Raw genomic sequence first — 57,671 nt, forward strand, 5'->3', positions numbered from 1 at the left:
TGCCGGCGATCAGCTAATGGCACGTGCCGGCAACAGGCTGATGCAATCCGATGAAGTTATCGAACTGGGCGGCGTCGAACGCGTGCGTGAGCGCCTCAGGGATTGTCGATCGCCTCGTATTGCCGTGCTGGGCGGCTCTACCAGTGCCATGAGCGCAGCCAATCTGCTGCTTCGCGCCACACCCGCCCTGCCGCTGGCCGACAACGGCATCACCCTGCTGCATCGTCGTCCACTGCGTCCCTTTTATCCCTCCGTGGAAGCTGCCCATGCCGACGGTTTTACCGACTTCACCCACAGCGATATCTGCCCGGTAAGCGGCTTCGTTTATCGTCTGGGCGGGCTACGACTGGAATCGCGTGAGCTGTTACTGCGCATGATGGGCATCAACGGACGACAGCCCGATTCGCGGCTGCACCTTTATAAAATGAACAATGCTCATGACCCCGGAGCATTGGACATACTGGACCAGGCCGATCTCATCATTACTGCCTTCGGCTACCGGCCACACGCACTTCCCCTGTTCTGCCCTCTGGGCAGCGCCATTGAACTGGCCGCGCAGGGGCCCGGCAGGCCAGCCATGGTCAACCGCCAGTGTCAGGTACTGGACAGCACCGGCCAGTCGATTCACAACCTTTTCGGCATCGGCCTGGCAGCCGGCTTTGTCCCCAGTGGCGCCCTGGGCGGTGAACCCAGCTTCTCCGGTCAGGCCAATGGCCTCTGGCTCTGGCAGAACGACGTGGGCATGATCATCGTCGATAGCCTGATGCGCCTGAGCACCAGTCACCTTGAGAGTAATCCCCTGTCCCACCAGCATGCCATTGAAGCAAGCTGATCCTTCTGTCCTCGTCCGTCATGGATCGACAGCGCCCCATGCTGTCGATCCATTTTTTTACCTTGCCTGTTTATGCATTGATTTAATCAAGGAACCCATGCCTTTTTAAACCTGAGTTAACATGCTGAAAAAGAGCTTACAAAAATGACCATACCAGCACAGCCAATTACTGGAATAAGTCAATAATAGCCGCTAAATCACAATATAGGTGGCTGAAATGAGTACACCTTCAGAAGAACAGAAGCCATGGTTGACTGTCGGCATTGCGGCTTACAATAGTGCCCCTTATATTCGACGAACGATCAATTCGGTTATTCAACAAACGGATAATGGAGTCAGGGTCATCATTGTTAATGATGGCTCCCGGGATGATACGCTTGCGCGCATCAACGATCTTGTTGACAGCTATAATACAGGTGATCGACAGCGTATTACGGTGATCGATCAGACCAATGCAGGTGTCGCTGCCGTACGCAATATTGCGATTACAAAAGCCGACACACCTTATATCACTTTCCTGGATGGTGATGATTACTGGCTGGATCACTACTATGACAGTGTTTTGTCACTGATCGGCGATCCTGATCAGGCCGACTTTGATCTGCTGGAATACAATGTCCTGGAAGACAGGCGCCTGCTCGAACCGGAGCAGCGCGAAGGCAGGTTTGTCAGGTTCAACCCGCTGGGTAATTACCGGGGCCCCCTGAGACCGGAACAGCTCGAAAAAATCATGGTGGCATCGAAATGGTACGTTTGGACACGTATCTATCGCAGTACGCTGTTCGACGATCTGAAGTTCCCGGTGGATCTGCACTACGAAGACATGATGCTGGTGCCCCAGCTCTATCTGCGTGCCCGTACCATCATTACGACCGAAGACCCCCTGATTGCCTACAGGATCAACCTGGGGGGGCAGGTCTGCAATCCGGCGCAGCGCGATATTGATGATGTGGCCAGAATCATCGGCATTCATCTGGACATTGCTCGCCAGCAGCGTGGTCATGCGCGAGACATGATGATCCTGCTGGCCTGCCAGAGCGCGCTGTACTACAAGATAATGACCAATATCCGACAGGGGTATATCGGCTCTCTTGGGCCGATCAGACACCTGCTATCCACCATTCGCCCCATGCTTTCCGACAGTAATGTGCACCTTCCCACCAAAACAAGGCTGCTGTTCATTTCACCGCTGGCCTCCAACCTTTATACCTGGCTCAAGACACGCCCGCAGGCTGCAAGGAATGTTATGGCGACCCCAACTTTCAGGAAATTCCTGGGGCGACAACAACACACCTGACATTCAATGCCTTCATCAAAATTTGTCATTACTGCCGCCTGACCGCCAACCGATCAGGCGGTTTTTATTGTTGAATAATGATGCAAAATAAAAGCCTGAATAAAAGTATTACCTTCTTTTAAGCCTTTTCCAAAAGAGTCTTGAGACCCAAGTGATACGAGATTTAAAAAAATACATACTTTATAACAGAGTTCCTTGATTTCTCTTTATTGCAATCACTGCGGCACAATAGAACACATTTTTCTTCGCTAGATTTGCCCTCGACAACACCTCAAAAACATTGTGAGGGCACGCCTCGTGAAAACGATTATTGTGACAGGGGGTGCGGGGTTTATTGGCTCCGCATTGGTACGGCATCTTATCCTTGATACAGCCAATCGTGTTATCAATGTCGATAAGCTGACTTATGCCGGAAACCTTGCATCACTGCGTGAAATCGCGGGCAACGACCGTCATCATTTCGAGCAGCGGGACATTCGTGACCTGACAGCCATGACGGCCATTTTCAATCGTTATCGACCTGATGCTGTCATGCATCTGGCTGCCGAATCGCATGTCGATCGCTCTATCGACAACTCTGCCGAATTCATGACAACCAATATCATGGGGACCCATACCCTGCTTGAAGCGGCACGTCATTATTGGCGACATCTACCCAGCGAGCGACGTGCCGGTTTCCGCTTTCATCACATCTCTACCGATGAAGTCTATGGCGACCTGGGGGAAACAGGCAGTGGTTTCGAGGAAACGACGCCTTATGCACCCAGCTCACCCTATGCCGCCAGCAAGGCCGGTTCCGATCATCTTGTCAGGGCCTGGCATCGTACCTATGGCCTGCCCGTGGTGCTGACCAATTGCTCCAACAATTACGGGCCATACCATTTCCCTGAAAAACTGATTCCACTGACCATTCTCAATGCCCTCGAAGGCAAACCGTTACCGGTTTACGGCCAGGGCCAGCAGGTGCGTGACTGGCTGTTCGTCGAGGATCACGCCCGCGCTCTGCTACAGGTCGTGGAAAAAGGGCGGGTAGGAGAGACCTACAACATCGGTGGCAATAACGAAAAGAAAAACATCGAAGTCGTACACAGTATTTGCGACATCCTGGAAGACATTGCCCCGACAAGACCGGCTGGTGTCACTCATTTCCGGGATCTGATTACCCATGTCAACGACCGTCCTGGTCACGACGTCCGGTACGCCATCAATGCCCGCAAGATTCGACGGGAACTTGGCTGGACTCCACGAGAAACCTTCGAAAGCGGACTGCTGAAGACGGTGCAGTGGTACATCGCCAACGGCCAGTGGTGTCAAGCGGCGCAAAGCGGCAAATACAACCGTGAGCGGCTGGGCCTCATAATAGAGGAGCATTCATGATGAAAGGGATCATTCTCGCAGGCGGCAGCGGTACGCGCCTCTACCCGCTGACACTGGCCACTTCCAAGCAGCTGCTGGCCGTTCATGACAAGCCGATGATCTACTATCCGCTGTCGGTGCTGATGCTGGCCGGCATCCGCGACATCCTGATCATCACCACCGAGCGTGATCAGGGCAATTTCCGTCATCTGCTGGGGGATGGCGAGCGCTTCGGCGTCAATCTGAGCTATGCCGTGCAACCCAGTCCGGATGGTCTGGCCCAGGCGTTCATCATTGGCAAGCGCTTTATCGGCAACGACAGTGTCTGCCTGATTCTTGGTGACAACATCTTCTACGGTCAGGGTCTGCGTCCCAAACTGATGCGGGCTGCCGGACGAGATCACGGCGCCACCATTTTCGGCTATCAGGTCCGGGATCCCGAGCGCTTCGGTGTCGTCGAATTCGATCGCCATCAGCGTGCCATTTCCATCGAAGAGAAACCGACGAATCCGAAGTCCAATTATGCCGTCACCGGGCTTTACTTCTACGACAACGATGTTATCGGGATTGCCGAAACCGTCCGCCCATCGCACCGTGGTGAGCTGGAAATTACCAGCGTCAATCAGGCTTATCTGGAACGCGGCGACCTGAACGTGGAACAACTTGGGCGCGGCTATACATGGCTGGATACCGGCACCCATGAGTCGTTGCTGGAAGCCTCGATGTTCGTGGAAACGCTGGAGAAGAATCAGGGCTACAAGATCGCCTGTCTGGAAGAGATCGCCTGGCGCAACCGATGGATTGGCGACGAGCAGCTGTTTCATCTGGGCGATGCCCTGAAGAAGAACAACTACGGACGATATCTGCTGGATATCTTCGACAGCCGCGCCACCGAGATGGAGGCCATGGAAGACTACCTGCCAATGATGCAGCCGGTCGTTCTCAACCAGGCCATGGGGGGTTCCCTATGATTCCCGTTACCCGTCCTTTCATGCCGCCGGAGAGCAGCTATCTCGAACGCATCGGCAGCATCTATCGTGCCGGGCACTGGACCAACAATGGCCCCCAGGTGCAGGAGTTCGAGCAGCGCATCACGACACTGACCGGCGTTCGGCACTTCCATTACATTGCCAATGGCACCATCGCCCTGCAGCTCGCCCTGAAGGCGCTTCCACGGCAGGGTGAAGTAATCACCACGCCCTTCTCTTTCGTGGCCACGCTCAGCAGTATTGTCTGGGAAGGCTTTACACCGGTCTTTGTCGATATCGACCCGGATACCCTGAACATCGATGCCGATCGTATCGAGGCAGCCGTGACCGAGCGGACCGTGGCCATTCTGGCTACTCATGTCTATGGCAACCCGTGCGATGTCCACGCCATCAAAGCCATCGCCGATCGCTACGACCTGAAGGTCATCTATGATGCGGCGCACTGCTTTGGCACCCTTTATCAGGGGCGCAGCATCTTCCAGCATGGCGATATCAGCATTACCAGCTTCCATGCCACCAAGCTCTTTCACACCATCGAGGGGGGCGGCATCTTCACCAATGATGCCGAGTTGTCCGCGATCATGCGCTCTACTCGAGAGTTTGGCCAGGTGGGCCAGGCCGGCTACATGCTGACAGGCATCAATGGCAAGAATTCCGAAGTCCATGCCGCCATGGGACTGACCATCCTGCCCTGGCTCGACGACATCCTGGAACGTCGCGCTGATATCGCCAGAGCCTACGATCAGCGTCTCGCCGGCAGTGGTCTGCAGCGTCCTGCGGTCATCCCCGGGACGCGCAGCAATCATGCCTACTACCCGGTGCTGTTCACCAGCGAGCAGGCCCTGCTGGACGCCGTCACGCGGCTGGCAGAGATCGATGTCACGCCCAGGCGCTACTTTGCTCCGAGCCTGAACACCCTGCCGTGGGTACCCCACGCCCCCATGCCGGTCGCCGAAGATGTGGCCACCCGAGTGCTCTGCCTGCCCAGTTATCACGATCTGGAAACAGAGAGCATCGAGCGCATCACCGATGCCATTCTCGAGAGCCTGCCGCACAGTGACCGCCACCCCCCGGCGGCCATACCGGCCCTGTGCAGACCAGGATTGGCCAGACAGACCATGCGTCTCTAGACGATTACCGCTGCTGCCCGCACAGCCCGGGCAGCGGCGCACGTCATCAGAGGCACCACTCATGATCTCCAACACCGAGTGCTCACACAATGGACACCATCGGCAGAGAACACGATGCATGGCTGACCGTCGGTATTGCCGCCTATAACAACGCCGCTCACATCCGGGCTGCCATCGATTCGGTGGTGCGCCAGACCGATCAGCGGGTCAATATCATCGTGGTCAACGACGGCTCACGGGATGACACGCTGAAGCGCATCCAGTCACTGGTGGCCGGTTATCCATCCGCCACCCGAGCGCGCGTTCTTGTCATCGATCAGCCCAACGCTGGCGTCGCGACGGTACGCAATCTCACCATCGACCGCACCACCACGCCCTTTCTCACCTTTCTGGATGGTGACGATTACTGGCTCAGGGATTACTACACCCGTCTGGAAGCTCTCATCGGCGATGTCAGTGCACTGATTGCCGGAGAAGTGGATCTCATCGAATACAATGCCATCGCCGACCCTGGAGGGCTGACCGCAAGAGAAGGCTGGACCGGGGATCGACTGCTGCCCTTCAATGCGCTGGGCGATTATCGGGGGCCGCTCACGCCGGAACAGCTCGAACAGTTATTCATTACGTCTGAATGGTATGTCTGGACGCGCATCTATCGCCTCTCGCTGTTCGACTCCCTGCGCTTTCCGGAGACACTGCATTTCGAAGACATGATGCTGACACCCCTGCTCTATTTGCGGGCCCGACAGGTCATCGCGACCCGCGAGGCGCTGATCGCCTATCGCATCAACCCACACGGACAGGCACGCAACACCCGGTTGCGCGACCTGGAGGACGTAGGACGCATTATCGAGCAACACGCTGAACTGGCACATCAGAGCCAGGGGGAAGAGCGCCGGCTGATGGCCCTGCTGGCCTGTCAGGACGCGCTCTATTACAAGACGGTCGCCAACCGGATCGACGGCTATTTCGCATCACTACCGAGAATACGCCAGGTCATCAAATCTCTGAGGCCGCTCAAGGCACGCCATCAACTGGCACTGCCCTCGAACACGCGACTGCTGATGCTCTCCCCGCTGCTCTCCAATCTCTACAGCTGGCTCAAATGGCTGCAGCTTGAGTGTCGCCGCGCTATTCGGCCAGCGCCGAGCGGGTCGTTTGTGCAGTGGTATCGGCCCGGCCGAAGAGCTCATGCAGATGGTGGCGGTAACGCTCGATCTGATCATCGACCGCCGGGGCCTTGATGACATCGGTGGCAAGAAAGGTCGGCAACGCTTCGAGGCCGAGAAACTGCTGGGACTTATGGAACGGGAAGTAGACCGCATCCACCCCTCGGCCCTCGAAGAAGTTGCCGGGCTCATCAAACGCTTCCTGTGGCGCATTCCAGGTCAGCGACAGCATATAGCGTCGCCCATGCAGCAGCCCACCACTGCCATACTGGCGGCTCGGATCGTGACGGCTGCGCCCGTCGCTGGCATAAAGCGTGCCATGACCGGTGGTCAGCACCTCATCGAGATAGCGCTTGAGGCTCCAGGGCGCGCCCATCCACCAGCCCGGCATCTGATAGACGATGACATCCGCCTCAACGAATTTGGCCACCTCGGCCTCGGGTTCATAGCCCTCGTCCACGGTGGTGGTCATGACCTCGTGGCCCAGAGTGGTCAGCGTCTCGTGCGCTGTTTCATGCAGGGTAGTGTTGAGCCGGCCGCCGGAATGGGCAAACGGGCGCTGGCCGTTGATCAAAAGAATCTTCAAGACGATGCTCCTGTCGCAATCGATGCGGCTTCAGGCCGCGAAGACGACGCAGCATAATCGGCCATTTGTTGCCGAAAAATGCGGTAAACTGCAAAAAACCCTTGATCAATGATCAACAATGCGCAGCACGCTCGAAGAACATCAGGCCTTCATTGCCGTGGTCGATGCGGGCTCGATTACCGCCGCCGCCGAACAGCTGGGACAGACCACGTCAGGGGTCAGCCGAGCCCTCAACCGACTGGAGCGCAAGCTCGCCACCACCCTGCTGCGGCGTACCACACGCCGGCTGGAACTGACCGAAGAGGGGCGCGAATTCCTTGAGCATGCCCGCGCCATTCTCGCCGCCGTGGAAGCCGCTGAAGAGGCCATGGCACTGCATCATCAGCAGCCGGTCGGACGGCTGCGGGTCAATGCCGCCCCCACCTTCATGCAGCATGTGATGGTGCCGCTGATCGGCGAATTCCGAGCGCGCTATCCGGGTATTACGCTGGAACTCGATACCCACGACCGCTTCATCGATCTGCTTGAGCAGCGCACTGATGTCGCCATCCGCATTGGCGAGCTCAACGACTCCAGCCTGCATGCCCGCCCTCTGGGTCGCAGCCGCCTGCAGCTGCTGGCCGCACCGGGCTATCTGGCCCGCCATGGCACCCCACAGGGGCTCGCTGATCTGAGCCGGCATACCCTGCTGGGCTTCAACCAGCTCACCCATCTCAATCGCTGGCCGCTGACGGATGACTTTGGCGGTGATCTCACCATCTCTCCCGACCTGGCCGCTTCCAGCGCGACCACCCTGCGCAGCCTCGCACTGGCCGAACAGGGCATCGTCTGTCTGGGCGACTACACCACCGTCGCGGATCGCCACGATGGGCGCCTGGTGCCGGTACTTGAGGCGCTGACCCAGCCCCGCTTTCAGGCCATCAACGCCGTCTACTATCGCAATACCGCGCTGGCCCAGCGCATTACCCTGCTGCTGGATTTTTTGGGGGAACGCCTGAGCACGCTGCTGTAACGGTCCAACGACACCACGAAAGCTGCCAGAATACCGGAGCCCTGTTTTCGGAGAACCACCATGCCGCTCGATCTTCTGGTCGTGACCCGCCTCTCCCGCCACCACCAGCAACAGCTGCATCAGGCGGGGTTTCGTGTCCACATGGGCGAACGCCCCGAGCAACGCCGCGAGGCAGTGGCCGAGTATGGCGACTCGATCCGCGCCGTACTCACCATCGGCACCATAGGCTTCACCGCTGAAGAGATGGATGAGCTGCCCCGGCTTGGCCTGATCTGCGCGCAGGGAGTCGGTTTCGAGGGCGTCGATGTCGAGGCGGCCCACCAGCGCGGCATCGCCGTGACACACGGCCCCGGCACCAACGCTGAAACCGTGGCCGACCACACCCTGGGGCTGATGCTGGCCTGTCTGCGCCGTATCCCACAAAGTGATGCCGCAGTACGACGCGGCGAATGGCAGACCGCCCGGCGCAGTCACCCTGATCTGCATGGCAGGACCCTGGGGCTGCTGGGGATGGGCAATATCGCCCGAGCGATCGCCAGACGGGCCCATTACGGCTTTGACATGCCGGTGATCTACTACAGCCGTTCGCCGAAACCGGAGCTGGCGTATCATCATGAGAGCGATGCACTGCGCGTCGCCGAGCAGGCGGATGTGCTGGTTGCCGCCCTGCCCGGAGGCCCTGACACACGTCATCTGGTCGATGCCACGATGCTTGCGGCACTGGGCACGAAAGGCGTGCTGATCAACATCGGTCGTGGCAGCGTGGTCGACACCGAAGCTCTTGTCGCCGCCATCCGTGAACAGCGCATCGCTTCGGCCGGACTGGATGTGATCGATGGCGAGCCGGAAGTGCCCGAGGCAGTGCTCGCCGAAGAATCCATCATCCTGACCCCGCACACCGCCGGGCTTTCTCCGAGTGCACTCGATGCCACCATCGAGCTGGTCATTCGCAATCTTCAGGCGTTCGAGGCCGGTGAGACACTGATGACCCCGGTCAGGTGACCGGGGTCAGGCAGATCGACGGCGGGCGGGCCTGGCTCAGAACAGAAAGCTCAAGCCGAGGTTGAACAGCAGGGCCACCCCGAAGCCCAGTGGCGCCGCGCGAAACAGCAGTTTGGGGAAGAGTTCGGCACGTTTTTCATCCGTCGGGCAGGCGCCCAGGATCAGACTGCCACCGGACGAGAATGGGGAGATGGCCGTGGCCTGAGCCCCCACCACGATGCTGATGAACAGGATCATCGGGTCGATCGAGAGCGAGTGGGCAATCGGCAGCACAATCGGGAAGAGCGCCGGCGTCACCACCCCGAGCGTGCTGGCAAAGAGTGACATCAGCGCCGCCACCACCCCGAAGGCCACGGGTACCAGTACCGGCGGAATGCTGCTGCCGATCCAGGAGGCCAGCAGATCGATCGTGCCCGCCTTGATGGCAATCGCGATCAGCATGCCGACACCGCAGATCATGATCAGCGTCCCCCAGGGCACCGCCGCAATCGCCTTGCGCTCGTCGCCGAGTTTCAGCAGCAGCGCGATGACCGAAAAGATGCTGGCTACCAGGCCGATGTTGATCCGCGCATTGACGTAACCGACCACCGCACTCTCCGGCATGATCAGATGGGCGATCGGCGGCAGCAGCACCACAGCCATCATGATCAAAGTCAGGGTCAGCGTGATGCGCTGTTCACGGTTCAGCGGGCTCGGTGCTTCGACGTGCTGCATGGCATCGGCCATGGCGCGCTTGTTGTTGGACAGAAAGACGAACCCGGAAACGACAATCAGCGGAATGATGGCCGTCGCGACAAAGATGCCGATGGCATTGACGAAGGCTTCACTCTCCGGCACGCCCGAGCCGGTCATCAGGCTGCGAAAGATGATACCGCTCTGACTCGAGACGAAATTGGCCCCGGCCAGCGCGCCATAGTTGACCGCCATCCCGCCGGCAATCAGGCTCAGGCCGGTACGCGCACACAGCATCAGGGTAATCGGCGCCATGAACGCCAGCACCGTGTAATACCCCGCCCCGAGGGCCGCAATCAGGGTCGATGCCCCCAGGATGGCGTAGGGCAGAAAGTGGGGCACCCGCCGACAGCGATACATCATCTGCTCGGCCAGCTTCTCCAGCGTCCCGTTGACGATGGCAAAGCTGTAAAAGAGGCAGACCGAGAAGATGATGAAGAAAATCTTCAGCGGCCAGAGATGAATCACCTCGGCCGGCGTCATGCCCATCACGAAACTGCCGATCAGGTAGGCCAGCGCAATGGCAAACAGACCGATATTGATGCGGGTAAGGTATCCCAGCGCGATGGCGAGCACGATCGCACCGACAACGAGCAGACTGAGCATGAGGCTCTCCGGATGAGTCGGGGTAACGGGGTTAGCGAACGCCGTCGAGACCGAACAGACGAGCCGGGTTGTTCACCAGCACCTGTTGTCGATCATCGGCATCGGGGAGCAGTCGCTGCAGCAGGGCAAACTGCTCGTCGTAATCGGTGTGCGTCTCGAAGCGGGTGTGCGGCCAGTCACTGCCCCAGACAAACCGGTCCAGGCCACCGCGTACCTGGCGCATTGTCTCCAGCGAGGCCTGGGCGCCCGCCTCCGACAGCGCACTGCGATAGGCCGCCGACAGCTTGACCCACAATCGCCCTTCGGCCAGCCCGTCGAGCAGCGCTCGGTGCTCGGGCACGGTGGCATCAAGCGGCCCTTTCGGCAGTCCGAAATGATCAATCACCACGCTCACGCCTGACGCCTGAATGGTGGGCAGAATGGCACCGAGATCCTCGGCACCACGCTGAATCTCGAGTGACCAGCGCCGCTCGACCAGGCGTGCGAACAGCCGCTGCCAGCGGGCACTGCCATAGTCATCCAGCGTGCGACCGATCAGATTCAGGCGAATGCTGACCACACCGGCCTGCTGCAATTCATCAAGGCCCGCCTCGTCGATCTCCGGCTCGACCACAGCCGTACCACGCAGGCGTTCGCCGTATTGGCGCAGTGCGGCGAGCATGTAACCATTGTCGGTACCCAGAAAGCTGGGCTGGACCAGCATGCCATGAGACAGCCCGTGGCGGTCGAGATGCGCGAGATACTGCGCGACCGGGGCCTCATAATCGGGGCTGTAGCGTCGCTCCGGTACCATCGGCAGATCCGGTGAAAAGATATGTGCATGAGCATCGACGCCACGGACAATGCGCGGGTGCGGTGATGGCATGAAAAACCCGTCCTGTTCGGTCACCGGGAAAAGCAGGCGCAGTGGACCACCGCTTTCATCCAGTCATATATATGAATATATGACCCTAAGGCGGTCCCGTGGTCAGGTCAATTGAGCCGAGGTACGACATTGGTCGCATCAAACGCCCAGAGCGTCTTCGTTAACAGACAGGTAGTGGCATGAATCAATGGAAGCAGGGCTCGGATGCACGTCTGCCGCTTTACCAACGGCTGCGGGAAGAGATCATGGATCGGATCGCCAGCGGCGAATGGCCCCCCGATAAGCCCATTCCCACCGAAGCGGCGCTGACCCAGCGCTATGACGTGGCTGTCGGCACGGTTAGAAAGGCCATCGACACCCTGGTCCACGATGGGCTGCTCGAACGCAGTCAGGGGCGCGGCACCTTCATCCGCCGCCCCGATTTCGATGCCTCTCTGTTTCGCTTCTTTCGCCAGGTCGATGCTGCCGGCCACGCCCGCGTGCCGGATAGCCGCATTCTTGCACGCACCCTGGAGCAGCCCGCCGAGCCGATCGCCAGGGCGCTGGCGCTGCCTGTGGAGGAACAGACCCTGAAGCTCGACCGGCTGCGCACCCTTGAAGATGGCAGCGTGCTGAAGGAAGAGATCTGGTTACCGGCGACCCGCTTTGCCCCGCTCAAGGAGATCGAGCTCGAACGCTTCGGCACGCTGCTCTACCCCTTTTACGAGTCGCAGTGTGGTCAGCGGGTGGGCTCAGCCCGGGAAACCCTGACGGTCGAGACTGCCGATCAGGAGACGGCGCAGGCGCTGGGGATCGCGACCGGTGATCCGGTGGTAGTCATCGAACGCGTGGCGCTTGGCTATGATCGCACGCCGCTGGAGTATCGACGCTCACGCGGGCCGGCCGCTACCTTCCGCTATCAGGTCGAGATCTCGTGAAGCTCCCGGCAATCGCGGCCCTCAATCCGTCAGCGGGTCGATCAGGGTAAAGCCCCGGCGGCGCAGCAAGGGCGTGAGTGCCGCGTTATCGGAGCGTTTCGCCGTCAATTGAAAACGATGCACTGGCCTGACCGGCTCAGACGATGAGTCGATATCCAGCAGCATCGCCAGCCGTCGAGCCACCGGCTCGGCGGTATCCACCAGCTGCACCGGGCCCAGTTGACCGCGAATGGCCTCGGCCAGCAGCGGATAATGCGTACACCCCAGCACCACCGTATCCAGCCCGGCCGCCCGCGCCTGTTGCAGCGGCGCAAGTTCGGCAGCCAAAAGGGCAGTATCCGGCGCCACGCCGCGCATGGCCGCCTCGGCAACACCGGCCAGGTGGCGCGCACCCACACGAATTACCCGACAGTGCGCTGCAAAACGCGCAATCAGCGTATCGACATAAGGGCCCTGTGTTGTGCCGGGCGTGGCCAGCAGGCCGATCACCCCGCTGCGGGTCAATTGCGCTGCGGTGCGAATGGCCGGCACCACCCCGATCACCGGGCACGCCACCCGCTCACGCAGCGCGTCCAGCACCACCGTACTGGCGGTATTGCAGGCAATCACGATGGCCCGGAGCGACTGCGCCGCCTGCACCTGCGCCACCAGTGAGAGCATCCGCACGATCAGAGCGTCACGCGATAACTCGCCATAAGGGAACCAGGCGTTATCCGCGACATACAAAAGCGGCAGTGCCGGGCAACGCCGCTGAATGGCCTCGGCAATGGTCAGCCCACCCACACCGGAATCGATCATCAGTACCGTTGATGCCTGCCCCACCTCACCGCTTGCCATCTCCGCATTGGCCCTGTGCTGATTCACAAAAATTCGGGGCATTATCGCTCATCGGCATGCCAGCGACATGACCAAGCTCAATGTCGCATCATGGATCGCTGACTGCTTCGACCAAGGGCTGATCGACGAATGTCCAGGTGCCGGAAACAGGCTGGCACTGTACAAGTATGTACATGAACAAACATGTACGATTTGGCAAAAAGCAGCGTGTCGTCGATGAGCTGGGACGTCGTATTCGCAGCGGTGAGTGGTCTTCAGGCCGCCAGCTGCCCGGCGAGCATCAGTTGGCGACAGAATTCAATGTCAGCCGCGGTACGCTGCGTCAGGCGCTGCTGGAGCTTCAGCGCCAGCAGTACATCGCGACCCAGAGCGGCGTGGGCTCCTTCGTCACCTTCGATGGTATCGCCCTGGATCAACAGCAGGGCTGGGCCCGAGCACTGGCCCGTTCCGGGGTCCGCATCGTCACCGAACTATTGAGCATTGAATGCGTGCATGACGATGCACTGGCCGATCGCGTCCACTGCAACCGCTTCGTGGAAATCGTGCGCCGCCGGCGTCTGGCCGAGGGCGAAATCGTCTCGCTGGAACGCTCTCTGATACCGGCGCGCGGCCAACTGTCCAACCTGCCGGAGCACGGTCTTCTCAACGACTCCATCACCGACACCCTGGCAGCCCATGAGCTGATAGCCGCTCGCGGCGAGCAGTGGTTGAGCATTGCCGCACTCGATGAACAGCAGGCCCAACAGCTCAACAGAGCGACCGGGACCCTGTTCATGCAATCGACGCGTCTGACCCTCGATGCCGATGATCGCTTTGTCGAACACGTGACCAGCCTGCTCGATCCCGCCCACTTTCACTTCCATCTGGCCTTTGACTCATGACCGACTCCCTTGCTGACTCTGATCTGCGTCGCCGGGCGCTGGGGGCCTTTTACGGCCTGGCCCTGGGCGATGCGCTGGGCATGCCGACCCAGTCCTTCAGTCGCGCCGACATCATCAGCCGCTTTGGCTCGATCGATACGCTCCATGACGGGCCGGCGGATCAACCGATTGCGCCCGGCATGCCTGCCGGCTCGATCACCGACGATACCGAGCAGGCTGTACTGGTGGCAGAACTGCTGATCAACGGCAAGGGCCACATCGAACCCGTGGCCTTCGCCCGAGCACTGACCGACTGGGAAGCCGACATGAAGGCCCGGGGGTCACAGGATCTGCTCGGCCCCTCCACCAACCGGGCGCTGGCCATGATTGCCGAAGGTATCAGCCCCGAGCAGAGCGGCCGGTTCGGCACCACCAACGGTGCTGCCATGCGTATTACGCCAGTCGCCATCGCCACTCCGGCAACGCCCCGCGAAACGCTGCTCGAGGCGGTCATCGAGGCCAGCCGCGTGACACACAACACCTCATTGGGGATTGCCAGCGCCGCCGCCGTCGCCGGCGCCATTTCGGCAGGACTGGAAGGCGCGCCACTGGATCAGGCATTGCGTGTCGGGCACGAAATGGCTGTCCTGGGCGAGCAGCAGGGCCACTGGAGTGCCGGGGGGCTGATCTCGGCACGCATCGAGTGGGCACGCCAGCTGGTTCGGGGCCGCGATCAGGCAACGGGCATCGCCCTCATTCATGATCTGATCGGCACCTCGGTCGCGGCTCAGGAGTCGGTGGTCGCCACCTTCGCCCTCGCCGAACTCGCCGGCGAGGAGCCGCGCTCGGCACTCACGCTGGCCGCCGGGATTGGCGGAGACACCGACACCATCGCCGCCATGCTGGGCGCCATACTCGGCGCCTGTCATGGTCCCGAGGGCCTGCCTGCTGCGCTGGTAGAACAGGTCGCTCGTGTCAGCCACTTCGCGCCGGAACCTCTCGTCGACCAGCTGCTGATGCTGCGTCAACACCATGCTCCGACCCACTCAGGGTGAACGCCATGACCTCCAGCGAAGCCTCCTCGAAAGCAGGACAACTGGAAACACGCGGCATCGAGCCAGCACCGGAAGCGGAGTGTCATGGGCATCCGCTACAGCTGTTCTGGGTCTGGTTTGCCGCCAATATCAGTATTCTCGGCCTGCCGTTGGGGGCCACGCTGGTCGTCTATCAGCAGCTGGCGATCTGGCAGGCGTTCATTGTTGCCGTGATCGGTGCCGGGGGCTCCTTTGCTGTCGTGGGGCTGATCTCGATTGCCGGCCGCCGAGGGCGAGCTCCCAGTCTGACGCTATCACGCGCAGTTTTCGGGGTCCGGGGCAACATCGGGCCAACGCTGGTGTCGCTGATGTCTCGACTGGGCTGGGAAACGGTCAACACCACAACGGCGGCTTACGCCCTGCTCTCACTCTCCACGATCCTGTTCGGTACAGCGCCCACCGCGGGCGAAGTACCACTGCTGACGCTGATTTTCATTGCCCTTTTCGTGACCTGCACCCTGCTGGTCTCGGGCCTGGGGCATGCGACGCTGCTGGTCATCCAGAAATGGGCAACATGGGGATTCGGCGCACTGAACATCGTGGTCGCCCTGTTTCTGATGGCGACCATCGACTGGCAGGCCGTCGCTGATACGCCGGCCGCACCGCTGAGCGCCGTCCTGATCGGTATCGGCACCATTGCCGCCGGCACCGGCATCGGCTGGGCCAACGCCGGTGCCGACATGTCACGCTATCAGCACGGTCAGGTGAAAGGCTGGAAACTGGTCCTTTCCGCCGCCGCTGGTGCAGGCATTCCATTGACGCTGCTGATCACGCTGGGCGGGCTGATTTCCGCCGGTGACGATCATCTGGCCTCGGCCAACGATCCCATTGCAGCGATCCGGGAGATGCTGCCCGACTGGATGGCCGTGCCCTATCTGCTGGCGGCCTTCGGCGGACTGCTGCTCTCCAACAACCTGTCGGTCTACTCGGCCGGGCTGACCACGCTTACCCTGGGGCTGCGCATCAAGCGGGTCTATGCCGTGGTCGTGGATATCGTGGCCATCTTTGCCGGCTCCATCTACTTCATGCTGATCGCGGGCAATTTCTACGGCCCGTTCATCTCATTCATCAGCCTGCTGGCCGTGCCTATCACCGCCTGGGTCGGCGTGTTCCTGGTGGATCTGATCCATCGTCACCACTACTCCGGCCCGGATCTGCTCGATGTCACCCCCTCGAGTGCCTACTGGTATCGCGGCGGTATCGAATGGCGCGCCTTTGCCAGCTGGGCACTGGCGATCGTGATCGGCTTCTGCTTCACCAGTATCGGCGTTGGCGATCATGTCTGGTTTACCGGGGTACTGGCCGACAGCTGGCTGGGTCGCAACGGCCTGGGCTGGATCGCCACCTTCGTGGTCGCCGCCGGCAGCTATGGCCTGCTGGGCAGCGCTCGCCATACCACCTACCAGGAGGCCCGATGAACCAGGCTCGTCTGATCCATACCGGCCAGGTCATCATCGACCTGGTAATGCCGATCGATCGGCTGCCTGCCCCGGGCGGAGACACCGTAGCCCGGGGGGCTACCTTCGAGGTCGGCGGCGGGTTCAATGTCATGGCCGCCGCCGCTCGGGACGGCATGACAGTCGTCCATGCAGGCGGCCATGGCCGTGGGCGTTTCGGCGACATGGCCCGTGAGGCCATGCGCCGGGAAGGTATCGAATGGCTGGCCCAGATGGATGAAACACTCGATACCGGCTTTTGTGTCGCGCTGGTGGATCAGGCGGCCGAGCGCACATTCATCACCCATACCGGTGCGGAAATCGGCCACCTGGATGTGCTGTATCGGCTCACCCCCGAGCCCGGCGATCATGTGCTTGTCAGCGGCTATACGCTGTTTCATGAGACGACAGGCAGGGCCCTGACCGAGTGGCTGGGCACACTGCCCGATCAGGTGCCGGTTATATTCGATCCCGGCCCGATGATCGGTGAACTCTGCCCCGAACGGCTGGAAAAGGTCATGCAGCGCACCACGATTCTCAGCTGCAACGCCGACGAAGCACGCGCCCTGACCGATACCGATTCACTCAAGGCCGCCACAAGGGCGCTGCCTGCCCGGACCGGTGCGCCGTTGATCGTGGTGCGTGATGGTCCCCGGGGGTGTCATCTGCTGATGGATGGGCACCACCAGCATATCGCCGCCTTCGCCACCCGCGCCGTGGATACCAATGGCGCCGGCGATGCGCATACCGGCGTGCTGGTGGCCGCGCTGAGCCGAGGCCTCACGCCCGAACAGGCAGCACAACGTGCCAATGCGGCGGCGGCCCTGGCCGTTAGCCTTCATGGCCCGGCCACTTCGCCTTCGGGGTCCGAGATCGACGCCTTGCTGGCCCATCCTCCTTCCTCCTGAGCTCATACGTTCGGGCTTCGAGCTCGACCCTCCGTTCAAAGGGAGATTCTCGATCATCGACTGCCGAGGCAAGTCAGCGCGGGTGGTGCGCCTTTCACGCCTGCCCACCCTCTGCCGCCCCCATCCACTGCCGACAGACTGCGATCACCGTGTCACGGAACCAGCGATGAGCCGGATCGGCGCCGAGCCTCGGATGCCACAGTGCCGAGATCATGAAGCTCTGCGCCGGCAGGGGCAGCTCGAACATCTTAAGCGCCTGCGCCTCCTCGAGGGCCGGCGCGGGCAGCAGGCAGGAGCGCGGCACAATCGTCACACACTCGGTGTGCGCGGCAATGCGCAGTGCATCGGCAAACTCCGGCACGATAACCCCGAATTCCGGCGCCAGGCCGAGCGCGCTCAGCGTCTCGCCCATCGGGCCGGTGAACTCACCGCTGGGTGAGGCCATCACCTGCCGACAGGCAGCCAGGCGCTCGGGGGTGATCTCGCCGGCCAGCAGCGGGTGGCCCTGGCGTGCCACACCGATGAAACGATCCCGAAACAGCCCGCGGATCATCAGCTCCGGGGCGGTGGTTTCGATGACGCCGATCTCGAGATCGAGCTGACCGTCGCGCAGCGGCTCGATCGCCTTGGTGGGTTTGGGCACGAAACGCAGTCCGGCCTCGGGGGCCGCCTCACTGAGGGCCGTGACCAGCGGCACCGAGAAGCGCTGGATGAAGGCCGCATTCGCGCGCAGAGTGAATGTGCGCGTCAGTGCCGCCACGTCCAGTGTCTCGTTCGCCGGTTGCAGCAGTGCCTGTGCCTCCCGCGCCACGGCGTGCACACGTTCGCGCAGCACGAGGGCATGCGGCGTCGGCACCAGCCCGCGCCCGGCGCGTACCAGCAACGGATCGCCTGTCGTCTCGCGCAGCCGTTTCAGCGTGCGGCTCATCGCCGACGCACTGAGATTCAACCGCTTCGCCGCCGCCGTGACACTGCCCTCTTCAAGCAGCACATCCAGCGCGACCAGCAGATTCAGATCGGCATCGTTCATTGGTTCAGCATAACCGGGGCGCCCCGCATGGCCTAGCGCCGTGTGCAATGATGATTTGTATCGCATGCGTCTGGTGCATTTCCCGTGGCACCGCCACGCTGATCGACGAACACACCGTCGAAGAGGAAACGCTCATGTCAGCCGCCACTCATCATCGTACTGCCCTGATCGTCGGCGCCTCACGGGGCCTGGGTCACGCGATGGCCGCGGAGCTGTTAACGCGTGGCACCACGCCCGAAACCCGATGGAACGTGATCGGCACCGTGCGTGCCGGGGCCAGGCAAACCCCACTGCACACGCTGGCCGAGACGCACCCCGACCGGGTCGAGATCGAAACGCTCGATATCACCGAGCCCACGCAGATCAAAGCGCTACATGAGCGCCTGGCCCAGCGAACGCTCGACCTGCTGTTCGTCAACGCGGGCACCACCAACCGTGAGCCGAATCAGGTCATCGGCGATGTCTCCACCGAGGAATTCAACAACGTGATGCTCACCAACGCGCTGAGCCCGATGCGCGTGATCGAAACGCTGGAGGCGCTGGTGCCGGCCAGCGGGCTGATTGGCGCGATGTCTTCCGGGCAGGGCAGCATTGCCAATAACGAGCAAGGCATGCGAGAGCTCTACCGGGGCAGCAAGGCGGCGCTCAACATGTTCATGCGCAGCTTCGCTGCACGTCAGCACCCGGCAAGAGCGATGGTGGTCATGGCGCCGGGCTGGATTCGCACCGAGCTGGGTGGTGATGAGGCGCCCTACACCCTGGCAGAAGCAGTGCCACCGCTGGTCGATGTACTGCTTAACAAGATAGCCCGCCCCGGGCTCGAGTATCTCGATCGCTTCGGCGAAACGGTCCCGTGGTGAGGCCAGCATCATGCAGATCATCGGTATTGAAGAGCACTTCCTCACGCCCGAGGTTCACCGCGCCTGGCAGTCACTGGGGCTGGAAGCCTCGGACCCCAGCGTCGCGCTGCATGCCGGCGCAGTAGGGACACGGTTGATGGATCTCGCCGACGAGCGCCCAGGTCCTGTCTGAAAGTTGTCGAGCGATGATCAGGCAAGGCAAAAAACGGCGAAGACACGGAGTTTACATGGGGTAAATGAGTATTCTGAGCCGGATTTTTAACACAGCATGATCAAGTGCAGACACTTTTCAGACAGGGCCTGACGCTAATGGCCGAGACCGGGCTGGATGTACAGGTACTTTCGCTGACCACGCCGACGCTGCATGATCTGGGGGCCGAAAGTATCGACCTCGCCCGCCGCACCAACGACATGCTGGCCGAGGCCGTGGCCCGGCATCCCACACGCTTTCAGGCACTGGCGACCCTGCCTGTCTCGCAGCCGGAAGCGGCCGCCCGGGAGCTCGAACGCTGCATCCGCGAGCTCGGCTTCAAGGGCACCCTGCTGTGCGGGCGGGTGGGGGCGCATCATCCTGATGATGCCGCATTGATGCCGATTCTGGCGCAGGCGGCACGGCTGAACGCACCGGTGTTGCTGCACCCGCGCGTGCCGCCGCCCGCGGTGAGAGCGGCCTATTACAGCGGCCTTTCCCCGGCCATCGATACCGCCCTGGCCACCCACGGGCTCGGCTGGCATTTCGATGCCGGCTTCAATTGGCGCACCTGCTGCTGGCGGGCACGTTCGATCGCCTGCCGGAGTTACAGATCATTCTGGGGCACTGGGGCGAGCTAGTGCTGTTCTACGCCGAGCGGCTCGCCACTATGGAACACGCCGCCGGGCTCGCCAAGCCGATAGCCCACTACCTGCGCCACAATCTTTACGTGACCGCGAGTGGCATGTTTCTACCGCACTATCTGATACGCGCAGCGGCAGTAGTCGGCCATGAGCGCCTGCTATTCTCCACCGACTTCCCCTATCAGTATCGAGAAGGTGGCAAGGCGCGGGCGTTTATTGAGTGCTGCGGGCTGGAAGGGAGCTCAGCTGGCTGGATAGAGACCCTTTTGATTCGAACGAGGAAGATGGTCCGCTTTCGGCCAGGAGCAGATATTTAGCTAGAGTAGATATAACGCTTGCAGTTGCGGTAGGTACTGAGCGCAACGTAGCTCCTATACGGCAATCTGCACTTGTTAAGCATGCTTAGCGGCGGCATGTTCGCTGACCACACTGTAATGAACCTTCCACGAAGTGCCCTACGATGATTCATGTGGAAATTGCTCAACCTCCACGAACTCTACGCTAACTGGCTCCATCTCTCCCATTACAAGCGGTGCCTTTATCCCGTCCTTGTTCAGATTTTTGGCGAGCATGCGCAGATCAATCAAAATGTCAGACATCTTTTTGATCAGTCGCACCCGAGCTGAGGCCTTGCCAGTCTCGCTTTCTTTCGCCCCGCACTCTTCCAGTCGAGAAGGTGAAAACTGATTAATAAGACTTTCGATATCCTGCCTATCGAGCGATACGCCATCCCAATTGTGTGCGAACCTATTACGAACCTTCCTAAGTATTTCCAATGTCTTATAACCATCCTTTTGTACCAATCCTAGTACATAGGCGGCTTTGACCCTCGCAGAAAATGTTCCGAGTGGCGCATTGAAGCCATTGACCAGCTCTTTCGCTTGTTTTGGCTCACGAAGATAGGCAAGTAACAAAAGCTCCAATGTATCCTCGGCGAAAGCTGCTATAGTCAGGACCAGACCTCGGTCATCGTGTTCGTAAAGTGATTCAAACAGACTATTGAGCTCATCCACGTAAGGCTCATAATGAGGATTTATTGGTGGCTTTACATAGCCCTTCTTGCCTGAGAGAGTCAACTAATGCCTCCTACAGTAATGCGATTGCCTGATTAGCAAGATAGTAATTTTGGGGAGCAAGATCTTACTGGACTCGAACATTACGGTTCTACTAGGCTACGGCTCCCCAGTGGCTTACGCTATTTGTTAGACATCTATACTCCGACCCGATTCTTTGTAACGGCTGAAAACCCCAAATCGGTGAGATAAATTGGGAACTCCGACTTGATAGCTTCGTGGCACCTATTAACCAAAAATTCAACATCTTGGATAGACTTTTTGACAGAAGCTTCAGATATCGGAAGAGGCAATATTTTTGGCCTATCACAATTATGAATGCAGTCATGCCGACGTTGAAAAATAGTCTCATATCGTTCTTTTACTTTATCCAACGCCTCTTTGCGAGCCTTGCCTTTTTGGGAAGAATTTAACTTCCGATAGTTTGTAGCGGTAATGCCAAATACTCTCTGTTTTGATTCAGGATGAGTGATCCATGACCCGATAGCCTCCGCATTCAGCAATTTGTGCTCTTTCCTAAAAAAATGGTTGAAAAGCTGCTGGATTTTTCCAAGAGAGAGCACATTCTCTTCCTCAATGAGTTCTCTTGCTGCCATTCGCCACCGCCATCCGCCGTTTGCCTGACGAAGCATTGCAGTTACCGGCAGTTTTAAATTATTCAACCTGTCAGGTATTTCTATACTGGACTCAATTTCCTTTGCTTGAATAGCCTTGGCTACTAAATCTGCATAAGCATCAGAAAAATAAGCATCACAAGCACCAACACCCATCATCCAACTAGCACGGAAAATATCGTCTTTGACCGTCCCTGAAGCTTGCTGCTTAGCATGATCAAGTAGACCCCGAGCCCGAGCGATATCGTCGGCAAAATGACTCATTGCGGTGTCAAGCACTTACTCTCCTTACTTTTCTAACAGATATTAGATAGCGCGCTCGTTTATTGTCTTGAACGCGCATGCGACCTTTCTCGAACCATCCGCTTAGGTCGATACCAGACCCCAACTCGTATTCGCCGCCACCCAAAAAACAGCAAAGCTCTCATGGAGTGATCGCCCATTCATTCAATCAATCAGCCTATGGCGAAATACACACGATGTCACTGAACAGTTACGCTACCTGACCCATACATTCGTCTGAGCGCGCCCCATACCGCGTACCTTTCTGCCTCCTGCCCTGTCACCGCTGCGTTAACGTCTGCCCCGCCACTCTTGAGCTGATGGCCATCACAGATAAAAAGCCCCACCCACTGTTCCCTTTTTCAGAACACTCCTGCTCTTCCATTGCAACACCCGCTCTTTTAATACTGCCGGTAGCGCGGTAGCCGCCTGCGGTTATCGCCCTGCTCCATAACCACAACAACAAGGACACTGCGATGACGCTGTCACTGCTGTTGAACTGGCGCCTGCATCTGGCGGCCGTGATCCTCTCGCTGATCGCGGAGGCGATCGGCATCATCAAGATTCCACTGGGGCCGGGCACTCTGCTGCTGCTCCCACTGTTCTACGCCTTCATTCTCGGCGTGCTGCTTAATCCTCACCTGTTTTCAGCGACCAAACGCGTCATGCCGGAGGCAGTCAGCCACGCCGCGGGGCCGATCATTCTGCTGTCGATCATGCCGTTCATTGCCCGCTTCGGTTCGACCATCGGGCCGGCCATCGATCAGATCATCAATGCCGGGCCGGCGCTGATCCTGCAGGAGCTGGGTAACCTCGGCACCATGCTGATCGCGCTGCCGGTGGCGGTGCTGGTGCTGAAGATGGGCCGTGAGACCATCGGCGCCACCTACTCCATCGCGCGTGAACCCAATATCGCCATCATCTCCGATCGCTACGGCCTGCGCGGCCCGGAAGGGGTCGGGGTGATGGGCGTTTACGTGGTCGGCACCATGTTCGGCACGCTCTGGTTTGCGCTAATGGCGGGCTATCTCGCCTCGCTCGATTTCTTCGATCCGCGCGCGCTGGCGATGGCCTGTGGAGTGGGCAGCGGCAGCATGGTGGCGGCCTGCTCCGGGGCACTGGCCGGCGCCGTGCCGGCAATGAAGGATGATCTGCTGGCCTTCGCCGGCGCCAGCAACCTGCTCACCTATGCCACCGGGCTCTATGTCTCGCTGTTCCTCGCCCTGCCGATCGCGGAGTGGCTCTATCGCAAGCTCAGAGGCCCCTCGCGGGAGCAATCGACGGTCGGGGTGGTCGATGAGCATGCGCTGGCCGCCGATAGCGAAACCGAGGATCGCCCCGAGCAGCAGCTGGGTCGCACCGCCATCGTGCTGGCCGTGGTCTGCGTGGTGGCGTGGATCAGCAACACCATCAACGGCGCCTCATTGGCTGCGGCCGCCCCGGGGATGATCATCCTTTATGTGATGTCGATGATCGGGCTGCTGATCACTCGCGCTGCGCCCTTCTACCTGCCCGGTGTGGCGTGGGTGTCACTGGTGAGCATCCTGCTGACCCTGCCCTGGTTCCCCGGCAGTGGCTGGATGGTCGAGCAGCTCAAGGCGGTGAACTTCCTCGCCATTGTCACCCCGGTGCTGGCCTATGCCGGCCTGGCGCTGACCCGGCGTGAGTTCACCATGTTCCGCCAGACCGGCTGGAAGCTGGTGATCATTGCGCTGCTGGTGTTCACCGGTACCTATATCGGCTCGGCGCTTGTCGCCCAGCTGCTTCTCTGAACCTGCGACGGGAGACTCATGCCATGGAAGACGCCATGACGCCACCGGCCACCTATCCCGATGTCGCCACGCTGAGGCAGTGGCGCCACGATTTTCATCGCCATCCGGAGATCGCCTTCGAGGAGCGGCGTACCAGTGCGCAGATCATCGAGATCCTGCGGGCGCATGAGCTCGAGGTGACCACCGGGCTGGGTGGTGGCACCGGCGTGGTGGCAACACTTTCAGGCAACCGGCCGGGGCCGACCATCGGCCTGCGTGCCGATATCGATGCGTTGCCGATCGAGGAGACCAACACATTCGAACACCGCTCCACCATCGCCGGGCGCATGCATGCCTGCGGTCATGATGGGCATACCACCATGCTGCTGGGCGCGGCCTGTGCCCTGGCGCGAGCACCGGATTTCGCCGGGCGGGTGCATTTCATCTTCCAGCCTGCCGAGGAGAGTGAAGGCGGTGGCCGGGTGATGGTCGAGGAAGGGCTGTTCGAGCGCTTTCCCATGGAGGCCGTCTACGGGCTGCACAACTGGCCGGGGCTGCCGGTAGGGGAAGCAGCCGTACACGATGGGCCGGTAATGGCGGCGTTCGATGTCTTCACCCTGACGCTGACCGGGCGCGGCTGCCACGCAGCGATGCCGCACCTGGGCAGCGATACCATCCTCGCTGCCTGCCAGCTCGCCACCCAGCTGCAGGGCGTGATCAGCCGTGAAACGCCGGCGCATCAGTCAGCGGTGCTCAGCATCACGCAGTTCCACGCCGGCGATGCCTTCAACGTGCTGCCGGCGTCGGTCGAGCTGCGCGGCACGGTGCGCTGCTTCGATCCCGTGCTCAAGGCGCGGCTGGAAAAGCGGCTGAACGAGGCCATTCAGGCGCTGGCGCAGTTTCACGGCCTCGAGGTCGAGTTCGACTATCAGGCGCGCTACCCCGCCACCGTCAACAGCCCCGAGCACGCCGCGCACTGCGCCCGGGTGCTGGAAGAGATGCCGGCCATCAGCCGGGTTCATCGCGATCTGCCGCCGAGCATGGGCTCGGAGGATTTCGCCTTCATGCTCGAACACTGCCCCGGTGCCTACATCTGGCTGGGCAATGGCGACAGTGCCGCGCTGCATAACCCCGCCTACGACTTCAACGACGCCATCGCGCCACTGGGCGTGGCCTACTGGCAGGCACTGGTGCGCGGGCTGCTTACCACTGCCGACACCTGAGCCGACGCGCTCGGGCCGCCATTCAGGCCGCTGTCAGGCCAATCGTCACAACAACAAGGAGACGCCGTACCATGAAGAGTGTTGTCATCGGCCTGGGCCAGATGGGCGGCAACATGGCCCTCACCCTCAAACAGGCCGGCTTCGAGGTTATCGGCTGCGATGTTTTCGAAGCCGCCCGCCAGCGGCTGGCGGATCAGGGGCTTGAGGTGGCCGCGCCGGATGAGCTGCCGGCCGCCGAGGTCTATCTGCTCTCGTTGCCGACCTCCGATCACGTGCGCGAAGTCATCGAAACCTCTCCCGGACTGCTGATCCGCGCGCCGAAGGGTAGCGTGGTCATCGACGCCTCGACCAGCGATCCCACGGTCAGCCGCGAGCTGGCGCAGAAGGTCATCGAGGCCGGGCTGGCGTGGCTCGATGCGCCGGTGAGTGGCGGGCCCAAAGGGGCTGCGACAGGCAAGCTCGGCATGCTGCTGGGTGGGGAAGCCGCCACCATCGAGCGCGTAATGCCGTTGCTGGAGGCGCTCTCGGCCAAACGTACCCATGTCGGCGGCGCCGGTAGCGGTCACGTGGTTAAACTCGCCAACAACTACCTCTGCGCCACCAACCTGATCGCGACCGGCGAGGCCGTCGCCATGGCCGCCCGGGCGGGTGTCGATCCGGCGGCCTGTCTGGCCGGGCTCAACAGCGGTTCCGGGCGCAGCGCGGTCAGCGAGGTCAACTTCCCCGAGTGGATCCTGAGCGAGCGCTTCGACTCCGGCTTCACCACCGGGCTGATGCGCAAGGATCTGCGCCTGGCGCGGGACGCCGCTGAACAGCTCGGTATGCCGCCGGGGCTGCTGGCTGCCGTGGTCGAGCGCTGGCATGCCGGGGCCGAGCACATCGCCGATGGCGAGGATTTCAACCGCATTGCCGGCGAGCTGCTCGCCGCCGCCCGGCAGGAGACCGCCTCATGAATGCTCTCGATCAAGCCGCGCACGACACTCTGAATCAGCTGCTGACCCACTTCGGCCTCGGCTCCCGCGCGCAGCCGCTGGCCAACTGGATTGCCGGCGAGGCCGTAGCCGGTAAAGGTGAGCCCATCCCCCTGACCAATCCGGCCACCGGTGGTGAGCTGGTGCGCTACGCCGATGCCGGTGAAACGCTGATTGAGCGTGCCGTGACTGCAGGAGTGGAGGCGCAGCAGGCATGGATGGCGCTCACCGCCAGCGAGCGCGGCCGGCGCATGAACGCCGCGGTGCGCATGCTCGAAGGCCATGAGGAATCACTTGCCCGGCTGGAGAGCGTGGTTGCTGGCAAGCCGATCCGCGATTGTCGTGGTGAAGTGGGCAAGGTGCGCGAGATGTTCGAGTACTACGCCGGCTGGTGCGACAAGCAGCACGGCGAGGTGATTCCGGTGCCGACCAGCCATCTCAACTATGTGCGTCGCGTCCCCTATGGCGTGGTGGGTCAGATCACGCCGTGGAATGCGCCGATGTTCACCTGCGCCTGGCAGCTTGCGCCGGCCATTGCCGCCGGTAATGCCGCGGTGCTCAAACCTTCCGAACTCACACCCTTCTCGTCGGTGGCCGTGGCCAAACTGCTGGAGAGCGGTGGGCTACCCCCGGGACTGATCAACATCGTCAACGGCCTCGGCCCCTCGACCGGTGCCGCCCTCACCGGTCATGACGCCATCAGCAAGCTGGTCTTTGTCGGCTCGCCCGCCAGCGGCCGGATGATCGCCGAGACCGGCGCCCGGCGGCTGGTGCCCAGCGTGCTGGAGCTCGGCGGCAAATCCGCCAACATCATTTTCAGCGATGCCAGGCTCGATGACGCCGTGGCCGGCGCCCAGGCGGCGATCTTTGCGGCCGCCGGGCAGAGCTGCGTGGCCGGCTCACGCCTGCTGATTCAGCGCGACATCTTTGATGAAGTCATCGAGCGGGTGGCGCGCGCCGCCGAACAGATTGCCCTCGGCCTGCCGGAGGATGAGGCGACCCGCATGGGCCCGCTGCAGAATGCCCGCCAGTTCGAGCGCGTGATGGACATGATCGAAACCGCACGTCAGGATGGCGCCCGGCTGGTGACAGGCGGCCAGCGCCCATCCGGGCTGCCGGAAGGTGCCGAGGGTTATTACCTGGCACCGACACTGCTGGCCGATGTCAAAGCCGATATGGAGATTGCTTGCGAGGAGGTCTTCGGCCCGGTACTGGTCGCCATGCCGTTTGATGACGAGGCCGATGCCATCCGCCTGGCCAATGCCACCCGTTTCGGCCTGGCCGGCGCCGTATGGACTCAGGACCCGGCCAGAGCACACCGCGTTGCGCATCAGCTCAGGGCCGGCACCGTATGGATCAACAGTTACAAGTCGATCAGTGTGATGTCGCCCTTTGGCGGCTTCCGGGACAGTGGCTTTGGTCGTTCCAGTGGCCCGGACGGACTGCTCGAATACACCCTGGCACAGAGTGTCTGGGTGGAAACCGGAGAAGAGGCCAGTGTGGCAATGGGTTATGGCAGCGGTCGATGATCAGTGGACAAATCGCTCGGGCGAACATGGTCACGACATGATCATCTCCGTTATCGGTCAGGAGGCACTTCAGACACTATCGGCCCGTGCCGATGACAACATCATGACACGGGGAGGTGTCTCACCATGAGCTTCGGCCTTGATCATCCGGTCATTGCAGTACGCGATCTCGAGCGCACCGCAGAGCGCGCTCGAGCACTGGGGTTTACCCTCAATACCCGCCATCAGCACCCCTGGGGCACCGATAACCATCTGCTGCTCTTCGAGCGCAACTTCATTGAGCTGATGGCCATCATTCGGCCAGGCCAGCTCGACTACGCGGATGACAACAACTTCCGGTTCGGGCGGCTGATCGAGTCGCGCCTGAGGCATGTTGACCGACTGGGTGATGGCATTGTCATGGTCGGGCTGGAAAGCGAGGACATGGTCCACGATCATGCCGTTCTGCTGGGGCGGGGCCTGACGCATGTGCGCCCCACCATCTTCCGCCGACTGGCGCATCTGGCCGATGGGCGGGATGAAGAAGTCGGTGTGGCGCTGGACATCATCTATCATCGCGATGCGCCCTGGCTGACCCAGTTTCTCTGTCAGCAGCTGAGCCCTGAGCTGCTCCGTCAGGATCCGAGCCTGACCGTGCATGCCAATACGGCCATCGCGCTCACCGATATCTGGTATGTCAGCAGCACCCGCCAGCGCGATCTGGGCCACTTCCGCGATATCCACGGCGAGGCGGCCATTACGCCCGAAGCAGGCGGATTCACCATCGCAACCGACAAGGGGGATTGCCACCTGTTGGACACCACCACGATGGGCGAGCGTTTTCCCCTGCTGGCCGGTCTGCCGCCCACCCCATCCCGGGCAGTAGCGCTCACGCTGGCCTGTCGCGACCTCTCTGCTGCCATGGCCCTCTGGCAGGCCAACGGTGTCGATTTCGTCCGTCATGACGAGCACCATGCGGATATTCCGCCCCATGAGCTGGGTCCACTGCTGCGCTTCGTGCAGTGCTGAAATGATGGCGAGGGTGCGGTACTTTGGTGGGCAGCGAATCACCGATAGATCGCATCGCAATCACGGAGAGCGTGCCCATGATCAGGAAAGTGGGTAATACCGAGATCCGCTATCAGCACCGAGCGACCTGTCACTGCGGCGCCGTGGAGCTTGCGCTGACACTGCCTGACGGCATTGTCGATCCCAGGCGCTGCAACTGTTCGCTCTGCCGCAGGAAAGGCGCCATTGTGGGCTCGGTCAGCCTCGAGAATCTGCGTGTGGTCAGCGGAGAGGCGCAGTTGCGTCTCTACCAGTTCAATACCCGCACTGCCCGACACTATTTCTGCTCGATCTGCGGCATTTACACGCATCACCAGCGTCGCTCCAATCCCGAACAGTACGGCTACAACATCGGCTGTCTCGAAGGTGTTGATCCCTTTGAACTCGGTGAGGTGCCCACCAGCGATGGGGTGCATCATCCTGCCGATCACTGAATAGCTTCAGGTGGGCAGTGGCGGTCTTCCTGCCCATGGACGATCACCAACTGCCCTCGGGTTTCTTCCGAGCGCCAACCACGTAAAATGATGTTTCCATTCCCGTGGAGCTGACCATGCGCCAGCGTCTGATCACCGTTCTGCTTGCCTGCCTGCCACTGCTGCTGCTGTCATACCCGCCGGCCAATGCCGCTGATCCGTCACCCCGGGCGAAGGTGGCGGAACAGAAGGCCCGAGTGCTGGAAAAAACCGCTTCCGCTGATGGAACGGCCACGGCGCCGCCCGATGTCACCATTACCAAAGCCGGTGTGCAGGCCGTGGACCCCAATGGCACGGCGCCACTGGATGATGCCATCACCTGCCTGGCGCGCACCGTCTACTGGGAAGCCCGCGGCACCGATACCCGCGAGATGGAAGCCGTGGCCGAGGTGGTCATGAACCGGCTGGCCAGCCCCGATTTTCCCAATACCGTGTGCGGCGTGGTCCGCCAGGGCTCGGAGCAGGGTAACTGCCAGTTCTCCTGGTGGTGCGATGGTCGCCCGGACGAGGCCGACAGCGAGAAGGCGTATACCTACTCCCGGGAAATCGCCCGACGCGCCCTCAACGGCGATCTGCCACAGCGCACACGTGGCGCGCTCTTTTTCCATCACCGCGGTGTCTCACCCGCCTGGGCTGATCACTTTACCCGCACGGTCAGCACTCAGGAGTTCATCTTCTACAAGCCGAAGAAGGGGTAGGCGCTCAGGCGCCCGGTTCGCCTTCCCAGTAATCACGCTCGTCGCTGTAACGACCGACGAAGCGCGTCTGTTCCCCTTCCGGCGTATGGCTCTTGACCAGAAACTTGCCGGAGTCGGGGTACTCGATCATCTCTGCGCGTGCCCGGGTGGAAACGGCCAGATATTTCAGCGGTTGGGCACCGGTATTGATCAGCTGGTGTGCCGTCTCTGTGCCGCCGGCCGGAGCCCCCAGCACATCGCCGGCCCCGACCGGATGGCGCTGCAGGCCAAAGCGATACTCGCCTTCGCCCTCGAGGATCACGAACAGCTCATCCTCGACCTGGTGATTATGGAAGGGGCAGGCGCTCTTGCCCGGCGCCACCTCGTTGTAGCGCGCGCCCAGGCCCTGCAGGCCAATCAGCTCAGCGAAGGCGCAATCCTGCGACTCGAACAGCGCGCCCTGGCGAGTCTGTTCGAGTTCAAGCTGATCCAGAGTGATCACGGGATGCATGATGGTGTCCTCATCACGGGGTTGAACCGGCGCAGCAGATCCGTCATTTCATGACCTGCTGCGGCCCCCTTCCAGCAACTGCTGCGCGGCCTTCGGGCCCTCGTAGCCATGCACATTCATCTCCCGATCAAGCATGCGGTTGTAGGAGAGAAAGAACTGCTCGATATCCCAGGCCAGACCTTCACGGGTCTCTTCCAGCCGATCAACGCCCGCATAGGCCCGGGAGAGATTGGCGACCGCAATCAGCCGGTCATTGCGTACCATCTCGCCATCCTCGTCCTGTTCGAGTTCGAGCACACCAATCAGGCGTGATTTGACCAGCGTGCCGGGCGGCACGGCACCATCCAGCAGCAGGATCACATCCATCGGGTCACCATCGGGGCCAAGCGTGCCCGGAATGAATCCGAAACTGAATGGAAACAGCATCGCCTCGGGCAGTTCCAGCGACCACTGGAACAGTCCGGTCGAGTGATCGAGATCGTATTTCTGTCGGCTGCCCTTGGGCGTCTCGATAATGACGTTGATATCGCCGCTGTCATCCACGGCAGCCATGCTGTTTACTGCGTCCATTGGCATCATGAGCGTTCTCCGGTCCTGCAGGTCATTGGCACGGCTCTGCCCATACCCGGTCGGTTAAGTACCATTGCGGTACACGTCCTGCAAAGCTAGCTGCTGTACCCCCTGAACGCCCGCATCCAGCTGCCGAGATGACGCAGCAGCTTGAGACTGGCCTGGGGCTGGCGACGGCCGACCCGCGTAATCATGTGCGCCTGGGAGGTGCGAAACGTCTCGCAGGCGATCGAGCGGGCGACCACGCTGCCTGCCTCCAGCTCATGAGCCACGGCAAACCGCGGCAGGAAGGTGATGTTCATGCCGGCCAGTACCGAGTGGCGCAACACGGCCATGGAATTGGTCTCAAGGCTGACCCAGGGGCGCAGGGCGGCCTCGGCAAAGGCCTGATCGACCAGCGTGCGCACGCCATGACCAGGCTTCCAGAGCGCCGCCGGCGCTTCAGCCAGCTGTTCCAGGGTCAGCGGGGTCGGAATCTCGGTCAGTGGGTGTCCGGGCGGACAGATCGCCATCAGCGGTTGAGCGCTGGAGTGCCAGAAGCGCAGTTGAGGATGAATACGCTCATGAAACATCAGTCCGATGTGGGCCTGATCCTCGACCACGGCCTCGATGATGTCATCGGTCCCGGCCAGCCGCACATCGAGTCGGATATCCCGATAACGTTCGGTGAAGGTTTTCAGCGGCGTATCGATGAGATCACCGATGAAGCCTTCCCCCACCACCAGCATGATGGTACCGGTCTCAAGGCGCTGATGCGCTTCAAGCCGGGCGACAAAATCCCCATCCAGAGTGCTGCGCTGCCGGCAATAATCCAGCACCATCTCCCCCACCAGCGTGGGTCGCACGCCGCGTGGCGTGCGTTCCAGCAGGGGCGCATCAAAGGCCTGCTCCAGCAGGGCGATCTGTCGGCTGACCGCGGAAGGGGCAATATTCAGCCGCGCCGCCGCCCGACGCAGCGAGCCGGATTCGGCCGTCACCTGGAAGTAGACCAGTCGCTGGTGCGGAATATCCATGGTCGCGCCATCCTGAGCCTGTTCTCACCATTAGTTCACCGCCTCGACGGCTGGTCAACGCGACATCGGGGGACCGTCGCGGAGACTGTCCGGCATGATACTGTAGCCTTTTGTCACTACGCCGGTAAGCGACAGTCATGAACAAGCTCGACAGCGCCCTGCTCAATCTGCTGCTCAAGGATGGCCGCATGTCCTATGCCGACATGGCCCGTGAACTCGATATCTCCCGCGCTCATGCCCGGGATCGGGTGCAGCAGCTGGTCGACAGCGGCGTGATCGAGCAGTTCACCGCCGTGGTCAACCCCGCCCGGCTGGGCAAGGTGATCTCCACCTTTGTCGATCTCAAGGTGGCGCCCTGGGCACTGGAGGAGATCGCCGAGGAGCTGGCGGAGTGTCAGGAGGTGATCAACCTCTACATCATGAGTGACCTGCGCAGCCTGCACATTCACACCCTGACCGACAGCCAGGAGAGCTTTGACAGCTTCGCCCGCCGCCACCTGCTGGGGCGCGAGGCGATTATCTCGGTCAACTGCACCAACCTGCTCGCAAGGGTCAAACATGGTGAGGGCGGCGCCAAGCTTTAGTCAGGCCCTGGCCCTCGGGTTTCCGGCCGCCTCAGAACGCTGATACTTCTCCATCGCTGCGCGGATCAGCGCCGCCTTCAAGGCATCCATCGGCGTGGCGGGCCACGGCGCCGGCATGGCCCATGGCGTCGCTGTAGGGGGCCAGCAGCTCCACCTCATGACCGGCGGCCCTGAGATCGTCGATCAGTGCGGCGTCAAAGCGCGACTCCAGCTTGAGCGTGGTGCTCTCCTCGCCCCAGGTGCGTCCGAGCAGCCAGCGCGGCGCCGTAATTGCCTGTTGCAGCGGCTGGCCGAAGTGCACATGGCGGGTGAAGATCGCCGCCTGGGTCTGCGGCTGTCCTTCACCCCCCATGGTGCCGTACACCAGCGTCTCGCCATTATCGAGACGCGCCAGTGCAGGATTCAGGGTATGAAACGGCAGTCGCCCCGGCAGCAGTGCCTGGCGGGCGTTCGGGGTCAGCGAGAAGCCGATGCCGCGGTTCTGCCACAGCACGCCGGTCGAAGGCAGCACCAGGCCGGACCCGAACTCCCAGTAAGTGCTCTGGATAAAGCTCACCGCCCGGCCCTCACCATCGATGCAGCCCATCCATACCGTATCGCCGGCATCAATCGGCTGCGGCCAGGCCATGGCCCGTTGGGGGTCGATGGCAGTCGCCAGTTGATCGAGATGCTCGTCAGACAGCAGCGCCTCGGGGTCGAGCGTCATCCAGCGTGGATCGGTAACGTAACGGTCCCGGTCAAGAAACGCCTGCTTGGTCGCCTCGATCAGACCGTGCAGATGCGCAAAGCTCTCTGCGCGCGAGCTCCCCAGCCGGTCAAAGATGCCGAGGATCATCAGCGAAGCGACGCCCTGAGTAGGTGGTGGCAGGTTCCAGACCCGGCCCTGACGCACCGCCCGCGACAGCGGTGTGACCCACTGCGGTGCGTAGCCCTGCAGATCAGCGTGACGCAGCGGACTGCCCAGCCGCTCAAGATCCTCCCCCATCGCGGCCCCCAGCTCGCCACGATAGAAATCATCCAGCCCGGCGCGGGCGAGTTGCTCCAGCGTCTCGGCCAGGCGCGGCTGACGCAGTACGGCCCCCTCTGTCGGTGCGGCCCCCGCCATCATCAGATGCTCGGCAAAGCCCGGCACCTTGGCCAGTGCCTCGAATCGACTTGCGGTCAGCGACGCCTGACTGCGACTCACCGGGATGCCGTGCCGGGCATGCTCAGCGGCCGGCGCCAGCAGCCGGGCAAGCGGCAGCCGCCCACCCCACTGTTGCGAGAGCGTCAGTGCATCGCGCCAGCCGCCCACGGTGCCGGCCGTGGTCAACGCCGCCAGCGGCCCGCGCGCAGGGATGCGTTGATGACCGGCATAGAAGTCGCGATCGGCCAGCTGCGCGGCACACCCACAGGCCTGAAGGCCGACAGGCGCCTGCCCGGGTTCGGCAATCAGCCAGAAGCCGTCGCCTCCCAGGGCATTCATGTGCGGATAGGCCACGGCGATGGCGGCCGCAGCGGCCACCATTGCCTCGATGGCGTTACCGCCCTCCTGGAGCACATCCCGCCCCGCTCGGGAAGCCAGGTAGTGTGGCGCGACCATCATGCCGCGACGCGCCGGGGGTGAATCCTGCATGGCGAGATCTCCAGACTGTCACCGTTCAATAACCGCAGCAGCTGCCTGCCCTACCAGCCAATGGCGTTGGGCAACCAGGTCACCAGCGCCGGGAACAGGCAGAGCAGTACCAGCGCCAGAAACTGAATGCCGATGTAGGGCAGCACCCCGGCATAGATATCGCGGGTGGAAATTTCCGGGGGCGCCACCCCCTTGAGATAGAACAGCGACCAGCCGAACGGCGGTGTCAGAAAAGAGGTCTGCAGGTTCATCGCCACCAGGATGCACAACCACGCCAGATCCGTGCCCTGAGCCTGAAAATACGGCAGCAGCAGCGGCAGCACGATGTAGGAGATTTCGATCCAGTCGAGGAAGAAGCCGAGCAGAAAGATCAGCGCCATCATGAAGATGATGCCGCCCCACACCCCACCGGGCAGGAACTCGAACAGCGAATCGATCAGCCGGTCACCACCCAGTCCACGGAAGGCCAGACTGAATACCTGCGCGGCAATCAGCACGAACATCGTCATGCCGGTGATCTTGAAGGTCGAGATGACCGTTTCACTCATGACCGACAGATTCAGCCGACCGGTGCAGGCCACCAGGAGGATGGCGCCGATCGCCCCCATCGAGGCCGCTTCGGTGGGGGCTGCAATCCCCCCGATGATCGATCCCAGCACCAGTACGATCAGTGCCAGAGGCGGCGCCACTACCTTCACCAGGTCGAGCATCAGAGTGCCGGTGGATACGCCGGCACGCTCCTCGGCATCGATCGGCGGCATCCGCTCGGGGCGCCGCCAGGCCATCGCTACCAGATAGAGCACATAGAGGCCGGAGAGCAGCAATCCCGGTATCAGCGCGCCGGCAAACAGGGTACCGACCGATTCACCGGAGATATCGGACAGCACGATCAGGACCAGGCTGGGCGGAATGATCTGCCCTAGCGTACCGGCCGCACAGATGGTGCCGCAGGCCAGCGACTTGCTGTAGTGCCGTGCCAGCAGGGTGGGCAGGCTGATCAGCCCCACGGTCACCACGGTCGCCGCCACGATGCCGGTGGAAGCGCCCATCAGCACACCCACGATCACGATCGCCATGGCCATGCCCCCGGGGCGCTGGCCGGCCACATGCCCGATCACTTCGAGCATGCGCTCGGCAAGCCGCGACTTCTCCAGCATCACCCCCATGAACACGAACAGCGGAATGGCCAGCAGGGTGTAATTGGTCACCACGCCGAAGACCCGCAGCGGCAGCAGCCCGAACAGCGCCGGACCAAAGCCGACGATACCGAACACGATGCCACTGGAGGCCAGCGCAAACGGTACCGGAATGCCGATCAGCAGCAGCGCGAACAGGGCCACCACCATCCACACGGAAAGCAGCTCAATGCCCATGGCGCGCCTCCGCAGGACGAGGGCCCATCAGTTCGATCAGCCCATGAATGCCGCGCACCAGCCCTTCCAGCGCTACCAGCGCAAAGCCCAGCGGCACGAAGGCCTTGACCACGTAGCGGGCCGGTAAACCGCCGGGGTCGGGCGAGCCTTCGCCGAGCGACCAGGACTGCTCGACAAAGCCCAGACACATCCAGGTAAGAAAGGCCATGGTCGGTACCACGAACAGCAGCGACACGATGACTTCGAGTATCTGTTTCACCCGCGGGCTGTAGCGCTGATAGAAGATATCCACGCGCACGTGCTCATCCTGCTGCAGGGTGTAGGAGGCGCTGATCATCGAGACCACTGCGAGCAGATGCCACTGCAGTTCCTGCTCGGCCACCGAGCCGGTGTGCCAGATGTAGCGCAGCATCACATCCCCGGCCACCAGCAGCACCAGCCCCAGGGTCAGCCAGGCGGTGAGGCGGCCGAGCCACTCCACCAGGCGGTCGATGATCAGCATGCAGCGGTCGAGGGCATTCGCCCCCCGTGGCCGGCGGGTGCCGGCGTCCGAGATAGTCATGTCGCGTCAGCTCCCGGAGCATGGCGTAAGACAGGGAAGCGGAGCGCCGGCTGGCGCCCCGCGGGGCGATAACGAAGCCTCGGTTCAGAGATTTTCGTTGAGCACGACCTTCTCGCTGACATCCAGCCAGCCTTTCGCCTGTTTCTTGAAGTCGAAATAGGCCTTGTGAACCTTTGCGACCTGCTGATCCTCGGCGGCATGAGTCGATAGCGTGTCCATGGTCAGCTCGCGCAGCTTTGGCAGTACGCCTTCCGGCAGCTGGTGCACGGTCACGCCCTGGTTCTGCGTCAGGTCATTGAGCGCTGCGGCATTGTTGGCGTTGCACCAGGCAAAGCTGATCTCGTTGCAGGCCGCGGCACAGTTCTGCACCACGGCCTTGAGATCGTCCGGCAGTTGCTGCCAGGCGGCCTTGTTGATCAGCAGCTCGGAGACATTGGAGGGTTCGTGCCAGCCTGGGGTGTAGTAGTGACTGGCGGCGTTCTGCAGACCCAGCTGTCGGTCGAGATAGGGGCCGACGAACTCGGCGGCATCGATCACGCCGCGCTCCAGGGCAGGGAAGATTTCACCGCCCGGCAGCACCTTGACGTTAACGCCGAGCTGCTCGTAGACCTTGCCGGCAAGCCCCGGGATACGCATGCGCAGCCCCTTGAAACTCTCCAATCCCTCCAGGGGCTTCTTGAACCAGCCGGTCATCTGCATGCCGGTATTGCCCGCCGGCAGCGCCTTGAGGCCGAAATCAGCGTAGACCTCGTCCCACAGCGCCTGCCCGCCGCCGTGATAGAGCCAGGCATTGACCGTCATCACATCCATGCCGAAGGGTACGGCGGTAAAGTACTGGGCAGCGAACGAGCGCCCCGCCCAGAAATAGGCATTCCCCCAGTTCATCTGTACCGTGCCGCCGCGCACGGCATCGAAACCGCCGAGTGCCGGGATCAGCTCGCCGGCCGGATAGAAGTCGATCTTCAGCCGACCACCGGAAGCCGCCTCGACCCGCTTGACGAAATCACTCGCCGAACCCGGGCCGGTCGAATAGAACGGTGAGCCGGAGGGATAGGCACTGGTCATGCGCCAGTGGAACTGCTGCTTGTCCGCTGCACGGGCAATCATGGGCGCACCGGCAAGGCCCACCAGGGCACCGGCTCCGGTCTTGAGAATGTCACGTCGCTTGAGGGTCATCGCTTGCTCCCGACAATTGCACTTATTGTGTTCGAGACGACTTGTGGTGACCTATCATGGCAAGCGGCGTGCCAGAACTTGCAAAACCTCTGCAAGCATCTGATTTTAAAATCAATTGCTCGAGCCTGGCTGTACTGCACGCTCCTTCCCTGCACTGCCGAACGCACCGCCATGGTGCCCGGCAGCGAAATGCACCAGCGACAAATGACGGGCAGCTGTTCGTTGTGTGACCGGTTGTCATTCAGGTGACCGGTTGAAGGGAATGTTTCGTCATATCGGTGGGACAATTCAGCGCCATTTGTCATCTCGGCGCCCAAAAGGCGCGCCCCGACACATTTCGGGGCAACGCTCGGGCACGCCATCGCGGTCGCCATGTGACCGCTGATCGAGAGGTGACTACAGTCAACTGACGCCGTACCTTTTTCGATCACCACGTCGAGGCTCGATGCGCAATATCATCATCTGCTGTGATGGCACCAATAATCAGTTCAGCCGCTGCAATACCAACGTGGTCCGTCTGCTCCAGGCACTCGACCGTCACACCGGTGGGCAAAAGTGCTTTTATACGCCGGGCGTGGGCACCTTTGCGGCACGCTTTTTCGGCCTCAACGTGGGCACCACGCTGGGCAAGCTGCTGGGCTCGGCATTCGGTTACGGCATTCGTCGCAGCCTGGAGCAGGCCTATCGGTTTCTGATGAACGAGTATGAGCCGGGAGACCGGGTCTTCATCTTCGGCTTCAGCCGGGGGGCGTTCATTGCCCGCTCGCTGGCCTCGATGCTGGATGGCTGTGGGCTGCTCTATCCGCATCACGAGCACATGATCACCACCGTCAGCGACTATTATCTGAGCAACGCCTCGCTGGCGAAGTGCAGGGCGTTTCGCGACACTTTTGCCCGCCCCTGCTCGCCTCATTTTGTCGGCGTCTGGGATACCATCGGCGCACTCGGCATCCTGCTTTCGATGCGCCAGTTCCATACTGCGAAGCTGGCGCCGGGCGTGGCCCACGCCTTTCACGCCGTCTCCATTGATGAGCGCCGGCGCGCTTTTGTCCCGGCCCTGTGGGATGAAAAGGCACTAAACGCCGGGCAGCATGTCGAACAGGTCTGGTTTCCCGGCGTGCATGGAGATATCGGCGGCGAATATACCGAGCGCGGCCTGGCAGATATCCCGCTGTACTGGATGCTGGAGAAGGCACGAGCATATGGCCTCGAACTGACCGAAGAGGCGCTGACCGCTCTTGCGCCCGATCCGCAGGGGATAAAACACGACTCCCTGAGCGGCTGGTGGCGATTGCTCGGCACTCATGTCCGTGAGATCCCGCCTGATGCCAGCCTGCATGACAGCGTGCACCAGCGCATCGCCACGAACACGGACTACCCGCCGGCCAATCTGGCCGCAGCGCTCGACGCGCGCAGATCATAACGGCCATCGGCCCTATCAGGAGAGCAGTGCCATGAGGGCAGTGCGCAGGTTGGGAGTGGGCATCGCCATGCTGATCATGGTGATGGCAATGATGTCACGCGCAGCAAGCGCCGATGCCACAGCGCAGACGGTGCAAATCGATAGCGGGCGTGTCCACGGTGAAGGGCACGATGATGTCGTCGTCTTTCGCGGTATCCCCTTTGCCGCACCGCCAACCGGCACCCACCGCTGGCGCCCACCGCAACCACCGAACGCCTGGTCCGGCGTGCGCGATGCGACCCGCTTTGGCCCTGAATGCATGCAAAAAAGCGTCAACAGCGATGCGGCCCCCGGTGATGGGCGGGTATCGGAAGACTGCCTCTATCTCAATGTCTGGCGACCCGCCCGGCAGACTGATCACGACCTGCCGGTGCTGGTCTGGCTCTACGGTGGGGGCTACGTCAACGGCGGCACGAGTTCACCCATCTACGATGGCAGCGCCTTCGCGCGCGATGGGCTGGTATTTGTCAGCCTCAACTACCGTCTCGGACGTTTCGGCTTCTTTGCCCATCCGGCGCTGGAAGCCACTCAACCGGGCCCCTGGGGCAACTACGCGCTGATGGATCAGATTGCCGGTCTCGAGTGGGTGAAGCGCAATATTGCCCAGTTTGGCGGCGATCCCGACCAGGTCACGATCTTCGGCGAGTCCGCAGGTGGCAACGCCGTACTCGAACTGGCTGCCTCGCCAGCCGCTCGTGGGCTGTTTCAGCGTGCCGCAGTAATGTCCGGAGGCGGGCGCCACCTGATGGGCACCATGCATGATCTGCGTGAAGACCGGCCACACAACCCGTCTGCCGAGACCCTCGGTCAACGCTTCGCCCGGCAACACGGCATCGACGGTGACAACGACCAGCGCACAGCGCAGCGTCTGCGTGCGCTGCCTGCCGCCGCGATAACAGGACAGCTCAATCTTGCCACCCTGCTCTCCGCGGATCCCGAGCATGCCACCTATGCCGGTGGGCCCATTCGTGATGGCACCATCGTGGTCGCCCCTCCCGAACAGCGCTATCACCACGGCAACCAGCAGGCCCTGCCACTGCTGATCGGTACCACCGATCGTGATCTGGGACTTTCCGATGCCGATACCATGACGCAATTGTTCGCCCGCTTCGGCGAAGATCGAGCGCTGGCCCGAACGCTCTACGACCCCACACCCGATGAGAGCGTGGAACAGGTCGGCCGACGCCTCGGGCGTGATCGCCTGATGACCGAACCGGCGCGTTTCATTGCCGATCAAATGCATGCCCTCGGCGCACCGGTCTGGCGCTACCGTTTTGCTCATGTCGCCGAGCCCATGCGCCCGCACTGGGCAGGCGCGCTACACGCCACCGATATTCCCTATGTATTCGCCACACTGGCGACCCGCTTTGACAAGGGGCTGTCAGCCAGCGATGACCGTACCGAACACCTCATGCACGACTACTTCGTCAATTTCGCACGCCATGGTGATCCCAACGGACCGGGCCTGCCCTATTGGCCGCAGCATACGCCCGAGGCACAGAAACTGATGATCCTTGAGCAGCGTGACGCTGTGGCAAAGTCGGACCCGTGGCGCCAGCAGCTCGATCTGATCCGCGCAACGCGGGCGCCGCAATGGCAGTAATCGTCAGGTCCTGACTCTCAGCCGCGCTGACCCGGCCGTACCAGCGCCACCCCCACTGCCGCGACCGCCATGCCCAGCCAGGCCAGTAGCGGCATTGCTTCACCCAGCATCAGCCAGGCCAGCAGAGCGGCACAGGGCGGCACCAGATAGAATAGTGCCGATACGCGTGACGCCTCACCGCGTCGAATCATCGCCAGCAGCAGGGTGATCGCGATCAGTGAGTTGCCGATCACCAGATAGGCCAGCGAGGCCACTACGACACCGTTGAAATCGGCATCGAGCTGACCGAACAGCACCGCCAGCGGCAGCGTGGTAATCAAGCCGGTGGCGTACTGGATCAGGTTGGACGTGACCGGATGATGGCTGACGCCAAAACGCTTCTCGTAGAGTGTGGCGCTGGTGATGCCCAGCAGCGCGCCAAAGGCACAGAGCAGGCCGGGGATACTGGTGGCTTCAACGGCCGAGCGTCCCATGATCACAATGACCGCACCGACCAGTCCCAGCATGAAGCCAAGCCAGCGACGACGGCTGATGACCTCGCCGACCATGGCCGGCGCCGCCAGCGCCACCAGCACCGGCTGCAGCGACACGATCAGCGCAACCGTGCCTGCCGACGCGTGAAAGGCAAAGGAACTCCATGAGAGCCCGAAATAAAGCGTCTGAAGCAGAAAACCGGTCACGATCAGATGCCCCCAGTCGGCCCGGCGCTTTGGCAGCGGTGGGCGCAACCACAGGGCCAGTGGCAGCAGCACGGCCAGCACACAGAGAAAGCGCAAGGCCAGCAGCAGCATGGGATCGACGTAGCCGGTGGCAATCTTCGCGACCGGAAACCCCAGCGACCACAACAGCAGAAAGATACCTGGGCCCGCGGTCAGCCACAGCGGGGGCCGGGAAGCCGCTGTCTTTTCCATGACAGCATCCGACGAGGCACGACGATCAGACATGAACCCTCCGGCAGATCGGTCATCGTTGTTGTATTACCGTCAACGCATCATAGCGAGCCCATGCAGGGGCGAACAGTCGACAGGTAGTCGTTCTACATCCGGCCCTGCCAAAGATGCATTCAATCCTGTTCCCACGCTGCCGATGATGTGATTGTAACTTTGTGAAACACACCGGATGCAGCCATGAAACTCGATCGCTACCATGCCCAGGCCAACGCCAACGAACAGGAATACCATGCGCTCCGCGCTCGCCTGGTCGAGGGCAGTTACATCTATCAGATGTTTGCCCGCCTTGACCGGCTCGAGCGTGACTATCATGAACTCCATCGCGATTGCGAACAGACCGGAGAAATCTGGGCACAGTGCTCACCGCAACTCAGGGAACAATTGCACGCTTGTGGCCTGGGTGAACTGCTTGATCGTATGGCTGAACGCGCCGCCTGAGCGGCAACATCATTTCCGCGCTACTGACTGGCTGTCTCACTGACGGGGCTATCGGTGTTCACTGCTGCCCCGTCAACCGATGACTGCAACGGGCTGATAGTCGAGCCTTCTTCATCCCTGCACATTTGTACAACTCCAGGTCTGGCATCATTCGGCTGCACAGACTAGTGTCTGCTCAGCCATTTCACTTACCAGTCCATGGTCAATTCGCAGCATGAACAGGGCGCTTCTCAATACCGGCTGGATCCTCTCCGAAAAGGTGATGTTTGCGCTGGCCGGCATCTTCATCAATGTCTATGTCGCCCGCTATCTGGGACCTGACGCCTTCGGTCTGATCGGTTTTTCCATGGCCATCGTGGCGCTGATCAGTCCACTGGTGAAGCTGGGCAGCGACAATGTGGTGTTCAATCGACTGGTGCGCAATCAGGCCAGTGGCCTGCTGCTGCTGGAGACTTCGGGGCGAATTCGAGCCCTGCTGTTCGGGCTTATTGCCGTACTGCTCACTGTCGGTGGGCTGTTCTACTTCCAGAGTCGTGAGGCAATCATTGTCTTCTGTATTCTGTTGTGGGGCAGTTTCTTCATTGCCAACGACATCTTCACCATCTTTTTCAATGCGCTGTTGAACGCCAAGTTCAACACCCTGGCCGGCAATATCGCACTGGCCATCGGTGTCATCCTCAAGCTGAGCTTTATCAAGTTTGGCGGCAGCGTGATCTGGTTTGCCTGTGCCAATGTGGCCCAATGGGCGATCTCCTATGGCATCAAGTGGCAGGTCTATCGCCGCCAGACCCGTGATCGAGTACGCGCCTTCAACGGCAAAAGCCGTCGTCACACTCGCCACCTGATGAAGGTCGGACTGCCCCTGGCGCTGTCGAGCATTTCGATTGCCATTTATACCCGCACCGATCAGATCATGCTGGGCGCGATGGTGGATCAGACCCATGTCGGCTATTACAGCGCCGCCCTGACGCTCTCCCAGGGCTGGATGTTTCTGCCCATGGCGATCATCACCTCCTATATGGTGCGCATCAACGAGACCGCCCGTGAGAACGACCCGGCCCTGTTCGATCGCAAGGTGCGCAAGCTGTTCGCCATGATATTGCTGGTAACACTGGGCCCGGCAATCTTTATCGGCGTGCTGAGCGAGCCGCTGATCGAACTGCTCTACGGCACGGATTATGCCCCGGCGGCAGCGGTATTGAGCATTACCGTGATCTCTTCGATCTTTTCCGCTCAGGGCACTGCCGCACACAGTGTGATCACGGTGCTCGGTGGCTATGGATTTCTGCTGCGCAAGATGATTGTGGTCAGCCTGCTGAACATCGGTCTCAATTACCTGCTGATTCCGCAACTGGGGATGACCGGCGCGGCCCTGTCGACGCTGTGTGCCGAAATCCTGTCGGCCTTCCTGCTCAATCTGTTCTATCGCCGGGGTCGGGTGTTCCGCTTGCAGCTGGAAGTGCTGATGCCGCACAAACTCCGCGAGAGTCTGCAGATATAATCTGCCGCCTTGTTACTCTGCCAGGAACTCCTGCATGCCCGAACTTTTTGTCTGCGGCGATGTGGTCAACATCCGCCATCAGGAGGGGCCGCTGTGCGATCCGGCCCTGAGCGAACAGATCCGCGCGGCCGACTATGCCATCTGCAATCTGGAAGCGCCGATCAGCGGCCATGGCAGTGCGCAGCGCAAATCGGGCCCCCACCTGAGCCAGCCTGCCAGCGTACTGTCACGACTGCGCGAGGAAGGGTTCGATCTGATGCTGCTCGCCAACAATCACACCATGGATTATGGCGAGCCGGCCCTTAACGCCACCCTGGAAGAGATCAGACGCCTTGAGCTGGACAGTCTGGGTGCCGGGCCCGATGCCGAGAGTGCCTATCGTCCCCTGATCCGGCGCTTCGGTGATGTGACCGTCGGCATGCTCAATGCCTGCGAGGCTCAGTTCGGTGTGCTCGACAGCAATGCCCCCCAGGATCGGGCGGGCTATGCCTGGCTCAATCACTCCCGATTCGATCGCGCCGTAATGGCGTTGCGGCGAGCCTGCGACTTCGTGCTGGTGTTTGCTCATGCCGGGCTGGAAAACTATTCCATCCCTCAGCAGGAGTGGCGCGAGCGTTATCGACATCTCTGCACCCTCGGGGCGGATGCGGTCATCGCCTGCCATCCGCACGTACCCCAGGGCTGGGAGCGCCACGGCGACTCATTGATCGTCTACAGTCTGGGCAATTTCCACTTCAACTCCATCACCGCGCAGACGGGCGACCGTCATCATGGTTACGCCCTGAGACTACAGCTCGAACGCGGTCGGCCACTCGAGTTCATTCCGGTCTTTCACCACAACCGTGATGGCGTCGTGGTGCTTTCCGAAGAGAACGAACGGATCGATCTCGAGGCGCTCTGCCGTCAGCTCAATGCCGACGAATACCAGCGCCGTCACGAGGCCATGAGTCTTGAAGTATATCGCAACGTCATCCGCGGGCAGCTCACCCGCTCGCTGCTGCGCCTGCCCAGCGACGGCACCCTGCGAGGCACCCTGAAGGAGACTGCCGCTACCCTGCTGGGTCGCCGGCGCGGATTCGATCGCACCACTCAGCAACTGCATCTGACCCGCAACGAGGCGTACTACTACGCCACACGTCACGCGCTGGAGCTGCTCAGCCGCTCCGGGACGTCTGCCCGATAGCCTCCGCCGTGCGGGCGCCGGTCCGAGCGCTGTCGATCAATCGGCCGGCCGCCTCGGCCAACGGTGTAATCTGTCGACAGATCAGCGCCAGCTGGGTCGGCACCAGCCGATCCCCTTCATCGTTCTCTTCCGGCTGAGGCTCCAGCGACGCTGCGATCACCTCCGGCCCGGGCTCGTGAAGCTCAATGGCAGTACGCTCGCTCAAAGCGCGGGCAATGCGATCGAGCTGATCGATCAGGGTGTCATAGGCGCATGCCATCGCTGGATCATCAGGGTGATCCGCCGGGTGCTGTTGGAGATGGTGACGATGCGCCCCCAGCGCCGACAGGTGCCCCAGAATGGTGTGAGCGATCACCAGAAAACGGAAGCCATCATCGGCGCCACGCCGATAGGGCGATGGCTCGAGCAGCATGTTGGAGAGCAGGGTGGAGAAGGTCGTTTCGGCGTTGTGCGCATTGCGACGCGCCAGCCGATAGGCAAGATCGTCGCGCTTGCCGGTCTGATACTGATGGCGGATCTCACGCAGATAGTCACGGCTGGCGCTGACCGTCGCCGCCGCCTCGCGATTGAGCCTGCGCCCCTGCCAGTCCGGCAGGATCAGCACCACTGCCAGGCCGGCAATCAGCGCCCCCAGCAGGGTATCGATCAGCCGTGGCCAGATCAGTCCGAATCCGTTGCCTACCTGATTGAAGCAACACAGCACCATCAGCGTGATCGCGGCCGTCGCCAGCGTGTAACGGGTCGCCCGATTGGCAAAGAACAACACCCCGGCCAGAACCGCAATCATCGACTGCACCAGCGGCTGCGGGAACAGCGTGATCAGCGCCCAGCCGGCGATCAATCCGCCCACGGTGCCGATGATACGCTGGCGCAGGAAGCGGTGCGTCGCGCCGAAATTGGGCCGGCAGACGAACAGCGTGGTCAATAGAATCCAGTAGCCCTGCACGGGGTGCACCATCCTGAGCACGCCATAGCCCACCACCAGCGCCGTCGACAATCTCAGCGCATGACGCAGGATCGGCGAGCGCAGGGTCAGGTGGTTACGCACCCGCTGCCAGGCATCGCGAGGGCCGCTGGGCGTGCGGTCAAACAGGCTGCGATCCCCCTCGACCGGGATGACCTCCGGGTTATAAGCGCCGGCCAGCTGCCGCTCCAGCTCGGTGAGATTGATCAGCAAGGCGTTGAGTGAGCGCAGCAGCCGTCGTCGTTCGGCCGTAACCGGTGTCTGCGCCTGGTGATGCAGATGAGTCAGCGAGGCGCGCAGCTCTTCCAGCGCCTGTTCGCTTTCACGATGATCAAAGGCACGGCGCAGCAGCAGGGCGCGACTCAGCGCCCGGCAGGTGCGCCCCTGCTGATGCAGCAGGCGCTGGCAGCGAAACAGGACATCGCTGTGAAAGAAGTGCTCGACCAGCGCCCCATAGGGGTAATGGGTCGAGCTGGCGCGTTCATGAATATCCTGGGCGATGAAGTAAAGCCGCAGATAGCGATCGATACGCCGGCCGCCACGCTGGCCATCGATACGGCTGAAGATCATCTCCTTGGTCTGGTTGAGCGCGTTGACCACTCGCCCGTTCTGGCGCAGCAGGGCCACCCGACGCTGCTCGATGTCCACACCGTGGACCGGCTCGAACAGCGTCGACTTGAGCATCAGGTAGTCACCGAGCTCTCCCAGCAGAGTGGCCAGACTCTGTCTGACCGGCTGATGAGCGAACAGGGCGTGCCAGAGCACTGACAACACCCCGTACCAGCCGGCCCCCGCTACCAGCAGCGCCGGCCCATGCCAGAGATTATCCGGCGGGACACCGCCACGCTGTTCGAGGCTGATCATGGTATAGACCGACAGGATCAGTGTGGCCGAGGCGATGGTCGCGTAACGCTGGCCGATTGCCCCCAGCATGATCAGCACGAAACTCGAGCCGCCCAGGGCCACCACGAACAGCCAGGGCCACTCGAACAGCAGCTCGACCGACAGTGACGCCACCGAGAAGCACACCAGGGTTACCAGCAGGGCCAGAAGCCGCCCTTGCCAGCTGTCATCGGTTTCCGCCAGGGCACTGGCGATCACGCCCAGAAAGAGCGGAATCATGACATGCATGTCATCCTGCACCCAGCTCCACCACATCGCCCCTGACAGGGCAATGAACACACGCAGGCTGTAGGCGAAACGATCCAGCGTCCACAGTCGGCGCAGCGACAGGCGCAGGGCAGCGGGGATCTCGGACGATGACATGGAAGACTCGCTGATCGAGGGATTCGGCCAGGATGACATACTCCCGGGAGCTCGAAAATATTATACCAAGGTCGAATTGACCGGTTAACGCCAACAGCCCGGTTTCAGCTATCTCGCTCCCTTGCGTACCGGCTGGCATGATGACTCTCTTTTTGCGGAGCCCGCTTCATGCTCTCGACACTCCTGTTCGGTCTGCTTCGCCTGCTGCTGGCCCTGGCCGTACTGATCGCCACCGCCTGGGGCTGTGGCGCCCTCTGGTTCCAGTTGCCCGGCCCGGTCGCGCTGCGCTTTGGGGTCATCACGCTCTGGTGCACACTTGCCCTGGCAACCATGGCAGGCATCAGCCGAGTGCACTGGCAGCGTCTGCGTCGCTGGAGCCTCGCCGGCTATCTGGCTGCACTGTTCGCCCTGCTCGGCTGGTGGCAGACCATCACGCCACACAACGATCGTGACTGGGCGCCGGATGTGGCACGCCAGCTCACCTTCGAACGCCAGGGCTCACATATCACGCTCCATAACGTGCGCAACTTCGAGTGGCGCACACTTGATGATTTCACCCCACGCTGGGAAACACGTGAGTACGATCTCGATCGGTTGCGCTCGGTGGATATGCTGGTCTCGTACTGGATGGGGCCGGCCATCGCTCACACCCTGGTGAGCTTCGGCTTCAGCGACGGCCGCTATCTGACCTTTTCGGTAGAGATTCGCCGTGAACGCAACGAAGACTTCTCGACCTTCGGCGGGTTCTTCAGGGAGTTCGAGCTGAGCCTGATCGCCGCCGATGAGCGCGATATTGTGCGCACTCGTACCAATATGCGTGGTGAGTCGGTGTATCTCTATCGGGTAGGCCTCCCGCAGCCGGCCATGCGTCAGCTGATGCTGGCCTATCTCGACACCGCCCGGGAGCTGCGCGATCACCCCGAGTTCTACAATACCCTGACCAGCAACTGCACCACTCTGGTATTCGATATGCTCAGACCCATCGTTCCGGGGCTGCCGCTGGATTACCGGCTGCTGCTGTCGGGTTATCTGCCGGGCTACGTCTACGATCTCGGCGGGCTCGATACCTCACGCCCGCTGGCGACCCTGCACCGGCTCGGTCATATCAACGCCCGGGCGCGTGCCTCGGATATCGGAAATCATGCGGCGACGGATTTCTCCCGCGCCATCCGCCGCGGCGTACCGGCCGCCGATGGCACGCTGATCGCGCCACCCGCCAGCCACTGATCCCATCAACTGGCCATGAAAACGGCCATCCCGAGGCGGGATGGCCGTTTTCACCATGCTTCAATTCCGGCGTTTTACCACTCGGCGAAGCTGCCGTCGGCATGGCGCCAGATCGGATTACGCCAGCGATGGCCGATCTCGGCACGCTCGCGGACATACGCCTCGTTGACCTCGACACCCAGCCCCGGCCCCTGCGGGATATTCACGTAACCATCCTCGTAGGCGAAGACTTCGGGGTTTTTGACGTAATCGAGCAGATCATTGCCCTGGTTGTAGTGAATGCCCAGGCTCTGCTCCTGGATGAAAGCGTTGTAGCAGTTGGCATCCAGCTGCAGATTGGCCGCCAGGGCAATCGGCCCCAGCGGGCAGTGCAGCGCGAGCGCAACATCCCAGGCCTCGGCCATGCTGGCAATCTTGCGCGTTTCGGTAATGCCACCGGAGTGGGACGGGTCGGGCTGGATGATATCCACATAACCGCCCGCGAGAATCTGTTTGAAGTCCCAGCGTGAAAAGAGGCGCTCACCCAGGGCAATGGGCGTGTTGGTCAGCGGTGCGATCTCCTTTAACGCCTCGGCATTTTCGCTGAGCACCGGCTCCTCGATGAACATCAGCCGGTAGGGTTCAAGCTCCTTCATCAGCACTTTTGCCATCGGCTTGTGTACACGGCCGTGAAAATCCACGCCGATGCCGAAGTTGGGGCCGAGCGACTCGCGGATAGCGGCCACATTCGCGATCACACCATCGACCTTTTCATAGGAGTCGATAAACTGCATCTCCTCGGAGGCATTCATCTTGATCGCGGAGAAACCAAGATCGGCCCGCTCCTTCGCGGCCCCGGCGACATCCCCCGGGCGGTCGCCGCCAATCCAGGAATAGACACGGATGCTGTCACGTACCGCCCCACCAAGCAGTTCGTGAACCGGCACACCCAGCGCCTTGCCCTTGATGTCCCACAGCGCCTGGTCGATGCCCGCCAGCGCACTCATGTGGATGGCCCCGCCGCGGTAGAAGCCGCCGCGATAGAGCACCGTCCAGTGATCCTCGATGTGGCGCGGGTCCTTGCCGATCAGATAGTCCGACAACTCATCGACGGCCGCCGCCACGGTATGCGCGCGCCCTTCGACGACCGGCTCACCCCAGCCGGTGATGCCCTCGTCGGTCTCGATCTTCAGAAAGCACCAGCGAGGCGGCACGATAAAGGTTTCCAGGCGAGTGATTTTCATAAGGCAAATCCCGGATGACGTGATTGGAAAAGGTAACTGCTCAACCCACTGGCAGGAGGCAGATTGCAGCAAGGGTCTTTCGCCATGGATGGCGAAAGTAGCGTCCACGGATGGATTAACAGCGCCCTTGCGTAAATCTGCCTCCGATACGAGCGCAACGCATGTTGATCTACCCGAGCGAGCGCCAGGCAGCGGCAAACCGCTCGGCATTTGCACGCACTTCCTCGACACTGCGCCCGGCCTTGTAGAGTGACGATCCCAGCCCGAAACCGTTGGCGCCGGCATCGACAAATGCCTGCATGTTGTCCGGTGTCACACCGCCGACCGGCATCAGCAGGGTCTGTGCCGGGAAGACCGCCCGCCAGGCCTTGACCACCTGCGGCCCGAGTTGCTCGGCGGGGAACAGCTTCAGTCCATGAGCACCGGCATTGAGCGCCGCGAATCCTTCAGTCGGTGTGGCCACACCGGGCGAGCTGACCATTCCGGCTTTCACCGTGGCCTCGATCACTCGGGTATCGCCGTGCGGCGAGACGATCAGTCGACCGCCGGCCTCGCCCACCTCACTGACCTGCGCCGGGTCCAGCACGGTACCGGCACCGATCAACGCCCGATCGCCGAGGCGCGCGCTCAGCCGGCGGATGCTCTCCAGCGGACGAGGCGAGTTGAGCGGAATTTCCATCACCCGGAATCCGGTTTCAAACAGCGCATCGCCGATCGGCTCGATCTCTTCGGGGGTTACGCCGCGCAGAATGGCGATCAGCGGCAGATCCTGCAGATAGTGCTCGAACATATGACTCTCCTGATCATCAGTGCTCGCGGTCATTGATCAGCCCGGCGGCCCGGGCAATGCGCCACAGCCCGGCGATACTGGCATCCGCCATCAGATGGACGTCGTCGATGCCGAACCGCTCGAGTGCCAATCGATAGCGCTGACAGAGGCTGTCATCCCCGATCAGCATCAGGGGTGGACAACTGTGACGGTCGGCCAGCACGCTGCGCAGCTCCTCACCAATCAGCAATCCCGAGAGGTACTCCAGCGAATGCTCGGGCGTCAGCTCACCGGCCAGGACCCGGCTGCGAACCGAGAACAGAGCGCCGCTGGTGCCCGCACAGCCGCTCTTGCGAGCCACATCCAGGCCCTCGCAGAAGACTGCTTCGCTGGCCTCGGTGGTAACCTCCCGTGCCGGACGACCGAGAATGGAGTGCTCGCGCAGCACAGCGAAAAGCTCGCCGGTCATGTGCGTGGTGAAATCGGTAATGCGGCCCTCTCGCACCGTGACCCACTTGCAGTGGGTGCCTGGCATGACCAGCAGCGCTTCATTACGCAGCGCCGGCTGACGCTCGAGCGCTCCCAATACCTGAGTCTCCTCGCCGCGCATCACGTTGGGCAGGGTCGCCGTCGCAGCATCCGAGTGCTGCATGATGCCCGGCACCAGCGTGAGTGGTCCCGTACCGGTGTCGAATTCGACCAGGCCCTCGGCCAGCTCTTCCGGTGCCGCCGGGCAATCGACATAGGGCACTTCACGCCAGCCCCCACGGCTGCCGATCATGCCGCAGGCCAGCGCCGGCACTTCGGGGTAGTGTTCGCGCCAGTCGCCGGCAATGCGGCGCCAGGCGCTGGCGAAATCGCCATCGGGCACCTGCTGAATACCCCAGGGCTCGGCACGGCTGTCGATGATCTCGCCCTGATCATCCAGTAGCCAGGCACGCAGCGAAGACGTGCCCCAGTCAACGGCCATCAGTCGGGGTTGCCTGCTCATGAGTCTCTCCAGCCGAGTTCGCGGGATAGTTGATGTGCCGCATGACTGACCTCGGGGGCCAGTGCGTCCAGACGGGATTCGGGCATCCAGGGGGAGGCACTCGCCACGCTGATGGCGGCAACGATATCGCCGCTGTCGTCACGTACCGGTGCGGCCACGCAACGAATGCCCAGCTCATTATCCTCGAGATCGAAGACCACCCCGCGCCGGGCGTCATCGTGCAGCCGTGCCCGGTAGTCCGGCCATTCGGGGGGAACATGCGCCGGCGTGATAACACCCGAGGCAGGGCGTTCGGCCAGCGCGCGCTCGAACAGTCGCTGCCACTCGGACTCCGGCAGCATCAGCATCAGCGCCCGACCTACCCCGGTGAGTGCCAGCGGCATGCGCAGACCGATTCGCGAGCGCATTTCCAGCCCGCGCGAACCAGCCACCTTTTCAAGGTAGAGCACATCGTCGTCTTCACGAATGCCCAGATGCACGGTATCGCCACACTGTTCGGCGAGCTGCAGGAGAATCGGGCGGGCCAATGCCGATAGCGGGCTCTGCTCACGCGCTCGGGCACCGAGGCCGATCAGGTGGCTGCCCAGCCGATAGCCGTCCGGCCCCTGACGCAGGTAGCCGGCACTCACCAGCGCGGCCACCAGGCGATGGGTAGTGCTGCGCGAACAATCGATACGTTCGCCGATGGTGGCCAGTGAGGTGCACCCTTCCGCGACAGCCTCGACCACGGCGAGGCCCCGCATCAGCGCCTGGGTGCCCGAAGGGGCAGTGGAAGTCTCGATCATGAGCGCAGTATACGCTGATCGACGAGCTGTCCCAATATGCAGAATTTCTTCCCATATTGTGGGATGTGGTCAGCACGCCTGTTTCAGGTAGCGTCGACCGTTGCCTGACCCGGCACTTCCAGACGGTAACCGTACTGATAGATGCTGCGCAGCCGCGGCCCATGACGGCCATCCAGTTCGAGCTTGCGCCGGACCCGGCTGACATGGGTATCCACGGTCCGCGTGGAGATCTGTGCGCTGATGCCCCAGACCACTTCAAGCAGATGCGCCCTGGAGAGCAACTCGCCGGGATGAGTCATGAACAGTACCGCCAGGCGATACTCACGCTCGGTGAGTGTGATGACCCGACCCTCCAGCCGAAAATCTCCCGGTCCACCCGACCAGTCATGGACGCCGAGTCGTTCCGGCACATGCTCCAGGGAGTGCCCGGCGCGGCGCCCCAGCGCATTGACCCGGGCCACCAGCTCGCGCGGACGCAGGGGCTTGGCAAGAAAATCATCGGCCCCACGCTCGAGCGCCTGCACGGTCGCTTCTTCATCATCACTGGCGGTGATGAACAGTATCGGTCCTCGCCAGCCATCATGCCGACGCAGCTGGGTCATCACATCCATGCCACAGGCATCAGGCAATCGCCAGTCAAGAATCAGCAGCTCGAACGCTTTCTGCGTCATGACCCGACGCAACTCGCTGGCCCGCTCAAACGCGACCGCGACATGCCCGGCCGGCTTCAGACACTGAACAATGAATGCCTGCTGATCCGAATCATCCTCAAGGATACCGATATACATACCCACCTCCCGGGCCACAGGGCCATTGGCCGGAAGATCGCAAGCTGCAGGAAACCTGTCAGAGGAGCTTACAGTTCGCTCGGAACCGGCCGAAATAGACTTTGTTCTTCCTCTATCGGCAGGATGGCATCGTCATGAAATGTCTCTTTTCACCAGGCTTCCGGGCAGCCCTGGCGGGTCTGCTGCTGATTCTTGCCGCCGCACCGGCCATGGTACTGAAGGCGCCCAGGTGATGGCATGGCGGTCTGGACCTGCATCGTCGTTTGCGATCCGCTTCCGCATTGCGAGCTTTGCAGCGCTACTGCTGTTCTTTTCCGCGCTGGTGACCGGCGGCGTCATTTTCCAGCGCCAGCATGCGCTGGAACACCACCAGTTGAAGGATCTGGTCTGGGAAGGGTATCAGCTCGATCGTGAGGTCCGTGAACTGCGCTTTGTGCTGCTCACCCCGGGCGCAGTCGATACCGATGCGCTGTTATTGCATTACCAGACGCTGTCCAGCCTTATGCGTCTATTTCGCAAGGGCGAGATTGCCAACGCAGCGAGCAGGGTCGAAAGTATTCAACCGGGCCTGCGCGCTGCCATACAGCAGATTGAAACCATGGATGACGAGCTGGCACCGCTGCGAAAGAAGCAGGCAGCGCCCGATAGCGCCCTTCTTGCCAAACTGCGCCAGCAGACACAGGAACTACAACAGCTCACCGGCAGAATACTGGTGGATTTCAATACCCATGTCGCCACCAGAAGCGCCGAAGAGCATCATTCCCAGCGTCAACTCTACGCTTTGGTACTGCTGTTGCTGATCCTGATGCTGGCATCGGGCGGCGTGCTGGTCCATGCCCTGCTCAGAGAGGGAAAGGCGCGAACGGAAAAAGCCAGAGAACTGGAGCAGCAGGGCGAGGCGCTGGATGCTGCAGCGCGGCGCGCCGAAGAGGCCAGCCGGGCCAAGTCGGAGTTCATGGCGGTGATGAGTCATGAAATCAGGACACCGCTCAACGGTGTACTCGGCATGGCAGAGCTGCTGAGCGAAGAGGCCATGTCATCGCGCGCCCGCAATTATCTGCTGGCCCTGCGTCAGAGTGCATCGGGGCTGCAAGTGGTCATCAACGACATTCTCGACTATTCCAAGATCGAATCCGGTGTGCTGGAGCTGGATAATCGCCCCTTCGAACTACCCACCTTTCTCGAGCAACTGTGCGCCGGCTATTACCTGCTCGATCGCGATGGCTCGGTCAGCTTCAGCCACCGGCTCGATCCGGGGCTGCCACGATTTGTCTGCGGGGATATCAATCGCCTGCGCCAGGTTTTGGCCAACCTGCTTGGTAACGCCTTCAAGTTTACTCCCCAGGGCATGGTGCGACTCGAGGCGGCCGTTACGTCAGAAGGATGGATTTCTCTTGATGTGCGTGACACCGGCTGCGGCATCGCCGCGGAGGATCAGCAACGCCTGTTTGCGCCCTTCACCCAGGTGGATGCTTCCATCGCCCGGCGCCATGAAGGCACCGGGTTGGGTCTGGCCATCTGTCGCCGACTGATTTATGCCATGGGCGGGGAAATAGAAGTACATAGCATCCCTGGTCTGGGGAGTCGCTTCCGGGTGGTGATTCCATTGGAGAGCGTTCAGGGCAACGAGACTCATCCCATTACCGAGACGCCCTCCCTGCCGCTGGCACACCATACCCTGCTGGTGGTCGAGGATAATCCCGTCAATCAGACGCTGACCCGAGCCATGCTGGAACATCTGGGGCAAACGGTTGAAGTGGTGGACAACGGTGTCGATGCCCTGAAACGGCTGGCTGATCCAGGGCTGCCACGCATCGCACTGGTGCTGATGGATATGCAGATGCCGCTGCTCGACGGCCCGGAAACCACCCGCCGCTGGCGAGCAGAAGAAAGCGACTCACATCTGCCCATCATTGCAGTTACCGCCAGCGTGATGGCGGAAGACCGCGCACGCTGTCTGCAAAGCGGCATGGATGACGTCCTCTGCAAACCCTTTACTCGCGCCGATCTGCACCGAATGCTGGGAAGGTTCCTGGCGAAGGCTGACCATTCGGGTACTCCCGCGCCAGCCGCGACAGGTATACCCGCCTCGGATACAGCCGCGTCGATGGCGTCTCCCATGCTGGACGAAACGATCTGCACCGAGCTGCGTGAGACTCTTGATCCGCAAGCCCTCGATCAGTTGGTGCGCACCTATCTGGAACGCCTTGATACGCGTCTGATCGGTCTTCGCGAATGCATTGCGCTGAATGATCGAAGTCGACTTCAGCGCGAGGCACACTCGCTCAAGGGTGCTTCGGCTTCACTGGGGTGTCATGCCATGGCACAGGCAGCCGCCGTACTTGAAAACGAGGCCCTCGAAGCCTCTGCCACAGCCCTGCACATCCGGCTCGAACATCTGGTTCAGTTACACCACAAGCTGGCCGAAGCACTGCATACCGGCGGCATGCTCCTTCACTCTGGCCACGCCCAGCCTTCCTCCGGTGCCTGATGATGTGATTTCAGGCCCTCATGATCTCGCGACTGCGCTGTTGCGCGTACCAGAGGCTGAAATCGGTTTCGAACATGGGCTGTGCAAAATAATAGCCCTGTCCGAACGGACAACCAGCCTCTGCCAGCACCGCTTTCTGTGCTTCGGTTTCAATGCCCTCGGCCACGACTCGCAGACCGAGCCGTCGCCCCAGCTCTACTACCGCGAAAGTAATCGCCTGAGCGTCGGAATCGCTATCGCAGCGGGAGACAAAGCTGCGATCAAGCTTGAGTTCATCGAATGGAAGTCGATAGAGCTGGGTCATGGAGGCAAATCCGGTACCGAAATCATCCAGCGAGAGGCGAAAGCCGCGCTGGCGAAGCTCTGTCAGCAGATGACGAGCGTAGCTCAGACAGGAAATGCCGGCGGACTCGGTCAGCTCCAGGGTGATCCCGGAAGGCCGCAGGTGATGGTGTGCGATCAATACATCGACATCCCTCAACAAGCGCTCTTCGCTCAACAGTTGAGCGGGAATATTCACGGACATTTCCAGTGACCAGCCTTGAGCCAGCCAGCGCTTTTGCTGAGCCAATGCCAGTTCGAGCACATGCCAGCCCAGTTTGACCATACGTCCGGTCTCTTCGGCCAGTGGCAAAAAACCGTTCGGATAGAGCAGGCCACGCCGAGGGTCCTGCCAGCGCAGCAGTACCTCAACGCCTCTGACCACACCGGTCGCAAGGTCAACCTGAGGCTGATAGGCAAGACAGAACTGTCTCAGTGTCATGGCCTGATCCAGATCCTCCCCTGTCAGCGATGCATTCTCGCTGTGCAGACTGCTCAGCAGAGTTTTCAACCCACCGATCAATTGCGACTTGGGCAGAAAGCCCAGCATGCGCAGTCCATGATGTCGCCCGGCTTCAAGGGCTTTCTCCGCCGTCGATCGGTCACAGCCGCTGACCAGAATGATCGCCGCGTTGAAACGCAGATCATGCAGGAATTCCATCACATCGAGCCCGGTAAATGCGCCCAGGGCAAAATCCAGCAGAATCACATCGCTGCGCAACAGCTCGGGCTGACCGGCCAGTGCCTCAAGGCCACTGACCGAACAGGCCTCAAACCCCTGCTGACGCATCAGCAATTCACCCAGCATGCGAATCTCGACATCATCATCCACGATCAGTGCGCTGGCCATGTGCCGACTCCCCTGAACGGATCGACCGTGCCGAAGCACGGTCGATATCGCTGATCTTTCAAAAGGTGGTCCACTCTTCCGCCACTTCCTGCTCCCGCTTCGCCACACGCGCTCGAGGTATCGCAGACACCGTGGCGTGCCGGTCAGTCAGAGTGGGGGCAGCCACGGATTCCGACGGTACAGCAGCCCCAGGTGCCGATCCATCGTTCGAGAGCCGGAAGGCAGCCACCAGGGCGTTGAGCCGATCCGCCTGGGCGCGCAGATCGCTGATGGCAGAACCTGCCCGCTGCACCATGGCTGCATTGTGCTGGGTAGTGCTATCAAGTTCGTTGACCGCCGTATTGACCTGGCCGATCCCCAGACTCTGCTCACGGGCACCATCGCTGATCTCACCCATCATGTGCGTAACCCGTTCGACGCTCTCGACGATACGCTCCATGGTGCTGCCCGTGGTCTGAACCAGACTCGCCCCCTGATGAGTACGAGCGACCGAAGCATCGATCAGCTCGCGAATGTCACGGGACGCGTCACTGGAGCGGCTGGCCAGCTGTCGCACCTCCTGGGCCACCACGGCGAAACCGCGGCCATGTTCACCGGCACGGGCAGCTTCAACCGCGGCGTTGAGCGCCAGCAGATTGGTCTGGAAGGCAATACCGTCAATCAGGGTAATGATTTCACTGATCTGTGAAGCCGACGTACTGATTTCGGCCATGGTGTTTTCCATGTCGCGCATCGCCTGCTGCCCCTGCCGCGCGACATCCATCGCCGACAGCGCCAGCTGATTGGCCTGCTCGGCAGCATCCGAGGTGTTGGTCACCGTGGAGGTAATCTGCTCCATCGAGGCCGAGGTCTCCTCCAGATTGGCCGCAGCCTGTTCAGTGCGTGACGAGAGTTCGCGCGTACTGTCGTCGATCTCGTTGGCAGCGTTGCGTACGCTGATGGCATCAGCGCACACCGATTGCAGCATGGTATCGATACGAGCAATGAAGGCATTGAACTGGCGTGCCAGATCGCCGATTTCATCCTGCCGCTTCGTGTCGATGCGTGCCGTCAGGTCACCATCTCCCTCGGTGATTTCGCGGATACGGGCGGTGAGCTGGCGAATGGCACGCGACATCAGAAGCGGACCGAACAAGGCTATGACTACTGCAGCGGCAAACACCAGCACACTGAACGCCAGCACCGAATATTGCTTGGTACTGATATTCGACATTGTTTGTGCCTCCAGTGCCGCGATACCCGATTCGGCGGCCTGTTCGGCAAGATCATAAAGCTCTCTGAGCGATTCGAAACTGGTCAGCGAGGCTCCTTCGAGCTGCGCTTCGGCCGCTGCCAGCTCCCCCCGCGAATGAAGGTCGAGAGTGCGCTGGGATTGGGCCTGCCAGGCGGCATAGCGAGTGTCGAACTCCTTTAACGTTTCCAGAATGGCTGGATAACCGGCCAGCAGCGTTGCAAACTTCTTC

Annotated in this window: 55 protein-coding genes (2 of these 55 running past the window's edge); 32 read left to right on the forward strand and 23 right to left on the reverse strand. The window is 61.5% G+C overall.

Features of this window, described 5'->3' with window-relative positions:
- From FY550_RS15495 to FY550_RS15520, 6 genes are all read left to right on the forward strand, one after another.
- Positions 1-832, forward strand: the 3' portion of a protein-coding gene (locus FY550_RS15495; RefSeq protein ID WP_070979741.1) for an FAD-dependent oxidoreductase. 683 nt of this gene lie to the left of the window's left edge; 832 of the gene's 1,515 nt are visible here — the last part of the coding sequence; the start codon falls outside the window, past its left edge; it ends in the stop codon at positions 830-832.
- Positions 833-1,049: 217 nt separating this feature from the next.
- Positions 1,050-2,129, forward strand: coding sequence for a glycosyltransferase family A protein (locus FY550_RS15500; protein WP_084388187.1), 1,080 nt, complete (start codon positions 1,050-1,052; stop codon positions 2,127-2,129).
- A gap of 297 nt (positions 2,130-2,426) precedes the next feature.
- Positions 2,427-3,506 (forward strand): dTDP-glucose 4,6-dehydratase, encoded by a 1,080-nt coding sequence (gene rfbB / locus FY550_RS15505; protein ID WP_070979746.1) that lies wholly within the window; start codon positions 2,427-2,429, stop codon positions 3,504-3,506.
- The gene (gene rfbA / locus FY550_RS15510) at positions 3,506-4,456 is read left to right on the forward strand and encodes a glucose-1-phosphate thymidylyltransferase RfbA (protein ID WP_084388188.1); all 951 of its coding nucleotides are present in this window, start codon (positions 3,506-3,508) and stop codon (positions 4,454-4,456) included. The genes rfbB and rfbA overlap by 1 nt, the downstream gene beginning before the upstream one ends.
- Positions 4,453-5,604 (forward strand): DegT/DnrJ/EryC1/StrS family aminotransferase, encoded by a 1,152-nt coding sequence (locus tag FY550_RS15515; RefSeq protein ID WP_070979748.1) that lies wholly within the window; start codon positions 4,453-4,455, stop codon positions 5,602-5,604. Before rfbA ends, FY550_RS15515 begins: the two co-directional genes overlap by 4 nt.
- 89 nt (positions 5,605-5,693) lie before the next feature.
- Entirely contained in the window at positions 5,694-6,848 is a 1,155-nt protein-coding gene (locus FY550_RS15520; protein ID WP_149054648.1) for a glycosyltransferase family 2 protein, read from the forward strand.
- Here FY550_RS15520 and FY550_RS15525 read toward each other — a convergent pair.
- Entirely contained in the window at positions 6,736-7,359 is a 624-nt protein-coding gene (locus FY550_RS15525; RefSeq protein ID WP_070979753.1) for an NAD(P)H-dependent oxidoreductase, read from the reverse strand. The genes FY550_RS15520 and FY550_RS15525 overlap by 113 nt on opposite strands.
- Positions 7,360-7,477: 118 nt before the next feature.
- On the opposite strand from FY550_RS15525, the gene FY550_RS15530 reads away from it, so the two are divergent.
- The gene (locus FY550_RS15530; RefSeq protein WP_070979755.1) at positions 7,478-8,371 is read left to right on the forward strand and encodes a LysR family transcriptional regulator; all 894 of its coding nucleotides are present in this window, start codon (positions 7,478-7,480) and stop codon (positions 8,369-8,371) included.
- A gap of 60 nt (positions 8,372-8,431) precedes the next feature.
- Entirely contained in the window at positions 8,432-9,373 is a 942-nt protein-coding gene (locus tag FY550_RS15535; RefSeq protein ID WP_070979758.1) for a 2-hydroxyacid dehydrogenase, read from the forward strand.
- A 36-nt stretch (positions 9,374-9,409) separates the two neighbouring features.
- Here the strand turns inward: FY550_RS15535 and FY550_RS15540 are convergent, their stop codons facing one another.
- On the reverse strand, positions 9,410-10,711 hold the full coding sequence (locus FY550_RS15540) for an SLC13 family permease (protein WP_149054649.1): 1,302 nt from the start codon (positions 10,709-10,711) through the stop codon (positions 9,410-9,412).
- Between the two features lie 31 nt (positions 10,712-10,742).
- Positions 10,743-11,576, reverse strand: coding sequence for an amidohydrolase family protein (locus FY550_RS15545; protein ID WP_070979763.1), 834 nt, complete (start codon positions 11,574-11,576; stop codon positions 10,743-10,745).
- Between the two features lie 179 nt (positions 11,577-11,755).
- On the opposite strand from FY550_RS15545, the gene FY550_RS15550 reads away from it, so the two are divergent.
- The gene (locus FY550_RS15550) at positions 11,756-12,493 is read left to right on the forward strand and encodes a GntR family transcriptional regulator (RefSeq protein WP_149054650.1); all 738 of its coding nucleotides are present in this window, start codon (positions 11,756-11,758) and stop codon (positions 12,491-12,493) included.
- Between the two features lie 21 nt (positions 12,494-12,514).
- Here the strand turns inward: FY550_RS15550 and murI are convergent, their stop codons facing one another.
- Positions 12,515-13,372 (reverse strand): glutamate racemase, encoded by an 858-nt coding sequence (gene murI, locus FY550_RS15555; protein WP_070979766.1) that lies wholly within the window; start codon positions 13,370-13,372, stop codon positions 12,515-12,517.
- A 131-nt stretch (positions 13,373-13,503) separates the two neighbouring features.
- On the opposite strand from murI, the gene FY550_RS15560 reads away from it, so the two are divergent.
- The 4 genes from FY550_RS15560 to FY550_RS15575 are packed head-to-tail and all read left to right on the forward strand — an operon-like array spanning position 13,504 to position 17,628.
- On the forward strand, positions 13,504-14,211 hold the full coding sequence (locus FY550_RS15560; protein ID WP_070980412.1) for a GntR family transcriptional regulator: 708 nt from the start codon (positions 13,504-13,506) through the stop codon (positions 14,209-14,211).
- Complete coding sequence (locus tag FY550_RS15565; protein WP_070979769.1) at positions 14,208-15,245, forward strand: ADP-ribosylglycohydrolase family protein; 1,038 nt, start codon at positions 14,208-14,210, stop codon at positions 15,243-15,245. The genes FY550_RS15560 and FY550_RS15565 overlap by 4 nt, the downstream gene beginning before the upstream one ends.
- Before the next feature lie 5 nt (positions 15,246-15,250).
- Positions 15,251-16,702, forward strand: coding sequence for a purine-cytosine permease family protein (locus FY550_RS15570; protein WP_121172845.1), 1,452 nt, complete (start codon positions 15,251-15,253; stop codon positions 16,700-16,702).
- Positions 16,699-17,628, forward strand: a complete 930-nt coding sequence (locus tag FY550_RS15575) for a PfkB family carbohydrate kinase (RefSeq protein ID WP_070979771.1) — start codon at positions 16,699-16,701, stop codon at positions 17,626-17,628. Before FY550_RS15570 ends, FY550_RS15575 begins: the two co-directional genes overlap by 4 nt.
- A 94-nt stretch (positions 17,629-17,722) precedes the next feature.
- Here FY550_RS15575 and FY550_RS15580 read toward each other — a convergent pair whose 3' ends face one another.
- Positions 17,723-18,658 carry a LysR family transcriptional regulator gene (locus FY550_RS15580; protein WP_070979773.1) on the reverse strand — a complete coding sequence of 312 codons (936 nt, stop codon included), beginning with the start codon at positions 18,656-18,658 and terminating at the stop codon, positions 17,723-17,725.
- A gap of 134 nt (positions 18,659-18,792) precedes the next feature.
- Here FY550_RS15580 and FY550_RS15585 point away from each other — a divergent pair, with 134 nt between their 5' ends.
- The 4 genes from FY550_RS15585 (at position 18,793) to FY550_RS17280 (ending at position 20,669) form a co-directional block, all read left to right on the forward strand.
- On the forward strand, positions 18,793-19,518 hold the full coding sequence (locus FY550_RS15585) for an SDR family NAD(P)-dependent oxidoreductase (protein ID WP_070980414.1): 726 nt from the start codon (positions 18,793-18,795) through the stop codon (positions 19,516-19,518).
- A 10-nt stretch (positions 19,519-19,528) separates the two neighbouring features.
- On the forward strand, positions 19,529-19,690 hold the full coding sequence (locus FY550_RS16935; protein WP_168169338.1) for a hypothetical protein: 162 nt from the start codon (positions 19,529-19,531) through the stop codon (positions 19,688-19,690).
- Positions 19,691-19,794: 104 nt separating this feature from the next.
- Positions 19,795-20,349: an amidohydrolase family protein gene (locus FY550_RS16980; RefSeq protein ID WP_199287818.1), complete on the forward strand. Its 555-nt coding sequence runs from the start codon at positions 19,795-19,797 to the stop codon at positions 20,347-20,349.
- Positions 20,271-20,669 (forward strand): amidohydrolase family protein, encoded by a 399-nt coding sequence (locus FY550_RS17280; RefSeq protein ID WP_199287819.1) that lies wholly within the window; start codon positions 20,271-20,273, stop codon positions 20,667-20,669. Before FY550_RS16980 ends, FY550_RS17280 begins: the two co-directional genes overlap by 79 nt.
- Positions 20,670-20,807: 138 nt before the next feature.
- Here FY550_RS17280 and FY550_RS16990 read toward each other — a convergent pair whose 3' ends face one another.
- Positions 20,808-21,365, reverse strand: a complete 558-nt coding sequence (locus tag FY550_RS16990; RefSeq protein ID WP_070979782.1) for a hypothetical protein — start codon at positions 21,363-21,365, stop codon at positions 20,808-20,810.
- A 197-nt stretch (positions 21,366-21,562) separates the two neighbouring features.
- Positions 21,563-22,318, reverse strand: coding sequence for a hypothetical protein (locus tag FY550_RS15600; protein WP_070979785.1), 756 nt, complete (start codon positions 22,316-22,318; stop codon positions 21,563-21,565).
- Positions 22,319-22,797: 479 nt separating this feature from the next.
- On the opposite strand from FY550_RS15600, the gene FY550_RS15605 reads away from it, so the two are divergent.
- The 7 genes from FY550_RS15605 (at position 22,798) to FY550_RS15635 (ending at position 30,013) form a co-directional block, all read left to right on the forward strand.
- The gene (locus FY550_RS15605; RefSeq protein WP_149054651.1) at positions 22,798-24,093 is read left to right on the forward strand and encodes a DUF3100 domain-containing protein; all 1,296 of its coding nucleotides are present in this window, start codon (positions 22,798-22,800) and stop codon (positions 24,091-24,093) included.
- Positions 24,094-24,116: 23 nt separating this feature from the next.
- Positions 24,117-25,295, forward strand: a complete 1,179-nt coding sequence (locus FY550_RS15610; RefSeq protein WP_139148729.1) for a M20 aminoacylase family protein — start codon at positions 24,117-24,119, stop codon at positions 25,293-25,295.
- Positions 25,296-25,336: 41 nt separating this feature from the next.
- The gene (locus FY550_RS15615) at positions 25,337-26,248 is read left to right on the forward strand and encodes an NAD(P)-dependent oxidoreductase (protein ID WP_233350333.1); all 912 of its coding nucleotides are present in this window, start codon (positions 25,337-25,339) and stop codon (positions 26,246-26,248) included.
- Positions 26,245-27,795, forward strand: coding sequence for an aldehyde dehydrogenase family protein (locus FY550_RS15620; protein ID WP_070979791.1), 1,551 nt, complete (start codon positions 26,245-26,247; stop codon positions 27,793-27,795). The genes FY550_RS15615 and FY550_RS15620 overlap by 4 nt, the downstream gene beginning before the upstream one ends.
- A 126-nt stretch (positions 27,796-27,921) precedes the next feature.
- Complete coding sequence (locus FY550_RS15625; protein ID WP_070979793.1) at positions 27,922-28,803, forward strand: VOC family protein; 882 nt, start codon at positions 27,922-27,924, stop codon at positions 28,801-28,803.
- A gap of 77 nt (positions 28,804-28,880) precedes the next feature.
- A complete protein-coding gene (locus tag FY550_RS15630) occupies positions 28,881-29,276 on the forward strand; it encodes a GFA family protein (protein ID WP_070979795.1) in 396 nt (131 codons plus the stop codon).
- A 116-nt stretch (positions 29,277-29,392) separates the two neighbouring features.
- A complete protein-coding gene (locus FY550_RS15635; protein ID WP_070980421.1) occupies positions 29,393-30,013 on the forward strand; it encodes a cell wall hydrolase in 621 nt (206 codons plus the stop codon).
- 4 nt (positions 30,014-30,017) lie between these two features.
- Here FY550_RS15635 and FY550_RS15640 read toward each other — a convergent pair whose 3' ends face one another.
- From FY550_RS15640 to FY550_RS15650, 3 genes are all read right to left on the reverse strand, one after another.
- Positions 30,018-30,503 carry a cupin domain-containing protein gene (locus FY550_RS15640; RefSeq protein WP_070979797.1) on the reverse strand — a complete coding sequence of 162 codons (486 nt, stop codon included), beginning with the start codon at positions 30,501-30,503 and terminating at the stop codon, positions 30,018-30,020.
- A gap of 48 nt (positions 30,504-30,551) precedes the next feature.
- Positions 30,552-31,082: an inorganic diphosphatase gene (locus tag FY550_RS15645; RefSeq protein ID WP_070979799.1), complete on the reverse strand. Its 531-nt coding sequence runs from the start codon at positions 31,080-31,082 to the stop codon at positions 30,552-30,554.
- 86 nt (positions 31,083-31,168) lie between these two features.
- On the reverse strand, positions 31,169-32,086 hold the full coding sequence (locus FY550_RS15650; RefSeq protein ID WP_070979801.1) for a LysR family transcriptional regulator: 918 nt from the start codon (positions 32,084-32,086) through the stop codon (positions 31,169-31,171).
- 137 nt (positions 32,087-32,223) lie between these two features.
- Between FY550_RS15650 and FY550_RS15655 the strand changes: the two genes are divergently transcribed.
- Positions 32,224-32,670, forward strand: a complete 447-nt coding sequence (locus FY550_RS15655; RefSeq protein ID WP_070979803.1) for an Lrp/AsnC family transcriptional regulator — start codon at positions 32,224-32,226, stop codon at positions 32,668-32,670.
- Positions 32,671-32,701: 31 nt separating this feature from the next.
- Here FY550_RS15655 and FY550_RS15660 read toward each other — a convergent pair whose 3' ends face one another.
- The 4 genes from FY550_RS15660 to FY550_RS15675 all read right to left on the reverse strand — a co-directional run bounded on the left by FY550_RS15660 (position 32,702) and on the right by FY550_RS15675 (position 37,396).
- Entirely contained in the window at positions 32,702-34,285 is a 1,584-nt protein-coding gene (locus tag FY550_RS15660; RefSeq protein WP_070979806.1) for a gamma-glutamyltransferase family protein, read from the reverse strand.
- Between the two features lie 50 nt (positions 34,286-34,335).
- On the reverse strand, positions 34,336-35,658 hold the full coding sequence (locus FY550_RS15665; protein ID WP_070979808.1) for a TRAP transporter large permease: 1,323 nt from the start codon (positions 35,656-35,658) through the stop codon (positions 34,336-34,338).
- Entirely contained in the window at positions 35,648-36,220 is a 573-nt protein-coding gene (locus tag FY550_RS15670) for a TRAP transporter small permease subunit (RefSeq protein WP_149054652.1), read from the reverse strand. Before FY550_RS15670 ends, FY550_RS15665 begins: the two co-directional genes overlap by 11 nt.
- An 84-nt stretch (positions 36,221-36,304) precedes the next feature.
- Positions 36,305-37,396, reverse strand: a complete 1,092-nt coding sequence (locus FY550_RS15675) for a TRAP transporter substrate-binding protein (RefSeq protein WP_149054653.1) — start codon at positions 37,394-37,396, stop codon at positions 36,305-36,307.
- A gap of 445 nt (positions 37,397-37,841) precedes the next feature.
- Here FY550_RS15675 and FY550_RS15680 point away from each other — a divergent pair, with 445 nt between their 5' ends.
- Positions 37,842-38,819 carry a DUF2235 domain-containing protein gene (locus FY550_RS15680; RefSeq protein WP_070979813.1) on the forward strand — a complete coding sequence of 326 codons (978 nt, stop codon included), beginning with the start codon at positions 37,842-37,844 and terminating at the stop codon, positions 38,817-38,819.
- 31 nt (positions 38,820-38,850) lie between these two features.
- On the forward strand, positions 38,851-40,461 hold the full coding sequence (locus FY550_RS15685; protein ID WP_168169340.1) for a carboxylesterase/lipase family protein: 1,611 nt from the start codon (positions 38,851-38,853) through the stop codon (positions 40,459-40,461).
- Positions 40,462-40,478: 17 nt separating this feature from the next.
- Here FY550_RS15685 and FY550_RS15690 read toward each other — a convergent pair whose 3' ends face one another.
- Entirely contained in the window at positions 40,479-41,405 is a 927-nt protein-coding gene (locus FY550_RS15690; RefSeq protein ID WP_084388190.1) for a DMT family transporter, read from the reverse strand.
- 183 nt (positions 41,406-41,588) lie between these two features.
- Between FY550_RS15690 and FY550_RS15695 the strand changes: the two genes are divergently transcribed.
- From FY550_RS15695 to FY550_RS15705, 3 genes are all read left to right on the forward strand, one after another.
- Complete coding sequence (locus FY550_RS15695; protein ID WP_070979817.1) at positions 41,589-41,849, forward strand: hypothetical protein; 261 nt, start codon at positions 41,589-41,591, stop codon at positions 41,847-41,849.
- A gap of 214 nt (positions 41,850-42,063) precedes the next feature.
- On the forward strand, positions 42,064-43,350 hold the full coding sequence (locus FY550_RS15700) for a flippase (RefSeq protein ID WP_070979819.1): 1,287 nt from the start codon (positions 42,064-42,066) through the stop codon (positions 43,348-43,350).
- A gap of 34 nt (positions 43,351-43,384) precedes the next feature.
- Positions 43,385-44,533 (forward strand): CapA family protein, encoded by a 1,149-nt coding sequence (locus FY550_RS15705; RefSeq protein ID WP_070979822.1) that lies wholly within the window; start codon positions 43,385-43,387, stop codon positions 44,531-44,533.
- Here the strand turns inward: FY550_RS15705 and yccS are convergent.
- On the reverse strand, positions 44,505-46,763 hold the full coding sequence (gene yccS, locus FY550_RS15710) for a YccS family putative transporter (RefSeq protein ID WP_070979824.1): 2,259 nt from the start codon (positions 46,761-46,763) through the stop codon (positions 44,505-44,507). The genes FY550_RS15705 and yccS overlap by 29 nt on opposite strands.
- A 168-nt stretch (positions 46,764-46,931) precedes the next feature.
- Here yccS and FY550_RS15715 point away from each other — a divergent pair, with 168 nt between their 5' ends.
- Entirely contained in the window at positions 46,932-47,990 is a 1,059-nt protein-coding gene (locus FY550_RS15715) for an Lnb N-terminal periplasmic domain-containing protein (protein WP_070979826.1), read from the forward strand.
- A gap of 74 nt (positions 47,991-48,064) precedes the next feature.
- Here FY550_RS15715 and dgoD read toward each other — a convergent pair whose 3' ends face one another.
- The 5 genes from dgoD to FY550_RS15740 all read right to left on the reverse strand — a co-directional run bounded on the left by dgoD (position 48,065) and on the right by FY550_RS15740 (position 52,546).
- Positions 48,065-49,213, reverse strand: coding sequence for a galactonate dehydratase (gene dgoD, locus FY550_RS15720; protein ID WP_149054654.1), 1,149 nt, complete (start codon positions 49,211-49,213; stop codon positions 48,065-48,067).
- Positions 49,214-49,382: 169 nt separating this feature from the next.
- The gene (locus FY550_RS15725) at positions 49,383-50,003 is read right to left on the reverse strand and encodes a 2-dehydro-3-deoxy-6-phosphogalactonate aldolase (protein WP_070979828.1); all 621 of its coding nucleotides are present in this window, start codon (positions 50,001-50,003) and stop codon (positions 49,383-49,385) included.
- A 16-nt stretch (positions 50,004-50,019) separates the two neighbouring features.
- On the reverse strand, positions 50,020-50,973 hold the full coding sequence (locus tag FY550_RS15730) for a 2-dehydro-3-deoxygalactonokinase (RefSeq protein ID WP_070979831.1): 954 nt from the start codon (positions 50,971-50,973) through the stop codon (positions 50,020-50,022).
- Positions 50,970-51,758 (reverse strand): IclR family transcriptional regulator, encoded by a 789-nt coding sequence (locus tag FY550_RS15735; protein ID WP_070979833.1) that lies wholly within the window; start codon positions 51,756-51,758, stop codon positions 50,970-50,972. Before FY550_RS15735 ends, FY550_RS15730 begins: the two co-directional genes overlap by 4 nt.
- An 83-nt stretch (positions 51,759-51,841) precedes the next feature.
- Positions 51,842-52,546 carry a response regulator transcription factor gene (locus FY550_RS15740; protein ID WP_070979835.1) on the reverse strand — a complete coding sequence of 235 codons (705 nt, stop codon included), beginning with the start codon at positions 52,544-52,546 and terminating at the stop codon, positions 51,842-51,844.
- Between the two features lie 232 nt (positions 52,547-52,778).
- On the opposite strand from FY550_RS15740, the gene FY550_RS15745 reads away from it, so the two are divergent.
- The gene (locus tag FY550_RS15745; RefSeq protein WP_070979837.1) at positions 52,779-55,037 is read left to right on the forward strand and encodes a hybrid sensor histidine kinase/response regulator; all 2,259 of its coding nucleotides are present in this window, start codon (positions 52,779-52,781) and stop codon (positions 55,035-55,037) included.
- Between the two features lie 10 nt (positions 55,038-55,047).
- Here the strand turns inward: FY550_RS15745 and FY550_RS15750 are convergent, their stop codons facing one another.
- Positions 55,048-56,208 (reverse strand): EAL domain-containing response regulator, encoded by a 1,161-nt coding sequence (locus FY550_RS15750; protein WP_070979838.1) that lies wholly within the window; start codon positions 56,206-56,208, stop codon positions 55,048-55,050.
- Between the two features lie 58 nt (positions 56,209-56,266).
- Positions 56,267-57,671: the 3' portion of a methyl-accepting chemotaxis protein gene (locus FY550_RS15755; protein WP_070979840.1), read on the reverse strand. The gene runs 299 nt beyond the window's last position; 1,405 of the gene's 1,704 nt are visible here — the last part of the coding sequence; its start codon lies off the right edge, out of view — the gene reads right to left on this strand; the stop codon is at positions 56,267-56,269.

The organism is Kushneria phosphatilytica, from assembly GCF_008247605.1.
GTDB lineage: Bacteria > Pseudomonadota > Gammaproteobacteria > Pseudomonadales > Halomonadaceae > Kushneria > Kushneria phosphatilytica.

Coding starts and splice junctions, on each gene's coding strand:
- FY550_RS15675 (WP_149054653.1), bottom strand. CDS start 37,396: ATGACCCTCAAGCGACGTGACATTCTCAAGACCGGAGCCGGTGCCCTG.
- FY550_RS15735 (WP_070979833.1), bottom strand. CDS start 51,758: ATGATCGAGACTTCCACTGCCCCTTCGGGCACCCAGGCGCTGATGCGG.
- FY550_RS15695 (WP_070979817.1), top strand. CDS start 41,589: ATGAAACTCGATCGCTACCATGCCCAGGCCAACGCCAACGAACAGGAA.
- FY550_RS15725 (WP_070979828.1), bottom strand. CDS start 50,003: ATGTTCGAGCACTATCTGCAGGATCTGCCGCTGATCGCCATTCTGCGC.
- FY550_RS15630 (WP_070979795.1), top strand. CDS start 28,881: ATGATCAGGAAAGTGGGTAATACCGAGATCCGCTATCAGCACCGAGCG.
- FY550_RS15570 (WP_121172845.1), top strand. CDS start 15,251: ATGACCTCCAGCGAAGCCTCCTCGAAAGCAGGACAACTGGAAACACGC.
- FY550_RS15655 (WP_070979803.1), top strand. CDS start 32,224: ATGAACAAGCTCGACAGCGCCCTGCTCAATCTGCTGCTCAAGGATGGC.
- FY550_RS15575 (WP_070979771.1), top strand. CDS start 16,699: ATGAACCAGGCTCGTCTGATCCATACCGGCCAGGTCATCATCGACCTG.
- FY550_RS15540 (WP_149054649.1), bottom strand. CDS start 10,711: ATGCTCAGTCTGCTCGTTGTCGGTGCGATCGTGCTCGCCATCGCGCTG.
- FY550_RS15565 (WP_070979769.1), top strand. CDS start 14,208: ATGACCGACTCCCTTGCTGACTCTGATCTGCGTCGCCGGGCGCTGGGG.
- FY550_RS15500 (WP_084388187.1), top strand. CDS start 1,050: ATGAGTACACCTTCAGAAGAACAGAAGCCATGGTTGACTGTCGGCATT.
- FY550_RS15645 (WP_070979799.1), bottom strand. CDS start 31,082: ATGATGCCAATGGACGCAGTAAACAGCATGGCTGCCGTGGATGACAGC.
- FY550_RS15660 (WP_070979806.1), bottom strand. CDS start 34,285: ATGCAGGATTCACCCCCGGCGCGTCGCGGCATGATGGTCGCGCCACAC.
- FY550_RS15705 (WP_070979822.1), top strand. CDS start 43,385: ATGCCCGAACTTTTTGTCTGCGGCGATGTGGTCAACATCCGCCATCAG.
- FY550_RS15730 (WP_070979831.1), bottom strand. CDS start 50,973: ATGAGCAGGCAACCCCGACTGATGGCCGTTGACTGGGGCACGTCTTCG.
- FY550_RS15750 (WP_070979838.1), bottom strand. CDS start 56,208: ATGGCCAGCGCACTGATCGTGGATGATGATGTCGAGATTCGCATGCTG.
- FY550_RS15690 (WP_084388190.1), bottom strand. CDS start 41,405: ATGTCTGATCGTCGTGCCTCGTCGGATGCTGTCATGGAAAAGACAGCG.
- FY550_RS15560 (WP_070980412.1), top strand. CDS start 13,504: ATGAACAAACATGTACGATTTGGCAAAAAGCAGCGTGTCGTCGATGAG.
- FY550_RS15585 (WP_070980414.1), top strand. CDS start 18,793: ATGTCAGCCGCCACTCATCATCGTACTGCCCTGATCGTCGGCGCCTCA.
- FY550_RS15680 (WP_070979813.1), top strand. CDS start 37,842: ATGCGCAATATCATCATCTGCTGTGATGGCACCAATAATCAGTTCAGC.
- dgoD (WP_149054654.1), bottom strand. CDS start 49,213: ATGAAAATCACTCGCCTGGAAACCTTTATCGTGCCGCCTCGCTGGTGC.
- FY550_RS15620 (WP_070979791.1), top strand. CDS start 26,245: ATGAATGCTCTCGATCAAGCCGCGCACGACACTCTGAATCAGCTGCTG.
- FY550_RS15530 (WP_070979755.1), top strand. CDS start 7,478: ATGCGCAGCACGCTCGAAGAACATCAGGCCTTCATTGCCGTGGTCGAT.
- FY550_RS15545 (WP_070979763.1), bottom strand. CDS start 11,576: ATGCCATCACCGCACCCGCGCATTGTCCGTGGCGTCGATGCTCATGCA.
- FY550_RS15550 (WP_149054650.1), top strand. CDS start 11,756: ATGAATCAATGGAAGCAGGGCTCGGATGCACGTCTGCCGCTTTACCAA.
- FY550_RS15745 (WP_070979837.1), top strand. CDS start 52,779: ATGGCATGGCGGTCTGGACCTGCATCGTCGTTTGCGATCCGCTTCCGC.
- rfbA (WP_084388188.1), top strand. CDS start 3,506: ATGAAAGGGATCATTCTCGCAGGCGGCAGCGGTACGCGCCTCTACCCG.
- FY550_RS15685 (WP_168169340.1), top strand. CDS start 38,851: ATGAGGGCAGTGCGCAGGTTGGGAGTGGGCATCGCCATGCTGATCATG.
- FY550_RS15610 (WP_139148729.1), top strand. CDS start 24,117: ATGGAAGACGCCATGACGCCACCGGCCACCTATCCCGATGTCGCCACG.
- FY550_RS15640 (WP_070979797.1), bottom strand. CDS start 30,503: ATGCATCCCGTGATCACTCTGGATCAGCTTGAACTCGAACAGACTCGC.
- FY550_RS15605 (WP_149054651.1), top strand. CDS start 22,798: ATGACGCTGTCACTGCTGTTGAACTGGCGCCTGCATCTGGCGGCCGTG.
- FY550_RS15700 (WP_070979819.1), top strand. CDS start 42,064: ATGAACAGGGCGCTTCTCAATACCGGCTGGATCCTCTCCGAAAAGGTG.
- yccS (WP_070979824.1), bottom strand. CDS start 46,763: ATGTCATCGTCCGAGATCCCCGCTGCCCTGCGCCTGTCGCTGCGCCGA.
- FY550_RS15715 (WP_070979826.1), top strand. CDS start 46,932: ATGCTCTCGACACTCCTGTTCGGTCTGCTTCGCCTGCTGCTGGCCCTG.
- FY550_RS15535 (WP_070979758.1), top strand. CDS start 8,432: ATGCCGCTCGATCTTCTGGTCGTGACCCGCCTCTCCCGCCACCACCAG.
- FY550_RS15665 (WP_070979808.1), bottom strand. CDS start 35,658: ATGGGCATTGAGCTGCTTTCCGTGTGGATGGTGGTGGCCCTGTTCGCG.
- FY550_RS15635 (WP_070980421.1), top strand. CDS start 29,393: ATGCGCCAGCGTCTGATCACCGTTCTGCTTGCCTGCCTGCCACTGCTG.
- FY550_RS15670 (WP_149054652.1), bottom strand. CDS start 36,220: ATGACTATCTCGGACGCCGGCACCCGCCGGCCACGGGGGGCGAATGCC.
- murI (WP_070979766.1), bottom strand. CDS start 13,372: ATGCCCCGAATTTTTGTGAATCAGCACAGGGCCAATGCGGAGATGGCA.
- FY550_RS15625 (WP_070979793.1), top strand. CDS start 27,922: ATGAGCTTCGGCCTTGATCATCCGGTCATTGCAGTACGCGATCTCGAG.
- FY550_RS15740 (WP_070979835.1), bottom strand. CDS start 52,546: ATGTATATCGGTATCCTTGAGGATGATTCGGATCAGCAGGCATTCATT.
- FY550_RS16935 (WP_168169338.1), top strand. CDS start 19,529: ATGCAGATCATCGGTATTGAAGAGCACTTCCTCACGCCCGAGGTTCAC.
- FY550_RS15580 (WP_070979773.1), bottom strand. CDS start 18,658: ATGAACGATGCCGATCTGAATCTGCTGGTCGCGCTGGATGTGCTGCTT.
- FY550_RS15520 (WP_149054648.1), top strand. CDS start 5,694: ATGGACACCATCGGCAGAGAACACGATGCATGGCTGACCGTCGGTATT.
- FY550_RS15515 (WP_070979748.1), top strand. CDS start 4,453: ATGATTCCCGTTACCCGTCCTTTCATGCCGCCGGAGAGCAGCTATCTC.
- FY550_RS15650 (WP_070979801.1), bottom strand. CDS start 32,086: ATGGATATTCCGCACCAGCGACTGGTCTACTTCCAGGTGACGGCCGAA.